Raw genomic sequence first — 43,887 nt, forward strand, 5'->3', positions numbered from 1 at the left:
CATATTCTGCAATCTTATCTAAGCATCTCCCAAGACAATCGTCATTGAGTTGCTCTGGCTCTACTTCTGCACCTAGCAATTGAGCAACAGGCTTATCTTGAAAATAATGGGGAGTCATATACAACCGACTATTCATAAACCCTAATCCATTCAAAATCATCGCGCCTACTCGGCATCCGTAACTTACTATCCCTCCTTTCTTTAGATCTAATTCAAGGCGGGCATCTATGCGTTCTATTAGCCCTAATTCTCTAATCGTCGCCGCAATAAGACCTAAAGAGCCTAATTGTTGGGAACTCACGCTTTCTTGATGAAACATACAGGCTCTCCAAATACTTGATTTGGAGGAAAGAGTATAGGATTGTTTCTTTATTGGCTCTGATCTTTCTCTGATATTCTTGTGATCTATTTCTCAAAATTTCAATACGATAATTGGGGGCTGGAATAATTCAATTTTTTACAGCTCGTTGCTGCGAAATGTCCGATTGAGGCTATAGGCTAAACAACAGCTCTGTCTTTAGTCACACACGATTTCCGAACACTCAGGCTGCATCCCAGGTGGTTGAGGCATATGCTTCTTCTTCCTGTGTCTTTATCCTCATGTTAAAATAAAAAAAATCCAGATCACTTCTGAAGGAGTGATCTGCGTTACGATATTTTTATTTGGTGAATTTTGGGATAGTTGGCTCGTTGCTGGTGATGAGAAAATGAAATTATTTTTTTTGGGGACTTTCACTCTTTCTTACAGGAGCCAACCAATTCTTCGGAGCTTAATTGGATTTTCATTCCTCTTTTTCCTAGGACTCTCCTTCGCTCAAACGCTTCCATTGCATGTGGATGGTTCTCTCTTAAGGGATTCCAACGGACAGACTATCATTTTGCAGGGGATTAACCATCATGGTTTTCTTGATGTGCCTGATGGGGCTTGGGATCCTCCGGGTTGGCCCCTCTATTCAGGTATGGGCCATTGGAATCCAGAAGTAGTGAAGGAAATCTTGGATTCCTACCAAAAGCTTGGGTTCAATGTGGTCCGCCTTCACACGGTGGTGGATTGGTGGAAGAACAATCCTGTTACTTACAAAGATCCTTATCGGGAGGTAACCTACCAGGAGTCATACCGTCAAATGATCCAGGACACTGTGAAGTGGGCCAGAGACAGAGATCTCTATGTAATCTTTGATTTTTTTGCACTGAAAAATGTTCAAGGGCGCCAATCAGGCCAGGAGTCCCTTCCGTGGGCCCCTTGGGGAAGATTTCCCGAAGTTGTTCGAGATCGCTCTGAATTTATTTCTCTTTGGGATTCGGTGGCGGAGCAATTGGGTGGTTATCCCAATGTTCTTTTTGAGTTATACAACGAACCGCATGGGGATAGCCAAGCAGAGGAGGAATGGTTCAAATTCGTCGAAGAGGTTCTTCCCGTCCTCCGCCACCGGACGAGCAATCCAGTGATCGTTCAATGGAATTATGATTGTTGGGTCAATCTAGACTACCCGCCACCATCCCATCCTGCATCCACCTTGGAATGGATTGAAAAACATCCCTTGAAAGATAACAATTTAATCTATGGGGCTCACCTGTACCGAAATTCCGGAGGAGGATTGTCGGGACTAGCCCACCGAGGAGTGAGCTCCATTGTCAATCTATGGGAACGAGAGGACATCCTCCAGGCCCTCCAATGGGCCCTTTTTCCAAAGGTCTTAAAAACAGACAGAAAGCCGATTCTTGTGACAGAAATCGGAGCTTATCTTTCCAATGGAGAAGAAGATCAAGAACATGAATTGGAATGGTTTAAGAACACTCTCTCCATTCTTAACGAGTGGGGGATAGGTTATGTGGCTTGGGCCTGGAGATCCGACCAACAGCTAGGGCACGGGATGCTTCACGAGGGAAATCCCAACCGGGCGGGCAGTCTTTTTCTAGAGTCGCTCAAAGATTTGAAAGGCCCCGCAAATACATTAATATCCTAGTATCTAATCAACTTCCTTAGATAGCAAGATTTCGATATCATTTCGCTTTTATAGTGCTTCATTAATAATCTGACACAATTTGAAATGAGTGTCCTTTGTTTGTTGATCTATATTTTTTTCTGATTTAACTATTTATTTGACACATGTGCGTGCTGATTTTCCAAATAACATGATCTTAACTAGTTGATTGAATATGGCAATTATGATCATTTATTGAGCGATTAAGTAAGTTAAAAATTGGTCTATATTATAATAATATGGTCCATATTAACCAAAATTATATAAAATATGTTTTGAGTCAATATCGCTACAGGGAGTAAAGTGCCCATGTATTCAAAATTAGCCCCAATACGTAAAGCTGTATTTCCCGTTGCTGGTTTAGGGTCACGATTTTTACCAGCTACAAAAGCCTCTCCTAAAGAAATGTTACCTATTGTTAATAAACCCTTAATTCAATATGCTGTTGAAGAAGCTTACGCTAGTGGCATACGCCAAATGATTTTTGTAACCTGCCACAACAAGAGATCTATTGAAGATCATTTTGATATGGCTTATCAATTAGAGCATGAATTAATTTTAAGTAATAAAAATGAGCTCTTATCAATCGTTCAGTCGGTTAGACCTATGGATATGGAGTGCTATTATATTCGTCAACCTAAACCATTAGGCTTAGGCCATGCTATTTTATGTGCCCAACCCGTTGTAGGTAATGAGGCTTTTGCTGTTCTTCTTGCAGATGACCTGATGCTTAATGAAAAACCTATTTTAAAACAAATAGCAGAACTTTACCTGGAATATGGCAATAGCATTCTAGCTGTCCATGAGGTACCAAGAGCACTAACCAGCCAATATGGAATTATTCAAGGCGAACTAGAAAAAGAACGTCTCATTAACATTAAACATTTGGTAGAAAAGCCACAGCCTGATGCAGCGCCTTCAAATATTGCCATTGTTGGTCGTTATATTCTGACTCCTGCAATTTTTGAAAAAATCAGATTAATTCCCAAAAATGAGCACACAGAAATTCAGCTTACGGACGCAATTTCTGCGCTACTCAACCAGGAAACCGTTTTAGCTTATTTGTATCAAGGTAGGCACTATGATTGTGGTAATGTATTGGGATTTCTAAAAGCTAATGTTGATTTGGGTAGAGCACATCCTGTTGAAGGAAAAAAATTTAATCATTGGCTTTTAGACTTTGTAAAAGCTTCACAGAGGTAATTTATATGTCTCGCTTATCAAAAGATGAGGTCTTGTAAAAAAACTTATAAACATAAAATTTTCACAAAGGGTGTTATATGGAACATTAATCCATTCGATCAACCAGGCGTTGAAAGCGCGAAAAAAGCACTTAGACAAATAGCAATATAAAATGGAATATCACTAAAAAGCTTAAACTGGGAGTAAAAAAAGATGAATCAGGACAAATCTATCAAATCGACCCAGAAAAAAACGTATCGACAAATACAAGTTCCCCGCACTGTTTTTAAAGCATATGATATTAGAGGGATAATAGGTAAAGAATTATATGAGAACTCATTTTATAGTATTGGTTTGGGTTTAGGTTACTATTTAAGTAAATTACAACGTCAAAAAATTGTACTTGCTCGCGATAGTCGCTTAACTAGTCCTGTTTTAGCTTTAGCTTTAAAACAAGGATTACTTGATAGTGGCATTGATGCTTTTGATTTAGGCTTGACCACCACACCAATGATGTATTTTGCAACCCATACTCAAGGTATTGACTCTGGTGTAATGGTTACTGGAAGTCATAATCCAATTAACTATAACGGCATCAAAATAGTATTGGCTGGTAAGACTTTAATGCAAGAAGATATCCGTATTTTATATACTATGATTGCTGAAGGTAAGCGAGTTAATGGATGTGGTAAAGAAATAGAACTAGATATCATGGAAGAGTATACAAAACGTATTGTAAGTGACATGCAAATAAAGCGTTCATTGAAAATTATTGTGGACTGTGGAAATGGCACAGCAGGACTAGTTGCCCCGCAAGTGCTTGAAAAATTAGGTTGTGAAGTCATACCGCTTTATTGTGACGTAGACGGTCGTTTTCCAAATCATCATCCTGATCCAACAATAGAAGCCAATTTAGTTGATTTAAAAAATGAAGTTGTTGCGCAAAAGGCCGACCTTGGTTTTGCTTTTGATGGAGATGCTGACAGACTTGGTTTAGTGACTAACACAGGCGAGACGATACATCCCGATCGCTTGATGATGCTTTATGCTCGTGAACTCTTAACCAGTTGTCCTGGTGGCATTATAGTTTTTGATGTTAAGTGCTCCAATAATTTGGCCGCAGTGATTAAAGATGCAGGAGGAATAGCTAAAATGTGTCCTACTGGACACTCTATAGTGAAGGATGTGATGAAAAAAGAAGGGGCTATTTTGGCCGGCGAAATGAGTGGGCATTTGTTTTTTAAGAATCGCTGGTATGGATTTGATGATGCACTCTACAGTGCCTGTCGTTTGCTGGAAATTATAACCTCATCTAATCTAACAATCAGTGATCAATTTAAATTAATTCCTGATAGTGTTGGTACTTCTGAGCTAAAAATTGCTATGGCCGATGAGGAAAAATTTGTGTTTATGCACCGTTTTAGTGAGAAAGCAAAGTTTCCTCAAGCACAAATTATTACTATTGATGGAGTACGCGTTGAATTTGCTACAGGTTGGGGCATACTTCGCGCTTCTAATACCACTCCGTGCTTGGTTGCTCGCTTTGAAGCGGTAGATAAAGAAAGTTTGCTCCACATTCAGCAATTATTTAAAACACAAATCCTTTTGTTAGAGCCGAAACTGGCGCTGCCATTTTAGCACTCATTACATTAATGCCGATTGATCATTTCTTTTTTTTGAACCAATCTACTACTTTTTTCTTAAACAGAGAGGTGTTTGCATTAGTTTTTGTAGTACGAATCCATACAAGCCCTCCCTCTCCTAGATACATACTAAATCCAATTGTGATGGGAATAAGCCAAAGAAACCACCAAAAAATCGTAAAAATTGGATTCACTCTAACCATGTATGTAATTCGTGAGGACAGTTTATCCAAAACTAAGCTCGTTCGTTTCCACGTTTTGTAATAAAGGAATGATTGTTGGATAATGAAACCTGCAATGTTTATTACACTAAGTATAATCAACCACATGGGAAAAATGTTGCGATGTTCAATCCACGTCGATAAGGCCCATATTCCCGTAGGCAAACCAATTAAATTAATCGCAAGTAAGAGACAGGGTAGAAAGTTCATCCATGCTAGAATTTTTTGACGTCTGGTCATACCAAGACGTGACAACGGTTCTGTTAGACTCTGAAAAAATCCGCAAACCCATCTCTTTCGTTGAGTAATTCCACCTATGAATGTAAGGGGAACCTCCTCAATAACAGGTTTCTCAATGATTCCAAGTTTTTTTCCATTCATCCAGAATCGCATACCAACCTCGGGATCCTCTATTGCCATCCAAGGATGAAATCCGCCTAGGTTGAGAAGATCAGATGCTTTGTAATAGAGTGATTTTCCCAACACCCAATAAGGGTGCTTTCCATTAGCGGATAAATGTGGATATTTTAGTCCATCCCAAAACATATGATCTAATGAATGGAAACTTGCAGGCCACGTTTGAAGAAGATTGCCCGCAATATTTGTAGCCTGCAATACATCGTAATGCCGAATGCCAACTGCAGCGTCAATGAAATGATCTATTGGTAAGCACGTGTCTGCATCAACATAATTAACGAGAAAATCCTCTTTTCCTTCAAACTCTTTGGCCATGTGATAAAAAGCATAAATAAGCTGGCGTGTCTTTTTAGGGGGGAGATTAGTGACCTTCGCGTGCGCTCCAACATGCCACCAGTAGGCTTTTTCATTAGCATTCCAGTTGTCCCATACGATTTGCCAAGAAGGATCATCTGTAGGAGGTATCTCCATGATTTCCAAGAAATCAAATGCTTTTTTTAGATCCCTCAGTTTGTCTATCGTCTCAAAATCATTCGAATTGGGGATTGCAATAATACGGTATCTGTCTTTAGGATAATAAAGCTTCTCAAACGATTTCATGGTGGTATACATTGTCCCTTCGGGCTCTTTCAAAACGGGATAAAACAATATAATAAATGGAAAGTCGCCTTCACGAAGGTTGATACTTTCTTTCGTATCCACCCAATTCACAGGACGGGTGAATAAATATAAATCCACAAGAAAAGAACACAAATAAATAATTTGCGCAAAAGCATATAAGGTCATCAATATAATGAAGTAAGGTTCTGCCATAACTATTTCCTTGCAATTATTTAGAAATCAAATGATGTGTTTTGTTAATCGTCTTAGTGCTTATTTTACCCAGTTGATTAATTCCATCATTCCTTGTGAAAGACTTTTTTGAGGTTTAAAACCATAAACTCGCTCAATTTTTTTGATATCTGCAAAACAATGCCGAATATCCCCAATTCTATATTCATTTGAAATTATTGGTGCAATTTTTTTATTCATTATGCTTGCAAGCGTTTCTGCAACCTGCTGGATAGTCACAGCAGAACCGCTTCCCACATTAAAAACATCATATACTTCCGCTTCGTTCTCTAAGACACAAGCAAATGCATTGGCAACATCACTAACATGCACAAAATCACGCTGTTGTTTACCATCTTCAAACACTAAAGGAGGCAAATCCTTCAGCAAGCGAGAAATAAAGATAGCTGCCACCCCTGTATATGGATTGCTCAAGGCTTGACGTGAACCATAGGTATTAAAAAGTCTAAGTGCGACAGTAGGAATATTAAGCGCTCTACCCACAACTAAGAACATCTCTTCGTGATCACGTTTATTAATTGCATAAATTGATGCTGGCATTAATGGTTTTTCTTCTGTGGTAGGAGTAGGAATTAGGATCTCATCGTCATGATACAGTTCCCATTTTTTTTCTTTGAGTTGTTTATTGTTCCGAAGACTTGGCGCAAATGTCGCGTGACCTGTGACTGTTCGATATTGTCCTTCACCATAAACAGACATGGATGATGCAGTGACAATCTTTTTGACTGAATGATTTCCCTTTGAAAGAACTTGAAGCATAACTGCTGCTGACAAAGTATTGTTTTTAGTATAATCCACAATATTAGCCATACTTTGTCCCACACCCACAGAAGCAGCTAAATGAACAAGATGGGTTATTCCTTTTAAATTCTTTTCAAATTGGTCTTCTGAGGAAAGATCACCTTTTATTCGTCGGGCACGTTTACTCAAGTAAAGAGGCCATCCTTCGGAATCCTTTTTTTCATCATGATGTACTTGATCCACTAAACAATCCAAAATGGTAACTTCATATCCTAGATCAAGAAGCTGGTCCACAAGATGCGATCCAATAAAACCTGCGCCACCGGTGACTAATACGTGACCTTTTTCCATACAAAAATGTCTCCATCAGTTATACTTTATAAATAAACGAAAGGTTTACAGCCTTTGCCCAAAAAGGTCCCCCATTGAAGTTTCTTCTAAAAATGCTGTTATTTTGATAATAATATTGTGCAGCCAATCTCATTCCCAGATGGGTGATGATTTTATAATTCATATATCCGGCTACTGCATTTCCATAACTGGAATTTTGTGGAAAAAAGGATACTCCATCTTCAATCCCCATCTGTAATTTTGATGTGAAAAAATGTTCTATTCGTAATTTTCCAGTATGCACCTGAAAATTTAGCGGGTCGTAATAAGCTGATTGACTGTTATTGTTTTGAGTAAATATGGGTGCTGGATTGGAATAATTGAGGTAAAAGAAGTCGTAGATTATTCTCACCTGAGGAATATTTATAAATTTATAGTTCGCTTCAAAACTTGCTTGAGTTTTGTTATTGCCGTCTGAATATTTACCATAAACCCCTCTGCCCCATAAAGATAAATTTTGCGTCGGCTGATAATACATTGAACCATAATAATCATTGGTTTGTATATTTAAACCAACGGCACCAATAGCTACAATATAGTTGTAAATTTGTATACTAAAAGGCGGTTCGGTGTCGATAATGTCTGAATGGTTGAACGTTAAAGTTGCATTCAGAGTTTCTGACCAGGCATATTGCAATGCGACGTTGCCATTAAAATTATTAAAGCCATTGCTATAAGTTTTGTTAGAAACTCCCGCAAAGAGCTGCCAATGCTCGGTAAAAAGTTTTGACCCTTGTAATTGCACCATATTTCTAGAAACACTATTGAATCCATTTTGCGCAAATCCTGAATAAGCATCTGCTATATTTAACCTGATATTAGACGCGGTATAAAAATCATAAGCTGCGCCTGCATCTTGGCGACGAAAGGTGTTTGAACTATCATAATAAGCCGCACTGATTGGTAACATGGGTGATTGATAGTAATTGACCAGCTGATTCTGTAAAAGTGAGCGATTCCAATTATATACTTCTTGCCAACGGTCAAAAGCTATGCGGTTGCCATCATATTCATGTGTGGCAGCCGTAGTCGATAGCACACCCCATAACGCATCGGTATTGTAAGGATATTTCTTCAAGACTTTTTGATAATAAGTGTTTGCTTGTTGGTATTGCTCACATTTGCGAGAAACATCACCCATTCCCAATAAATAGCCAGTACTGTGTTTATCCGATATATCTGAGAGCAAATGAAATGCGGTATTGCAATTTCCTTTTTGAGCTTCTAATTTCGCCAAAGCTTCTTTTGCTTCGGGACTTGGATAATCATCTAGGGATTTGGTTAACATTTTATATGCAGCATCATATTGCCGAAGCTCAACTAATTTGCTGCCCCATTCATAAGAGAGAAATGCATTGTGTGGAAATCGTTGCATAAGTTGCTCATATTGAGCTGCTGCGAGATCATATTGCTTATTCTTAAACAATGTTCTTGCAAATTCTAGTCGAGTAAAATTATCCGTTTTTTTATTGGCTATTAAGGTTCTACCGAGTGCGATCGCATGATTATATTCATTATGGTATATGTAATTATTAAACAAATCTTTTTGTAGTGCTAAATTATTTGGATCGCGCGCCAATTTTTGTTTTAGTTCATAAATTTTTAATTCATTTTCTCTATTGGCGAGCAGGGGCGCTTTAATAAAGGCATTGGTATAGTTACTATTTAGCCAGCGAGAAGAGTAAAAGTGTTTGAAATCCCTTTGAGATTCGGCAAGATTTCCCAGATAAAATTCATCCCAAGCTAAGCCCTGATACATATTAGTTCCTTGAGGATGGTTTAATGCGTTCTGGAAAGCAACGGTGGCTTGCTCCATAAAGCCAAATAAATGTAAAAACCACGCATCATGGGTTAAATAACCGGGATTTTTAGGATCGAGGGCCAATGCTTTTTGGAATGCATTTCTAGCTTCAAATGCATACAAGGATTGTTCATAATTGACCCCTTTGAGGTAGGACTTATATGCAATTGCTTTTGCATTGTCGGCAAAAATAGCACTTGACACGAAACAGAGTGCAAAAAAAAAGAGTTTTTTTTTAAAAGCTCCATGCATAATATATCTACCCTTATGGTAAGTTCTTATCGTTTGGCTATGCATTCAGACCACGGTCTCAATGCGAGTTTGTTAATTTCTTTCGATCCATCCGAATCTTCTTTAATTATTACTATATTTCAATATGTTGATTATCTCAATCATTACAATATTAAAATTAATCTTGAATTCTATTATGTCAAGAAAGTTTATTGGCAAAATATTCTATTGTACGTTTTAACCCATCTCGTAAATCAACTTGTGGCTGCCAATTCAACTTAGTTTTTGCCAATGTAATATCTGGTCGCCGTTGCTTTGGATCATCAATCGGCAAACTGCGGAATACAGTACGAGTCGAACCACCAACTAATTCGATAATAATTTTCGCTAATTCCATAATCGTAAATTCATTAGGGTTCCCAAGGTTAATTGGTCCAGAACACTCTTTATCGGTAGCCATTAATTTGATCAATCCATCCACTAAATCGCTGATAAAGCAAAAACTGCGTGTTTGATTGCCTGTCCCATAAACACTGAGATCTTGATTTTGTAATGCTTGAATGACAAAATTACTGACCACTCGTCCATCATTTGCTTGCATTTTGGGACCATAAGTATTGAAAATCCGGGCAATTTTCACCTCTAGATCATATTGATGAATATAATTGATAAATATAGTTTCCGCACAACGCTTGCCTTCATCATAGCAAGCGCGAGGTCCAATGGGATTCACATTGCCCCAGTAAGATTCTGATTGTGGATGTATGATTGGATCACCATAGACTTCAGATGTGGAAGTTTGCAAAATTTTCGCTTTATTCTTTCTAGCCAATTCCAACAAATTGAAAGCGCCAAGAACTGAGGTCTTAATAGTAAAAAGCGGATCCTTTTGATAATGGACGGGTGATGCAGGACAAGCGATATTATAAATTTCATCGATATTTTTTAAATCAATCGGTGTACAAATATCATGCTCAATAACAGTAAAATTCTTATTTTCTTGCAGAGGAGCAATATTTTCCAATGATCCAGTAAAAAAATTATCTAAACAGATTACTTTTTGATCTTTCTCAAGAAGTGCCTCACACAAGTTTGTGCCAATAAAACCAGAACCACCGGTGACCAATACCGTTTTTACTGTTTTCATAAGATTTTGCTCCATGCCTAAAGTGTTGCACTGAATTAGAAACTGTCATGCAGTTGTAATTTCCTTTTTAATTTGAATGCTCAATTGATTTAAATTTATACTATAATTGCTATTGTATCAACTAATTATTCATTGCTATCCATTTCCTCACTCGCTTTCGCCAAGGAAGTGAGGAACGAGCGAGATTGGTCTTGGTAGCCTTAGGGCTAGATGTTTTGCCGTAGGCAAAATATAAGGCATACAAAAGGCGTCAGTCATTGTGGTAGCGCTAAGCCCCCTAGGGGGAGCAAAAAAGAGCGAACCAGGACGGGTCAGGACTACCGGAGTTGTATTTGTTGCCTGTATTGTACCTTCTAGATGTGGATGTTCGGGAAGGTTATCAAAACTGGCGACACGCTTGTAGGAGAATTTAAGAATGAATAAAATCACTATTCATGGAATTGGATATGTGGGACTGGTTTTAGGAAGCGGATTGGCCGAACTTGGTAATCAAGTCATTTGTCTAGATACCGATGAAAAGAAGATTGAACAACTCAATGAAGGCATTGTGTCGTTCTTTGAGCCAGGGCTGGAAGAACTGCTGGAAAAAAATTTAGCCAATAATCGTATCTCATTCACTACTGATCCCGTCAAAGCGGTGCAACATGGGGATTATCAATTTATCACCGTGGGTACACCTCCTACTGAGGATGGTTCTGCCGATTTATCTTACGTTTTTGCAGCGAGCAAAAATATTGGTCAATATATCGACAAAGACTGTATCGTCATCACGAAATCTACCATTCCTATAGGCACCACTCATAAAGTAAAAGCCATTATTGACGCCGAATTAGCTGAGAGACAATCGAATATAAAGGTGGGAATTGCTTTTAATCCTGAGTTCTTACAGGAAGGGAACGCTGTTCATAATTTTAAGCATCCTAATCGCATTATCATTGGCTCCGAAGATCCTGATATTATTCATAAAATGAAAGAGTTATTTAAAGCAACAATGACTTCTGATAAGCAGTTTATTACTATGAGCACCTGTTCTGCTGAACTCGTTAAATATGCCTCTAACACTTTTCTAGCACTGAAAATAAGCTTTATTAATGAAATCGCTAACATTGCTGACTATATGGGTGCAAATATCACTAGTATAAAAGAAGGAATGGGGGCTGATGAACGTATTAATCCTTATTTTCTTAGTGCTGGCGGTGGTTTTGGAGGATCCTGTTTTTCCAAAGATATTAAAGCACTGTTAAAAGCTGAGAAAAGAATTCATTATTCTTTTCCAATACTCAATGCAATTGAACGAGTAAATGAAAGGCAAAAACATGTCTTATTTTACAAAGTGTTTCGATATTTTAATGAGTATTTGTATGATAAAACGATTGCAGTATGGGGGCTGGCATTTAAGCCCAATTCTTCGGATATGCGCGATGCCGTCAGCATTACCTTATTACAAGAATTATGGCAGCACGGCGCCAAGGTTAGGGCTTACGATCCCGCTGCCACAACTGAAGCGAGAGTCTTATTTGGAGATCGAGACGATTTAATTTTGTGCACGAGCAAAGAAGATGCCTTGATAGGTGCGGATGCGCTGGTAATTGTTACTGAATGGGAAGATTTTTTAAACCCTGATTTTCAACTAATAAAAAAATCGTTAAAATATCAAGTTATTTTTGATGGCAGAAATATATATAATCGTGAGTACCTAGCAAGTTTAGGTATCGAGTATTTAAGTATTGGTAGAGGTACTTGTCGACTCTGCGAGGAAACAAAAAAGACATTCTCTAACTGTAATGGCTCGCTTTCATAAACAGTTTAGCTCGCAATCACTCACAATTTTGAGCTTAGATTAATTGCGAATAAAAATAAGTTTCGGATGCAAAACAGAGAAACTCTCTGAGTTTTCGGCGAGCGAGCGTGACTAAAGACAGAGAGAAGTAAAATAATTTCTGTGAAAGTTATTATGCAATAATCTTGTCGTGGCGATAATTATCAGATTGTTGTCATTCAGCGCCCTAATGGGACCACCTGAGCATCAGCTAAAACCAGTCTGTCAGCAGATAATGGGATCGCCCAACCTATCAAACTTTGGTTAAAATTGAGCATAATTTTTCTCTGTTAATTGAATTAACAGAGAAAAAGGATGTCAAACCGGAGATTTGAGATGTATGAGTATTTATTAGTCAGTTAAGATTGGGGGTTTCAATAAGGAGATTGGCTCGTGAGCAACTGGCAGGAAGGTACGTGATATATCCTTAGCGCAGGGGTGGCTTGATTTAGAAAAGCCCATGCCTACTGAAGAAGAGCTCTCATTATTTTTTAAAAAGAGCCGTTCAGATAATGCATCGTATTTACAACCTTATCACTCGATGATCGACATTTTTTAATGTTGACATTCAACAGAACTTGCCCATAAATTAGAACTGCGCTAGATTTCAAACCCTTTAAAAATCAAGCAGTAGTTACAGGATGTTTTGTCTAGAGCCGTTATCATTATGCCAAGGATTTATTGAGCAGCTCAATGAATCCCTAAAAACTCACTATGGAAAAAAGCTCACGTTAACCCAAAGGAGTTGGCTTTCTTTATGTTTAACAGGTATTTTGATTACCAACTCAGTTTGCTGGCAACGCATAGAACGAATGACAATTGGCGGATACAAGGCCAGTGCTCTATCAAAGATGTTTAGACGAGCCAAAATAAGCTGGTTAACTTTACTCCAATCTAGTATCCAACTGATACTGTCTCGTTATGGGATAACCTATGGAGTTTTAGCGATTGATGATACAGCAAACAAACGGTGCAAGCATACCAAGAGGATTAGCAAAACACATAAAACCAAAGACAAAAGTACTGGCGGCTATTTTAATGGGCAAGAGCTGGTTTTTTTACTTTTGATAACAGAAAAAGTGACCATCCCAGTAGGTTTTGGATTTTATGAACCTCAACCAGATATGTCCTCCTGGCGTAAGACATACAACACCCAAAAGAATAATGGAGTACCGAAACACCAAAGAGCGGCAAAGCCGACCCCTAACTATGAAAAATATCCAACTAAGGCACAAATTGCATTAAATCTACTATGCGAATTTACAAAGTCTTTTCCTCAAATAAAAATCCAATGTATTCTTGCAGATGCTCTTTATGGCTCAAGTAAATTCTTCTGCAAAGTCTGTGCTCAATGGGGTGTTCAAGTTATTTCGCAGGTAAGACATAATCAAAAAATAAAAACACGCGGCAAGTTTATTACCATTGCAGAATATTTTAAACGTTACTCATATGGTACTTGTCGACAAATGGCTATTCGAGGTACTGCAAACCAGTTAGTTACTCTTGATGGAGCTCGGCTCCTACTAAAGCTCATGGTTGTAAACGCTATATCGCAGCCATCAAATATGAAGGTGAAGAAAATTACCGCTATTTAGTTGCTTCGGATTTGACCTGGAGATTGACTGATATTGCTTCAGCCTATACTCTTCGTTGGCTCGCAGAGGTTTTTATTCAAGACTGGAAGGGGTATGAAGGGTGGTGCCAGTTAGCCAAGCAGCAAGGTGAAGATGGATCAAGCCAAGGCCTGATACTGAGCCTGTTGTCTGACCACTGCCTACTCTTACATCCACAACAGAAAGCCTTGGTAGATAACAAGCTACCCGCATTAACTGTAGGTAGTCTGCGAGACTTGGAAAGAATCAATGCTGTAATAGAGTCCATTCAATCCTTGGTATCTTCTGATAAAGCGAATCCCCTCATTAATGCAATTTCTGCAAAAGTTGCTGAAGTGATTCCCTTGCGACAATCAGCAAAACATATGAGCGGGAGAGACTTGGGAAAATTAGGCCCCTCTGAAAGTTTAAAATACCAAAAATCTGCTTAAGTAAGGATTAGATTGAATGTCAACTTAAAAAATGTCGATCATCGAGTATCAAGCTAAGATTGAAGAATGGAGCATTCAAGGTGTGCAGGCCAGCACCATCTTTGCTCACCTACAACAAGAGCATGGTTTTAAAGGCAGCTATAGCGTAGTTCAGCACCACATGAAAGTTCTAAAAGATAAGCAAAGACCTGTCACAACAATTTTGGAGTTTAATCCTGCTGAAGCAGCCCAAGTTGATTTTGGACAAGGCCCTAAGCTTGTCGATGAGCGGATAGGTGAAGAGGTTAAAACCTGGATATTTGTCATGGTGCTCTTCTGAAGTCGCCATATGTATGCCGAGATTGTTTTCACCAAGATGTAATCACTTGGTTAGCTTGCCATCGGCGTGCTTTTGAATGGTTTAATGGGGTACCTGGTAAACTAACAATTGACAATGCGAAATGTGCATTCGCTATCATTTGGCCACTCCATGTTGGTGCTTTTAGCAGCAGTTTTTTTCTACCACACAAATATAAAGTTTTTATATTTGTGTGGGTTGACGCGTTCTTCTGTTTCAAATATTTCTAACTTTCCTTAAACCAAATCGTTACACTTTTGGAAGTCATAAAACCTAAGTCTATCTTTAACTCAGCTGAGGAATAGTGCAAGAAAATTAGCTGAACGTGAAAAGAACCGCCAAATCCAGTGCTATCGCTATTCAGAATGATTGATTGAACATTGAAAGTGATTTGTAGCAACTCCTTACAATCTCAATTTGAAGAGTGAGTAATACAAGAATACAAGCAAGTACTATTCATATTTTTCTCATTCATAATGTAATCATCTGTCTACATTGCGTCTACATGGTTTTTTCGAATATTTTAATAAAAACAGTAACTACTTGATTTTATTGGTAGGCCGTATAGGGTTCGAACCTATGACCAAGAGATTAAGAGTCTCCTGCTCTACCAGCTGAGCTAACGGCCCGTTTTTAAATGAATTGTAAAGAGAACTATAACGGTCATACATGTCAACTTCAATTAAATAGTAGCTGATATCGATAAATTTTCCAACCCTAACTCTAATCCTAGAATTGTTTTGAATATGATTGATTTTTAACATTTACTTGTATCAAGAGAGCTGAGCTACTTACTTGTAGCCTGGGTGAAACGAAGTGAAACCCGGGTTTCGCTGCGCTGCACCCAGGTTACATTTTTTGCTATCGGGATATGTTTTAACTAGGTGATCCTACTGGATGCAGCTTTGATACGGCATATTTCTCTCGATATGCCACAAACAGAAAACCGATGACTCCCATTGCCAACGTGACCGGGATGACTCCTACCCCATAAATAAAAGCACTCGCCTCACGAATACCGCCATTTGCATTGACTACAAAACCAATTATTGTATGGAACGCATAGCCGAAAATCATGATTATCATGTTAGCAATCGCAGTCGTCAGTCCAGCAAGATTCTCAGGTACGTATGTAGAAACTGTATAAATCGCCAAAATCTGATAAGCACAACACATTCCAACCAATATAAAAGATACGGTAATGCTGGATACTGTTAACATACCTGTTACAAGTGCGGTGAAGACCACGCACATGGTTATTCCAGCTGCAATGATTGTTCCCAGGTAATATCCGGTTTTTTCCGCAATTAAACTTAAAATCGGAGATCCAAAACACATTCCTATAAAGATCATCGAAGGCAAATAGTTTGCTGTTGATGTATTCAAACCATAGACTTGTTTTAAAAAGCCAGATCCCCATACATCAGAAAAACCTTCAAGAGGTCCGAGCATCAATCCGGCAAAACAGCAAATCAAGACTACTTTTTGATTGGTAAAAACCGTTTTAATATTGGAAAGAACTGATGTGTGATAAGTAGGTTTTTCATCGGGAACAATAAAATAGGTTATGCAAGCCAGTATGAGACCAATAGCAATAAACACTTCAATTACCATTTTATAACCCACCGCCTGACACATATAACTAACAGGCCCTCCACCATAGACAGCACCGATAAGTCCTATCATCACCGAAAAACTGAGCATCCGGGAAAAATGCTGCTCTTTAAAAGCCATACGTATGATTTTAAATGTTCCCAAAATGGCAGCTGAAGACCCAATACCAATTAATGCTCTTCCTGCAAGCGGATAGAACCAATGATCAGAGAAAATAAGCGGCAGCAGTCCAATAACAGGGAGCAAAATGCATACTGTCATTACTTTTCTTGGCCCAAAACGATCCAACATGATCCCAATCGGCAAATGCATCAAAGAGTAACCAAGATAATAAACACCAGAAAATTGCCCAAAAACGGTCGCATCGATGTGAAATTGCGACGTAATATCATTCATCATAATATTGGGCATCACTCTAAGAACATATTGGTATGCATAAAATATTGACGCAATAATCCATACAAACCAGGCAACAACTCGTGATGTAGACATAGAAATCCTCAAAAAAACAAGCAGATAATATATGCACAATGGCTACAACCTATGCATTAACGCATATTTTAATTCATTTTCTTTGAAATTTTATTGCAAATATAGGTCCTTATCGAATTAATTCGAATTTAAATTTCATTTTTTAATTATTTTTTAGATTTAAATGCTAAAATATAAAAAATTCATGTTATTTTTAAACACTATGGACCGCACTGACAAAAAAATACTTGATATACTTCAATCAAATTGCCAAATCAATAATCAAGAGCTCGCAGAAATGGTGGCCTTATCCCCTTCTCCATGCCTCCGTCGTGTTAAACTATTGGAAGATAACGGATACATAAAGAAAAAAGTTGCTCTTCTTGAACCCGAAAAAATAGGTTTAAAATTATCCGTGATTGTTTTAGTTGGATTAAATAGCCACCAACCCGCTGTCATGAATCAGTTTGAAGAGGCTGTGCGTTTTCTTCCTGAAATCGTTCAATGTTATTTAATCACAGGCCAATCCGCAGATTATGTATTAAAAGTAATTGTACCCGACCTAAATGCATACCAATCTTTTTTATTAGATAAGCTAACGCGTATCAATGGAGTAACGAGTGTACAATCAAGTTTTATATTAAGAACTATTTGTGAAACAACCACTCTTCCATTAGATCATCTCGATTAACTATTTACTTTTTTTCATTATGGTTAAACGAATGTTGATCTCTTTTTACAAAGGAACATCATGCTGTGGGTGCTGATTTCTCTATTTTTCTTCTGGTTAGTTTACCGAGAACTCACTGGCCGCTTACCCATATCCAAGGGCTATCTCACCACATCGCTGATCTTGGCTTTGTTATTTGCATGGCCTCCTTTTCATCACTGGCGTTTTGAACGTTTTTTAACAGAAGTTGCGCGTCAATTAGCTGAAAATCATCCTGCAAAAGTGCACTGCAATACCTTATTTGACACACTTTTCGATGAGGAACCAAGAGTTTATGGTCATGCGGACCCTAAAACTGGATATATTGTCATCCAATATCCTAAATGCTCGCTATTAATGGATTATGTGAGCCATCCTGAGCGTGCGACTCTGGATGAAATCATCACTCTAAATATTTTAACCCATGAAAGCATGCACGCACGCGGTGAATATAATGAAGCAAAAACCGAATGTGAGGCAGTACAAAGAAACTATCGCACTGCACTCCTGCTTGGAGTTCCAGATAATATCGCCAAACAAAATGCTCTTGATTACTATAATAATGTTTACCTCAAGCGCCGCGATGGTTATTTCTCAAAAGAATGCGCCCCAGGTAAAGCAATGGATGAACATTTAAGTGATTCGACTTGGAATGAATAAAGACTCTTAATTAAATAATTTATCATTAGGGTCTGTTTACAATTCCCCCGGACTTGATCCGGGGCAAAATGCTGCGATTTTAGAGCACCGAAACGGAGCATACACGAAGTATGTGAGTATCGGAGCGCAGAAAATCGCGGCATTTTGGCCAAGAAAGTAGAATTGTAAACAGACCTTAGCAAATTGTTGACTAACCCTAATCATTTCAAGGAATATAATGAATAGCCTTTAACAATACACAGCCAACTATAAATAAGTATGAAAAATACACTTCTACTCCAGACGATGATCGATTCATGTTAAAGAAAATACTGTTCCTGATATTATTGGTAATAGGATTGTCAAGCTGCAATAGGCGTGTTGAGCAACACATCGTTTTGCCATCTAAATTTCCTTCCAGTACAAAGAATTACAAACCCATAGCTGATTTACCTTATGTTGCTTGGTGGCAACAATTTCATGATGTAGAATTGAATCAATTGATTGAAGCTGGCTTGAATAACAACATGGACATTCATATTGCCATAGGAAACTTACAACAGGCACAAGGCGAATTGCGGCAAGTCAAACTCAGTTGGCTTCCTTACGTACAAATACTTGCTGGCTACTCCACCAATCCCGCCCTTGGAGCTCCCGGTGCATTTTATGGAATATGGCCCTATTATTTTGTGAACATTATGAAGCTGTATGCGCAACAGAAACAAGCCACATACAATGTTCAATTTTACCACGCTGCGATTGAGGGAATGCGCCTGGCATTAATTGGCCAAGTTGCGTCAGCTTACTTCACCTTAATTGCTCAATTAGAACAATTAAGGTTATTGCAACAATTAGATAGTGACTTGAAGTCATTAATTAAGTTGAGCCAAGGGGACATTAAAATTGGTTTAGAAAATGAAATTGCTCTGGCCCAGTTGCAAACCGATGAGCGTCTGATTGCAGCACAGATTAAACCTATTTTGCATAATATTGTGCTCAGTGAAAATGCGCTTCGTTATTTGATCAATGCAAATCCAGGCAGGATAAACAACAAAAATAATTTCGCCAAAATAGATTTTTCCCGTTTTAAACCAGGCAGCTTACCCGCTACAGTATTAAACAATCGTCCTGATTTGAAAATGGCACTCTATGCATTAAAGGCCGCTCACGCAGGTATTAAAGTTGCCTACAGTGATTTTTTCCCAGGAATTCAGTTAGATGACTTTATTGGTGATGCTAATTTGCCAAACAGTACTTTTGTTGACACAACGGATGCATACATCAATTGGACGCTCGCCCCCAGTACCCTAGGAAAAATTGCTGCAAGCAAAGGCGCCTATAATGCTAAAGCTGCTGAATTCAATAAAACAGTCCGACGAATTTTAAAAGAAGTCGATAATGACTATTCTGCCAACAGACGGATGAATGAAAAATTTATGGCTTATTTGCATGCTGAAAAGGATTATCGCCATAAATACAAATTACAACAAGGATTGCTGAAAACAGGATTAATTTCTTATAAAGAATTATTACAAAGCAAAATATATTTGGATGACTTGGCGCTCTCAACAAATCAAGCCAAGTTAGAGCTTGCGATGTCATTGGTCATTTTATATCAAGACTTGGCGGGTGGATATGCGCATACTCAATAGCTCTTGGGATGGCGTAGTCTGGGTGCAGCGCAGCGAAACCCGGGTTGGTTACGTATGGAATTTCCCGGGTTCCGCTGCGCTGCACCCAGGCTACATATAACGGTAACTTATATTTATGATACATTTTCGCAGATATCGTCTACATGTTAAACAGGGGTTTGTTCAATTAAAACGCTGGTTTACCTTAGCCAATGTTATCATTTTGATTGGTATTTTAACGACCCTTGTTTATATTTTTTCTTATTTATTCCCTTTCACAGATAATGCATTTGTCGTCAATAACGTACGTCCCGTCGCAGCCCTTGCGAATGGCTATATTACAAATCTTTATGTGCACAATGGAGAGATTGTTAAAAAAGGACAAAAACTTTTCACTGTCTTTCAAAAACCCTATATATATGCTGTGGAACAACTTAGTGCAGATTTGGCAGGTGCCGAAGCACAATTAGCTGCATTAAAAAGCACTTATGATCGGGATCTTAAACTCAGTGAAAACGAGCAAAAAATTTACATCAAACTCAAGCAGGATGATGAAAAATACTCTAAAGGCTTCGCATTAAAATCGGTCTCTCTTATTACCTTACAAAATTCCCAACAAGAAACAAAAGCCGCTAAATATAGGTGGGATGCTGCTTTAAAACAGCTGGAAATTATTCAACATCAAATCAAAGCACAAGAAAATGAAGTTAAATCCCTGCACGCACGATTAAAGAATGCCAAGGTGAATTTGGAGCAAACCGATGTATACGCACAATGCAATGGCATTATTCAAAATTTGTTTTTTAGTATTGGAACACCAGTCAATATAAATCAGCCTCTTTTTTCTTTAGTGGATATGGACAATATTTACATTCAAGCAAACTTTAATGAAACGGATTTGGGTCATGTGCGTAAAGGCGCAAAAGTATTGATATTCCCCAGAATGTATTTGGGAAGAAAAGTGTTTCATGGGGTAATTGATTCAGATTATTGGTCGGCTAATCGCCAATTAGTGGATAACCGTACTCAACTACAAAATGTGATCAATGAAAATCAATGGATCTTATTACCACAGAGACTGCCCGTGATTATTCGAATCACGGATCCTGATCCTCATTACCCGCTGCGTCTTGGGGCAAGTGCTTATGTCTATATCAAAGTTTAAGCAATGGCTTGATGAGGTTGATCCCTACGCCTTACAACGAATTACTCTTTATAAGTGTCTCTTTGTTGCGACTATAGAAGTCTATGTTTATTGGCTGTTTCGGCCTGTCAGTTTCCTTACTTTTTTTGCACCCTTTCTTTTGGTAGGCATGTATGAAGCCCCTGTGCTCACCACTTTTAAAGAAAAAGAGCGGTTGTTGTTTTTTATTGGCATTGCAATTATTCTCATCAGTGTATCCTTTTATCTTGTCTACCCATTTCGTGGAGTCTTTTTCTTTTTTTCAGTGTTTGCCTTCACAGTAACTTATTTCTGTGTATTAAAATATTTCTATGCACTAAAAAATTTAATCATGTTGCTTATAGCAACTGGAGCTGTGGTTCTGAGCACTGAACCCCCTGCTAACCTTGAAGTCGCATACGGTTTTATTTCATCAACTTCATTAGCGATGATCTTTGTATTCATTAGTCTGAAATGTTTCCCCAATGTCTATTTGATCATATGGAACAGGGCCATGCAAAAATTTATTCAATACCTCGAGGAGGATATTGATTCTGCCATAAATCAAAACAATAAAAGTCCTATAGGAGAGGAAATTCTTCATTTGGGAATGGTGCGAAACTATCGACGAATGCTTCCTAAAAAATACATAATGCAAGCGTGTCGTATTTCGGTGAACATAAGAAATATCCAACACGCATTAGATAATTTATATTATGAGACAAAGAATGAGGTATTTTGGTACGGTATAAAAAACAATCTCTCTTGGCTTAGGCTCAATATGAAAACGTATACACAATGTGGCACGCCCACAATGCCTATAGAACCAGAAACAAAATTACAGCATTACGTTATGCATTGCTTACAACAAGCATTTATCCGTTGGAATAAATTATGCTTTCTGCGGCACAACTGAAAAAGAAACTTGATTATGCACGTTTTACGCAACTGGCAATTATGTTTATGGTTGCCATGTTGATTTATTTATTTACAACGATACCTCATAAGTGGTGGGTTTTACTCACGGTTCTGGTGATCAGTGCAGGAATTGAACCTGGCCTTATTATCAGACGAGCTGTTCATCGTATCGGTGGAACTTTTGCCGCTTTATTGATTTTGATTCCTTTAATTTATCTAATGCAGTTAAATTATCGATTAATCCCTGTAGTATTTATCATTTGCATCATTGGATTATCTGTTTCGGCACTCAACACACGCCGCTACGATATTAGTGTATTCTTCATTACAGTTGTGGTTTTTTTGCTACTAGCACAAACTACTGATGCGAACTCACCTGCAGGTCCATTTGAAATGGTAGTGAATCGTGGCATCTGTACCTTGATTGGTATTTTTATTGTTCTAGTAGGCGATTATTTTTTATTTCAAACCTATCGTTATTCACAAAAGCTCTATTTATTTCATCAGATGATGGTTTATAATTTTTTTAACAAAATCGTTAAGGAGATAATTAAGTGTCGTACAGAAAAAATTAATACCTTCATTTTTGTTGAAAAACTACGAAGTCAAGTGATAAAAATTTGCGGCCCCATTGCGATTAGTTCTGAAAATTTAAAACTGGAAGTTAAAATCAGCTCAGAAACCAAAAGACGAATTGATATTTTTCAGGAAACAATTTGGGATATACGCAGGCTCATATTTGCATTATGTGTTTCTGAATTTGTTCTCCATTCCACAACAGCAACTGAAAAACACCTGCAACAATTTAAGATACTTATGAATAAAGCCAGGAACAATTTTATTTATACTAAGGATATTTTAGAGTAGTCCCTCTCCCTATTCTTGTAGAGATGTAGCCTGGTTGCAAACAACCAGGCTACATGCTTGGATTTCTTTAACCACATTGTCTGAGGAGACTTAATTTCACAATCCAAATTGATTTGAGGCTGGTACTGGTACAGGCAAATGTTGTCTCTTTAATTCAATAACACTATTTAAAATTCTTAATTCAGAAACTGCACCTTTTTTCTTTTGTTCTAAATCTGCAATCGTTTCATTCAAGTCCCTAATTGTTTGGGATACATTTGAGATTTCCATCGCGAGATACTGATCCTCGATGCTAAACAAAGCCATAGGAGAAGACCCAACTGCTTGCCTTCCGATATATCGAGCGGTTTGATCAGAATCAGCGAGTACACTTTGAAGACGTAATTTAAATTCTGCTTCACGGATTTCAACATTGTCATAGTTTTGGTCATGAGTCTGTTTTGATATTTGCAGCTCAGCTAAGCGGCTATTTGCAGTCCTTAAATCTGCATTACACTTATCAATTCGATTATCCAGTGAAATAAAATGAGGCCCATAAGAATGATTAATTTCGAGTAATTGATTCAAATTGAGACGATTAAAGTACCGACGAAGCTCAGCAGGAGTTATATGTGGAAATTTTGACATAATGCATTCCCCTATACGTAAAAGATTCAAAATAGTATCACTTTTTATCCAGATAAAAAACTATTTTGTCATTGTGATGATTTATAAATCCAACCCTATGGCATTAATGCTATTTAGAGTTTTTTTATTGAGGTGTCTTATTTTACCAAACAACTTAACTTGAACGTGTGTCTATCAGCCATCAAGCCTCGCTAAAGATTTAAGCTCGTCATTAGGCAAAGCATGAAATAGATTAATTTTTATGAGATCTGCTAAAGTCTTAGTCTCCATTTTTCGCATAACATTTGCACGGTGGACTTCAACCGTAGATATAGATATATCAAGTTCATGAGCTATTTGTTTGTTTAATTTTCCTTCAATGACTAAATCCATAACCTGTCGTTCACGTTTGGTTAAACGCTCTAGCCGCTCATAGAAATCAGACTGAGACTGGATGGAGTTCGTTTGAATTTTTTTAAGGCATTTTTGCGTAATTTCCAGCAAATGCTGGTGATTTACCGGCTTAAGGATGAAATCTGCAGCTCCTGCTTTCATGGCTCGCACAGCCATTGGAATATCACCGTATCCGGTGATCATGATCACGGACAGTTGATTTCTTAAAGTATTAATATGTTCCAGTAGCTCGAGTCCGCTCATGACAGGCATACGCACATCGATAATTAAACACCCTTTTTGTGTGACATCATAACTATCCAGAAAAGCTTTGGCATTTTCATAAGTTTTAACTGGGATGTTTACAGATTCAAATAACCAACGAAATGACTGGCAAATTTCAGGATCGTCATCTACCACAAAAACAGCAACATTAGCAAAACCCATATCAATTCCCTTGGTAAATAATACTAAAATAATCAGACAGCATGATATCGCTATCTCCAATATAAACGGTTAATTTTTCTTAATTAAAGCAATTTCTTCATTACGAAAAAATTCTCCAACAACTTTAACAGATTTAACAGCTTTTCTATCCATTTTCGTAAATTTTAGTTTATTAGGGTTTACCACAGCGCCTTCCAAGGTAAAAACTAACTAGTCACATTACAATAAAATTTTGAATAATATTGAAACGCTTAATCTAGCATAAAGAAAGCCAATATCCAATTTCACCAGGAGATTCTATTCATGGACAGAAAAATAGCAGTGGTTACTGGAGGTACAGGAGGAATAGGTACCGCAATTTGCCGTCGCCTCGCAGCGAATTACAAAGTGGTTGCATGTTACTTTAAAAATGGTAAACATGATGAAGTATTGCAATGGCAAACCGCACAAAAAAAAGCGGGTTATGATATTGAAATTCTTTTCGCAAATCTCATCAATTTTTCTGACTGTGAAACACTCACCAATTCAATCATTGAGCGCTTTGGTCGCATTGACATCCTGATAAATAACGCAGGAGCCACATGCGATGTCAGCTTAAAAAAAATGGAACCTCATCATTGGCAACAAATCATTGATGCAAATTTAACAAGCACTTTCAATATTACACGTAACGTTCTACCCTTCATGATCGAGAAAAATTACGGGCGTATCGTTTGTATTTCATCAATTAATGGTCGAAAAGGACAATTGGGGCAGTGCAATTATGCGGCAACAAAATCTGCTTTATTTGGATTCTCAAAAAGCTTGGCTCTGGAAGTTGCAAATAAAGGAATCACTGTAAATACCATTTCCCCTGGTTATATTGAAACATCCATGGTAACTACTTTGAAAAAAGACGTCCTTGATAAGATCACAAGCAGTATTCCTGTAGGACGACTAGGCAAACCCGAAGAAGTTGCCAATGCAGTTTCATTTTTAGCCAGTGAAGAAGCAGGATTTATTACGGGATCTAATATAGATATCAATGGCGGGCAATACATGAGCGCTTAATTGGATTCTCCATTCGATCGTAGCCAAATCGCATTCATGTCAATCATGTGATTTGGTTGAATTAAATAGAACGTATTTTCATTTCGAACATAAAATTCATGAGCAATACAGATAATATTCAAGAAATAAAAAATTAAATCCTTTAAGACATTCTAACAATCCACGCTTCACTTAGCTCTCAAAAATCAAGATAAAATAGTGCCTTTTTCTTTCTTTGTGTAATAAGATAGAAATAAGAAAGCATTTTTTACTCAAAAAGGGCTTTAATATGCAACTGAAAATCAACAAGAACAACATTTATTGAGTTTTTCGTGGGAGATGAATCATGCCAAAGCTTCATCCGAATATTGAGCTTGTAGAAGTAAGAAAAGACAAATTGCCAGAGAAAATTGCATCCTCTTTATCAAAGGGAATCACGGAAAAAAGAATATTATGCGATCAGTTTGGTGCTTATTATCTGATTAAAAAACCGGACCCCCTAACAGTAGAAGATGTATTTAAGGGATATCTTTCTAAAGAGGAGTTGGAAAATCCCTCATTTGATACCATGGAGCATATTTTCTCAATCACACTAGAAAGTGCTTTTCTTGAGGTTTTAATTCCTCGTATGGCAAAAAAAATGTTTGAGGGTATTTTAATTGTCCCGGAAAACTATCTGTACGTTGATAAGGATAAGTCAATCGGCGTCATTTCCAAATTCATAAACAGTTTTTCGGAATTTTTAGCAAAAAAAGAAGCAGTCAAAACAGACCCTTTATTCGATCGAGAATATTTACCCAAACGTGCCCATCTATCACTCACATCAGAAGAGGCACGAATTCTGGGTCAATTGTATGCTGTAGCTTTAGTTTTTAATTTATGGGATTTATTAAATTCCAAATTACTCAACTCTGGCTATTGCCTAGTTAGTGATGCTGAAAAGCAAGCCGCTATTGTTGATTTTGGCTGTGCAGGTATTCTGAGTTATAAAGGACGGCATGCAGACACTCTAGCATTGGATGATCCTGATTTTTCGCCGACTAAAAAAATAAATTACTCATTCTTTGGACAGAACTATCGTGATCATTACCGTCACGGTTTTGCCCTTCCCTTTGATAAATTAGTTGCACCTCTTCTTCCTCATACAGTAATTTCTGATTTATTCAATATGTCTGAAAAAGATCCAATTAGCCGCTCCATGCTTGAAGGGTTTTATGAGGCAATTACTGTAGCTGAGAAAAATATGACTCAAGACCCTCATTTATTGGAAGAAGCGTTAATACAGTCATACAACGCAATTACTTTAGATTCTTCATTACGAGCCGATGAATTAAAATCCCATTTAAATGCTGAATTTTATGGCAAACCAGAAAAAAATTCACATTCACTGGTGGCTCTTCTTCAACAACGTCTTGTCAGCGCCAAGATGCTTATCTATCAATTTAAAGCAGGAAAACCGGCAACTATGATTCAAGAAGAAATAAGGGACTGCTATTATTATTCTCAGTGCTGGGGAAACACAAAATAAGAGAATTTGCTATTTTATATTTTTGTGTATATTACTTTATAGTATTGTGATGCACCATTCCAGTTGAATCATCCTAAAAATGCGAGGCGTTTAAATGTTTAATCCTCTTGATAATCGGTATCTTTACAATATCTATGATTTTAATATGCGTTTGCTTCAACCTTACTCAGATTATTTTGACAATATGGCAAAACGCTTCCGCAGAATTTCTGACAATATTAATTTACCTGTTCGTATTCCGTATATGTCAGATGATGATCAGAGTGGGTTGAAAAAAATATTGGATGCAACTTCAGGTCATTTTCGTAGATTATCTGGATATTCCTACATATTTCATATGGTTACCAATGTATATGATAAACCAAAATTTGATATTAACGAAGTCAAAATCAAAGATGAATATTATGATATTCAAGAAGAACTTATAGACAAGAAAAGTTTTTGCAACCTAATTCGTTTTAAAAAAGTAAATGGGGAACAATTGAATTTACCAAAATTGCTCGTAGTTGCACCCATGTCGGGCCATTATGCAACCTTATTACGTGATACCGTCAAAAATTTACTTCCTTTGTACGATGTCTATATCACGGACTGGAAAAATGCGCGCGACGTCCCTTTAATTGAAGGGTCATTTGATTTGGATGAATTCATCGAGTACATCATTTCTTATTTAAATTTACTTGCACCCAATTTGAATGTTATGGCGGTCTGCCAGCCTACTGTTCCTGTTTTAGCTGCGGTTGCGCTTATGTCCACCAATAATTCGCCCAATCTACCTCGCACAGCGATATTACTTGGAGGGCCAATTGATACGAATCAATCTCCCACATCAGTAAATGAGTTAGCGACTTCCAGAGGAGATGACTGGTTCCAACAAAATGTGATTTCGATTGTACCGTCTCGTTTTCCTGGTGCGATGCGGCTTGTATATCCAGGGTTTATGCAACTTGCGGGTTTTATGAGTATGAATTTTCAACGCCATATGGAATCATTGCAAAAAGCGGTTGATCGCTATGCGGAAAATGAAACGGAAGCAGCTTTTAAGATAATCAAATTCTACCTTGAATATTTTTCAACCATGGATCTGACTGCTGAATTTTATATGCAGACAATAAATACCGTATTTCAAGAAAAACTATTAACAACTGGTCGGTACAAATCGCGTGGTCATAATGTACGTCTCCAAGATATTCAGCGTACATCTATTTTAGCAATTGAAGGTGAGCGTGATGACATCACGGGCGTAGGACAAACAAAATCGGTACTGGGCTTATGTAAAAATTTACCTGACTCCATGAAAAAATATTTCCTTGCAGAAGGAGTAGGTCATTATGGATTGTTCAACGGCAAGAAATTCCGCAATATTATTGTTCCAGAAATTCATGCCTTTACTAAGGAACATATTGACTAGCGTTTTTCATGCAATGACATCAACTTAGAGTCCTGGAACCCAAAAAACATAGCAATTGTCTTGAGTTTTATTTCAAGAAACGTGGCTGTTTATGCACAGGAAATTGAAATAAAACATCAAAAGAATACGTTTTTTGTATCTTTTGTTCTACTATTATTGAACACCCAATTATTTCCGTATACAAATTTAGAATAATGGGACTTATAGCTAACTTTGTATAATACGGGATCGATGAACATGAATGTCTAAAAAACTATATATACTACTTATACTGTTTATTAGTACGTACCTTCTTCTTTTACAGTCTCTTGCTGCCTGGCCTTTTATTATTGATGATGTTTATATTCCATTACGTTATGCCAAACATTGGATAAGCGGAAATGGATTGCTATGGAATCTTAATGAAGCACCAGTAGAAGGATATTCCAGTTTTAGTTTTCTTCTGCTTTCTTCTGCGGGCATGGCTTTAAATTTAAATCCTATTCTTTTATTAAAAGTGGCAGGTTTTTTGGGATTGGCTTTTACAACCTGGGCAGTATATTGTTTGTCCAGATTATTATGCACAGTCTGGTTTGCATTTATTCCTTGTTTTTGGCTGTTAGTGTACAGGGGGCAAATTTTCTGGGCGGTGAGCGGCATGGAGACAGCGGTTTACCAGGCATTTATTTGCTTTGGCTTGTTTTTTCTATTGCGAGGAATAGGTTATAACCCATTCCCCGTGAAACGCACGGATTCAAAGCCCTTATTCTTAGCATTTGCGGGACTATTTTTTGCACTAGCAGCATTCACACGTCCTGAGGCTCCTGTACTCGTTTTACTATTTTATGCGTTAGCGCTTTGGGATCGACCATCCTTTTCTAAAACATATTACTGGTCTCTTTTTTCAAGTGGGCTAGTATTTTCTGGAGTTTTTTTGCCGTATTTTCTCTGGAGGTGGCATTACTTTGGGCGGTTATTTCCCAACCCCATTTATTGCAAAGGTTTCAGCAATGAGTTTATCTTTAAATTGGATTGGTCGTATTTACGTTTTGCCTGGCCTTTTTTATTACTTGCTGTTGTAGCGAGTTATAAGTCAAAAGATAAGCGGCTTTACTTTTTTTGGTTACCAACACTTACTTACTTGCTGCTTTTAGGGAAAGCTGCACCCTTTTCAGCATATTTCAACCGTTTATTTCTGCCTGCTTTTGCCTTAATTCTTCCTCTTGCCTTACAGGGATTGATGCGTTTTCTTGACAAGTATTTACCAAAAAGAAATGAAGTTTATGCATTTACTTTATATATTATCGCTGGGGCTATCGCATTTTTCTTCATCCCAGCAATGAGTCTAAAAGCGTATCGTACTTATACTATCAATCTCCAGAAAGGGGAAAAATTAAGAGAAAGTGTTGCGGATTGGCTGGATCGTTATGTACCAAAAGGATCTTGGGTCTCGTTGGGTGATGTTGGTCTGATTGGTTACCGAAGTAATTTGAATTTTTTAGATTCGTATTGCCTGAACAATAAAGCAATGAGCTGGCATCAAGATCTATATAAGTGGCAATGTGAGGAAGTAATGAAAATAAAGCCTAAAGTAATTATTCTCCAATCCACGATTGACAAAAAGGGACAGTTATCTTACCAGCCAACAGATGCGTGTTTACGAGAAAAACTTAAAACCAATTCTTGGTACCATAACAACATCAGTTTAAAATTTTGTTTTAATATAGATTGCTATGGCTATACAATATTTTTAAGCAATGGCCAATAGATGACCTCATTATTTCTAAGAAAACGATTCGATTATGCGATATAAAATTACGGAACAATTTGCACGCGGTGAAGAAAAAGTCATTGCCGATTTTAGCGAATTAAATGACACACACATCTTTCTTGCGAAAAAATCAGCAAATGCAGACTTGGAAAAACAAAAAATTATTTTCAGGCTCTATGATAATTCTGATTTATTGCATGAAATAAATAGGGAAACTATCTCTGTTGCCCATGCAAACTATGCAGAAGGTAATGGAGATCTTTATCTTATTCAACTTCCATTCCACGTGATGTTTAAGGCACAAGATGTTTTGGAAAAAAGAGAAATTGCAAACTTTAATGATAAAAATGATGCGAATTTATTCATAATTGGCAAATGTGAATCCGATGAATCCATCCAAGATAATGATCTCTTTTTTTTATTTAAAGAACAAAATCTAATTGATACCTTAACCCGAATTATCAACACCCATCGAGAAAAAGAAGCAACACGCACTACCAAAAATGAAAAAGGAGCAAAATTTCATCCGACACCAATGTCAAGACGCCCAATACCACCTGGAGGTCCAAGTGATTGCTGGGTTGAAGAAGATGATGATAATCCGCAATAAATTGAGTTCCATTCTCATTGATGACCGATTATGTTACAATGTGGGCAACATTAGATTGGAATTAACCCGTGTTTTCCTTAACATCTCCAAAGAATCATCAATGGATAGCCAGTCTTTATTTTTTTCAAAGTATGCCCTATGTGGTGGTCACTTTGATCGCAACCATTATGTATCAACAGCATGGTATGACCAATACTCAGACTGCTCTTTTAACCAGTCTCTTCATGCTACCTTGGACAATTAAACCGCTATTTGCTCCTTTTCTGGAAAATCTTGCTACGAAAAAAAAATTAACTCTTTATACTCAAGCGACTGTGACTCTTCTTTTTATAATATTGACATTTTGTGTCGAAAATCCCAATTTTCTTGTGATCAGTTCATTAAGTTTCGCAGCTCTTGCCTTTGTTTCCTCACTTCATGATATTGTCTCAGATGGCATTTATTTACTTAATTTAAATTGTGAAGAACAAAAAAGATATGTCGCTTTACGAAGTTTCTTTTATCAAATGGGTCGGTTAATCATTAAAGGAGGATTGTTGGCCCTTATTGGCAGCTTAGCCTTGAATTACGAACTTAAGATATGGCCAATCTTTTTTTTCAGCTTGTTTATTATAGGTTTTTTACTCACCTTATATCATAAAGCCAGAATTCCAGAAAACCAGACAAAACAAGAATCAATTAATCCGCATTATGGCCAAATTTTTAAAACACTTCTTTTTCATACGTCAATCTATCCGATCTTATTCTTCATTTTTTTATACAATTTTTCCGAAGCGCAGATGCAAAAAATTATTCCTTTATTTTTGCTGGACAGGGGAGGATTAGGTCTCAACTTATATCAGGTAGGACAACTCTATGGAATTTCTGGAAGCATGTTCTTGATGCTGGGTATTTTTGTGTCTGGATGGCTTATTACACATTTTCTACTTGAAAAATGCCTAAAAAATGTGACTCTATTCTTGCTACTAGGTCATTCACTTTACCTCTTACTCCCCTTTTTTCATGCGAATCATCCTCTACTTTATCTTGTCGTTTTATTGAATCAATTTTCCGTGGGATTAGCCAATGGGACTTATATGGGATATCTCTTGAAGGTTGCCAATAAAAGCGATTATCCGATGTCAATGTATACCGTCTGTACTTCCATCATGGCTTTAAGTTATGTACTTTTTGGCGGATTAAGTGGCTGGATAGAACAACTATTGGGATATTCCGGTTTTTTTCTTTATATTTTTGCAGCAAATACAGCATTAGTCATTATAACCTGCAGAGTGATGAATAAGTATGATTGATTTCCTCGTAACATTAGAAAATGAATTAGTACAAGCATCCTCACTGACTGATTGCGATTATGCTTTGAATTGTTATTTAAATAAAAAAGGCATTACTACATTTTCATTCACTTATTATGCCTACCATCCAAATTCAGCCAATCGCTTAAAATATGATATGTGTTCTGCCAACTTCAAATCCTGGCATCAACATTACCTTGCTGAACAATACCATAGCATCGACAGTACACTAAACTTTGTCTATAACAATCATTTGCCGATTTATTGGAATTTAAAACAGCAATTGGCTCAAGCAACTAGTGAGTCAGAGCGGAAAATGCGTAGAGACTCTATAGCATTTGGCGCGGAATCAGGTCTATCAATTCCTATTCATGGTCCGCATAATAATTTTGCAATTTTGTTATTAGTACAAATGCAAAATCAACAATGTAATTTACAAGAGAGTTGTGCACAATATGAATTCTTTGTTGCAGCACATCACTATTACCACTACATCCAGACCCATCTTTTAGATCAGGTCAGTGAAAAAGATGCATTTCATTTAACCCAACGAGAAATTCAATGCTTATTGTTGATTGCAGAACAACACTCCGTCAGAGAGATGTCACAACGACTCGAAATCAGCGAGCGAACCATCAATTTTCATATTCAAAAAATCAATAAAAAATTAGGTACCAAAAATAAATATCAATCTTTAGCTAAGGCATTAGCGCATCAATTATTAACCTTATGACCCCTGTCATAAATGACAGTGGCTACTCACCAACTACAAGTATTAAAATTTAACCACTTGTCTATTGGAGAATCATAATGACTTTTTTGAAGAAAATTATGCGATTAACCATGTTTGCCGCATCTCTTATTCCTGCAGCAGCCAATGCAACATTAACCTTATATACCACCAATTGGTCTATGTATGGCCAAAATCCTTATGAATATGATGGCGCTTATAAAAATGGTCGACCTTATGGACAATTAGCCTATGTTTCCAATCCAGAAATGGTTGCTCAATTTAATAAGGCTGATGTCATTGCCTGGAGCTTTTTACAAGTATGGAATAGCAAAGATCCCAATCAAGCACAGTACCAAATCCCTTCCAGTTGGGATGGTTTAATGCACTTTGCCGATCTCTGGGGTGAGTTACCTTTAGAGGGCTCCTGGATATCCCCCTTACCTCCAGAGACTAAAGATTTCCTGGACTTTTGCGCTGTAAATCAAGGCGCCTGTACTTCCGTACAAATGAACGGCAACACCGGTCAAAAGGAATTATTTAATTACACAGATCAAAAAGGAGTAGGACAACTCAATAGTTTTGGCGCTTTTATTCATTCCAAGAAATATACTGCAAAACGTATCATTGCCATTGGCGGAGCGAATACAGTAGATAATAAAGGAGTCAGTACAGCCACATTTGCTGCAATCTTTGCCAATCAAGACAAATTCCTAAATCAATTTAAATCCTGGATGAGTCATTTTAAAAATTTAAAGGGAATTGATTATGATTTCGAACCACCTATTGATCAGCAAACTGGCGGCCAATTACCTCCTGATGCAAGCACCTTAACAGACTACAAACATCTTTTTGATTTAGTTAAAGCCAGTCGACACACTTTGGGAAAAGATGCATATATCTCTGTAACCATTACCGTGAATAAAGACTATTTGGAAAAAATCAACCAATGCGTTGATGGCGGATGGTTTAAACAAATTGCAAATTACGCAGACAGCATCAATTTAATGACCTATGATTTGCACGGCCCCTGGTCACAAAGCGGCGATCCTTACACAGCAGTTCATGCTTATTTAAAGCAACCTGAGACCAACCGTAAAGATGAGTTTGCAATAAACTATGCAACCGATTCCATTACAGAACAGGTTCTTGCGTATGGAGCACCCAAAGAAAAACTGCAAGTAGGTTTAGCTGCCTATGGACGAGGCTTTTCTGGAGTAGAGTCTGGCGAAAACCCCTCCCTTCCAGGCTTTGAACAACCTTGGTCTGGTGCCAGCCATTTTGCTGCTGAGTATTCAATACAAGATGGTCTTTTACCTTATAAAGCCGTAAATAAATTGATAAATCAACTCAATTATAAAATCTACCACGTGAATGCCTTGGATGAAAATAACAATTCGTTCATTACCGGTTCTTATCTTTACAATTCAACAGCGAAACAATTTGTTGGCTACCAATCTCCTGAAGTAGTTAAAGCAGTATGTCGATTTATCAAGGATAAGCAACTTAAAGGCGCCATTATGTGGAGTGCTGATACAGATTTGCCAGTTTCTAATCCCAATAGTCTCGTTGCTGCTTATAAAAGCCTCTGTAACTAGTATTTTATAGCCTTAACGCAATTCGCAAGTTAATCTGTCATCCCCAAGTAACTCTGTCTCCCCGCACAAGCGGGGATCCATTTTTATGTTGGCAAGTACTCCATCATGGATGGATTCCTGCCTTCGCGGGAATGAACAACGTTCATTTTCTGCTTCGCTTGAGGGCTATGCAGCAGAACCCGAGAAATTCCGCGCTGCACCTAGGTTGCAACTGCAATTTTGTACGTATTTAAGCCAGTTAAATAATCAGTTTGCACTATACTATATATAGGAGCAGTAAATTGGAGGTATAGGATATGAACTCACCTATAGAGAACGATCCCTATGAAGCCATAGTTAAAATAGAGGAAATAGTTATTTCTAAAATAACCGGAAAAAACGTCGATGCATTGAAAATACATTTGAGTGATAAATGTGATTTAGAACATTCAGGAGTTGAAGGAACGATTATTGAGCTTGCTACAGGTAAAATCATATACCAATGTCATAAACAAACCATAATAGACCAATAAATCTCTTTGAAAATCCTTCACTACTCCTACCCCTATTTATTACTTTTATTTTTTCAACTTACTCTAAATATTCAGATCATTTATAATAAAGTGCTTACTTAAATTATAGGGATTGGACATACTGAATTAATACGGCTTTCGACAAAATACGCCATTTTTCATTTGAGAAAGTAACCACGCGTTAAAGAAACTAAAACATGATCGCATCGTACTATACTTAATACTACAATTTCAGGTAGCAAGGAGCCGCCATGAAAATTTATCTTGTTCAGCATGGAGAAAATTTAGGAAAAGAAATAGACCCCCAACAATCTCTTAGTAAAAAAGGAACGACTGATATTGAGCGTTTAGGACATTTTCTTACTGAGAAAAAAATAGAAATTGGTCGCATACTCCACAGCAGTAAACATAGAGCCGAGCAAACTGCGGCAATATTGGCTTCCAATTTATCCTCATCAAAAAAGATTGAATTTCATCAAGGATTGGAACCTCTAGATCCCGTAAGTCCGATCGTAGATGAAATAAATCAGCAACAACACGACATCATGCTCGTAGGGCACATGCCATTTATGGGTAAACTAATTGGTAAACTCGCCTTACTCAATGAAGACAGCTCCATTGTTGCTTTTATTCCAGGAACTATGGCTTGTCTTGAACGAACTGATGAAGGAAAATGGCTTATCAATTGGATTAGACGTCCTTAAACTTATTTGCTCAGTTCAGTTTGGCTTTTGTAGCCTGGGTGCAGCGCAGCGGAACCCGGGTTTCGCTGCGCTGCACCCAGCGCTACACTATATGGAGCAAATAGAAACACCCTAATTTCTAAGTTTCAAATTCCAACCCACAGATTAATGCATTGGCATAGGTATTGCCTGTGCTCAAGGGTTCTGTTACTTGATCGTTGAGGGAACTGAAGTGGCCTTTTCCTAAATAGAAAAAGCGATAACCACATTCCAAAGGCACGCCGCCACGAATAACATGGTTCAATTTTATATGAACTCCTGCGGCTGCACTAAATTGTGCCGTGAGATCTCTGGAGAAGAAATTATCAGGGAGTGTCTGGCCGTCCAGTGAATACTCTTTAAAATTACGCGCATTGATAAGATTAGGACCAATCCCCGCATCAATAATTAATCCATAGTCCGGATTTTTTGTATTAAGTGCAGCGCGAGCCATTATATAAATAGGGAAGTGGTCTACATTATAATGGTATGATAAATTTTGGAATAAGTTCTCTTGGATGACAAAACCATTCACTGAAGTTTTAGCAAGGTAATAAGCATTTATTCCATAGGACATATCAAATAACTTAGTCTGGTGGCCATCTACAAAATAAGCCAAACCAACTAAATAATTTTCGTCATTATGATTCGTTACGGTAAAATCATCACCAATCAATCCGTTAATATTAATATGCTGCGCTTGGCCTTGATGCAACCAATAACCACCCGCCTGAAGCAGTGCATAACCACTTCTATGTACAGGAGGATGTGTCTGAACGTGACCCGCCGAACTTGCTGTTGACGAATATAGTCCCAGCAACAATAAAGTGTAGTAAATTTTTTTTTGATTAAAAAACATCATTCTTCCTATCGATCATTTAGCCAAAGTATTTTAGGGCCTGTTTACATTTCGCTAAAATGTAAACAGGCCCTAGTTGTTTCTAACTTATTCCAGCATATATCCTTAATTTTTTTTAATCTACCAATCTCCACTAAGAATTACAACATACGCCTAATAACAACAAAGATATATAATATCAATTATTGCAAGCAAAGCTAGGGTGTGTTTCCATTATTAAATAAACAATTTTACTGGCAAGGAAGTCCCATCTATGTACAAACAAATTATGGTGGCAGTGGATGATACTAAAGCATCCGTTTTAGCATTAAAAGAAGCAATTAAAGTCGCAAAAAACCAGGGCTCCAAGATATGCGTGATTCATATAATTGATACGTTGTATGAAGGTGATGTCGATCGAGAAACATTTGTTGCGCTCACTAGAAAACAAGGGCAAGAAGTTTTAAATTCAATGAAAAAAATACTCAGTCGCTCAAAAGTAGAGTTTGAAATGAAACTCACCGAACTCACCCCTTCTAAAGCACAAATTGCAGAAAAGCTTGTTGATGAAGCAACTGGATTGTCTGCTGACTTAATTGTTATAGGTACTCATGGTCGTCGTGGAATCCATCATATACTTACTGGCAGTGTTGCAGAAGAACTCATTCGCATATCCAAAACCCCTGTATTGCTGGTTAGACATTAGAGATTGATAAAACCAATTCATTAAAATTTATTGTAGTTCCATCGTACAATTTGATATGGCGATTGTTCATGGAGATAAATATTTCCCAGTAATTGATTTGATAAATACCTTATTTTTCTTAATTATACGATTCGATTTATTCTCATCATAATAAAATCTTAATCATCACTTCATTAATCCTTAATAATCTTATGCTATAAATTATTAGCTCACTAATTACACAATTGATGCGAATATGCCCGGATTGTACTCAAAACAACGAATAAATTTTGACTCGCTGACGGATACAGATTTGTCACGGTATGAATATCACCGTACTTTACGTAGTGCCATTGGCCTATCTGCTACCAGCTATTCACAGCAACAAGCTGCTGATGGTGTAATTTATCAATGGGATAATATTGCCCCAGAAATTGCTCTTGTTCTTTTTCAAGATGCTAAAAAACAAAAAATTAATATCCAAGAAGAAGTGATTCAGCGCATAGGACATGAGGAATTCAATAAAGAGCGATTGAAAAAAGCGATAGAAAAATTACAGAGCAATCCACGTTATGCTTTGTTTGTACAAAAATTGGCATTACATGTTACTGCTAAAAAATCTAACAAATTGACCTTGGAAAATTTAACGTTGGCAGGAATTTCCACACTTGAACAATTTGATGCGGTATTCACTCAATTTTTGTATGTACAGAAAAAATTAACCAAGAGCTTCCCTAATTTCGACGAAATAACAGAAGAAGATGATTATTATCAGTTCATTGCTTTTATGGCAAATGAACCATTATATGAATCTTTTCTCCGGTCATATACCGGTTATCTTGCTTCCGAGTTTAATAAGGGAAGAATAAAAAGTAGCCAAGTAGAAGCGCCTAAAGAAATTGATAGTCAATCCCTTTTAAATTTTTTCCAGGCAATAAGCTATGATTTAAGTTTACAACCACCCAAATCAAGACCACTGCAGTCCAATACCTTATATATCACATTACTCCATGACACATTAAAATATACAATCGTTGATCCAAGTGGCAATGAAATTACCGCAACAATTCATTTCAGTGAATGCAATTTTACTGTCAATGAACAAACTACTGAAGAAGAATTAAGAAGCCATTTACCTGATCTTTTGAAAATCACATCTCAAAGAGGTCATACTGGAGATATCGCACGGAATAATACTGTGGCATTAAGAGATAAAGGAATCGCTTTTTTGGAGAATGATGTTGGTAGCAGCTTATTTTTATCTCATTTACCAGCAGTCGATCTCGTTAAAGATGAAGGATATAAATTTACTCTTTATCAGTGGCTAAATCAGGGGAATTTAGATCGATTAAAAGATCTTTTGGTTGACGGAGCATGTCAACGTTATAACCAAGTACTGGATACTTGGATAAAACAAATGAAAGAACCAGCAGAAATAAATGAAGAATTTAAAAAAGAGATCGATGCTGTTGGTACTTTAATGAAGGAAATCACTGCGCTAATCGCTAGCCTTGATGATAATCCAAATACAAAAGATCAGGAATTAGATGAGAAAATAGCTCAACTGATCATTCATTTAAGAGAAGTTAAAAAATTTTATAGCAACACGCCACTTTTACAACCTGGAGATGAGTTCCCTTCAACAGCAGGTAATTTTGAAAATTTTATCAAAAAAATCCTATTCCTTTCACCCGATGATAAGTTAATTCAATATGTCCCTGACAGTCGAGATGCAGATAGAATTTGGAAATTGCATTTGATGGATTTGGTTAATGGATTAGTGAATGATAGAAATTTTGTTGCTGTTCGTGACGTAAAAAACAAGAAAAACCTATCATTTTTAACAAATGAATCAGGTCTTGTTATACCTCCTTCTCCTATTTTTAGAGAGCAAATTAAAAGAAAGTTGACAACCTATCTTAAAAAGGATGTTCATCATTATCATACAGTGCAAAGTTATCAAAATGATCACTTAAATCTGACTCAAGCACCTGTTGTTTTTAGAGGGGGGCACCTAACTAACTCCCTAGAAGAAACAGTATTTTTCGCCAAGAAAATGACCCGGTCTGGTGAATATTCTGCGGACAGTCATCTATTAGCCGGACAAGAAAATAATGTTAAAAAACATGAAACTCGCTCCGGAACTGCTGCCACCTTGGCAACTACAGGGATTGATGGGACACGATCCGTTACAGATAAATTTGATGTAGCCCTCAAATTTGGCGGTATGACAGATGTAAAGATTCTCTATATCGTTCGCGGTAAAGAATCATTTCATTCTCAACCCTTTGCAGAAATTGTGGGTAAGTCGAAATTAGCCGAAATTGCGTATACGCATGTTAATCCTCATGATTATGTCATGACAATCCTTTATAACCGAGATAATGAAATACTCGATGTTATTCCTGGGAATTTAAATGGAGAAATTCAAGGTATAAGTGAATTTACCAAAGAAGTGATTCATGCAGGGATTCAATTTTACAATAAGAAAAATGGCGACCCTCGAGCATCCAACATCCCTGTAAAGCTCCCCCCCCCCCCCCGACAAGAACACAGAGCACCGCTTCATCTTTCTGGGGAAAAGCCGTTACTGGATATTCTTCATTCTCATAAAACAGAATCAGCTGAAACAAAACCTCATGGAAAAAAATTAGATAGCATCAGGATCACGCGCAGTACTCGTGAAGGTCATAAAACGCTTTCATTAGAAACATTGCGTCCTGAAGTAGAAGTCATTATGCCACGCGGAGAAGCACTGGTACCACCTGAGGGTTCATTTAAATTAGTTCCTGGAAGATTAAGTAAAGTGAGGGAAACTGCTGTTGAACACTTCAATATGAGACATGTTATAACACTTAAAGGTTTTAATCGATGGAGTCTTCAGGAACGAAGATTACAGGAAACATATAATCGTATATTACAGCCTAATTTTATGGAAGGTGACATTCAAGAACAACTCGAGCATGCAAATGCCGCTCATGAAGAGTGGTTAACTGATGTCCTAGTACCCAAATTGCAAACTGCATTGATGCTTCATCTTTCTGCACGATTAATTACAGATTATCAAGTTGATACTGAAGAAGTGAACGAGCTTGCACAAAAATTATTTCACGAAATTTTGAAATCAAGCTCTCATTATCTACAACTCATAACTAATTGGTCAGAAATTTACGCTTTACTGGAAGGAGAAGATCTACGTCACCGTTGTGTCGAAAATGCGCATGCAAGGATGGAAAAAATATACCCCTCTTTGAGCAAGGACAGCTATGAATATCAATTGAAATTCGAATCATGTTTGATCATGGCAAAAAATAAAATCCAAAAACAATTGGTAAACCAAATGATGTCCGAATTTTTGGATAACAATTTGGACTATTTTGCTCAACAATCTAAGCTGGAAAAGAAAACAGTTTATCCAATTGCCGAGAATCGCCATTTAGTCTTTTTAGGTCCTGCAGCGAGTGGTAAGAGTACTATTTCCAATCAATACATTAAGCGAGAACAAAGAAAGGATTATGTTTCATTAGCCACAGATGATTATCGAGGCATATTTATGCCATTTACAGAGATGTTTGAAAAACAGGAAACCGATCAAGTCTTTATCCGTACACAAGATAGCGCTTATTTGATCAGTGAACTTGTTGAAGAACGTATTTTAGCCCAAAAAGATAAAAGACCCAATGTAATTATAGACGGCGTGACTTATAAGCCGTCGCAAAAAGCTTTAGTAGAAAAAAATAATCATTCTGTAGTAGTCTGTGCGTGTTTGGATGATATGTCTTTGGCCGTTAAACGCTCTTATGATAGAGCAAAACAAGAAGAAAGTGGTTCGGCGGATAAAGGACGCTATGTGAACACAACCAGTTTACTTCATATGCACAAGACGGCAAGCATCAACCTTCTCATTTCTTGCGCCCCCAATACAACCATTGCATTTTATAATACCAATATACCGCGTGGAGTAACTCCTCCATTGATTGCTACTGTAGATACGCATGGAGAAAAGACGCTAATCATTAATCATGATAAAGGCTCCTTGATGTATTTGGCCTCTTTTTTCAATAAAGCACGAGTGAATGTTCAAGCGAAAAGTGATCAACATCTTTTTTTAGACAAATTAAAACGACCTGAATTTCAGATTGATTCATTATTCGCAGTAATGGATTACGGATTTAAAATTGTTTTAAATGGTGAAAATAACATGCCTTGTTTAACTGTTAAAAAGGAACATGGACAGATAATTATGGAAGTTCTCGATCCAGGACAAGTTAAAAACAAAATCCGAGAAAATACAGCTGAAAAACCCTTATTACAAATGCTTTTGTTGTATGGACAACTCGGTAGTTTAAAAGCAGTTCAAAAAGAATGTTTGATGCATGAAGATGTTGATTTAATTGTTGAACAAATCATTGATCCCCAATCAAGTACACAGCAGATATCATATCAGTAGACGATTACAGATTATAAATTAAAAGACAACTTGCATCTATAATATATAAAGTGAAAAATTAATGTGATATAAATCATTTTTAGATCAAAAGGAACATACAATGCATGCTCGTTTACTGAAAAAAATTGCACGCGAGAAAGAGAAGGTAGAACAGTTTATTGACTCGATGCGCGATACTTTTGAGAAAACCCCTGATGAAGGCGAGAAAGCGAAGCGTCTTGAGGTATTTGATACTTTATTACTTTTAGCAACCTATGCTCAGGCAGAAGAGCTTGAAAATGAATTTCAAATGGTGTTACCTAATAACGAACACAATGATTCAATTACCTACTTGTGTCAACAACTTCGAGAAATCAATGGTTTTTGCCAATGCACCTTTAGCGATGAGCATAGAGTGTATCAAGATTTACTTTCTGAGGAGACCACTTTAGAAAAAAAACAAGTCGTGCGTGATCTTTTAAGTAAAACAATTTCCGAACTCATTTTTGAGAAAACAAATACTGGATTAATTCGTTTAGGTCTCTAAAAATAATAGCTCCCTACATTTTAAAATGGATTTTTTCAAATTACTTCTGTTACGTATTTGTTTTGCATAGCAAAAAAATTCCTTTGAGTTAAGAAGTCAACCCATAGCACTATAATAAAAAATGAGATAAGATGGTGCTCTGTTGTTTTCTCAGGAGAATCATTCTGAGTACCTTTTTTAATGCCACATATACAGCAGCTGCTGCAATTTATGCAGAATTTAAGTTCTATCCTTACTATAATTTTGGCTTTCATCTTGATGCGATTACCAGCTTTTTCTGTCATATATTTCGTGCCCTGTATGACTTGGCTGCTTTTTTATTACGTGTAGTTGCTACTCCATTTTTTCTTTTAAATCCCTTTTGTTGGCCCAGTTTGCCAAGCCATGCTTTAAATCTTGTCGATGATATAGTAGGTGCTGCACTCAGTGTAGTCAGTATTGCCATTCATCCTATTCTTTTCATTATCCGTACGTTAAGTTCCATGATTCGAGGCTATGATGAAGGAACAGATTACGATTGGGGCTTAAAAGAAGACGACGAAGAAGAAGATCTGAAAATGGCGATGGCGATCTGGTAACATTAAGAACAGAGTTGGGCTTTTACGTCTCTTCTAGACAAATTTTCATCCACTTTTTTCAGAGTTACGCTCTGCGCTTACTGGTGCAAAAGTTCCCTTTTTTAGGAAACTCATAATTAACTGCTTCGTTTTTGCATTATTCATAATAAAAGTATGGTTGGAATTAACAATCACTGGCTCATTTTGCCCTAAACGAGCAAATTCAGGTGGTACTTTCGCATCATAGCGCCCTGCGATGATTCCTATTTTAATGTTTGGTACCGATACCTGATGTACGTATGAGGTTTGATCAGAACTCAATTCAACCAATGGTTTAATTGGAGAAGTGAACATAGGAAATATTTCAGTAGAAAGCTTCGCCAGCTTTGAACCTTGATTTGGTGGAGCCAGCATGATGAGACAACCAATATTTTTTAATTGTTTTGGTGAAAGGCTGGATAGTGCCTCTCGGGTAATAATGCCTCCAAGGCTATGAGTAATGAAATTAATTTTAGCACCTGGGTTTTCTTCTAATAAATTTTTAATAAACTGATTCAAATAAATTCCGTGTTCTTGAATACTGAATTTTGCAGAAGGATAACTATAGGAATAAACTACATAACCTTGTCTTTTTAGATAAATTTTTAATGGCCACATACTGAGGGAAGTACGCATCAAACCATGTATTAATACGATGATTTCCTGATTTTGTTTTGGTTTGACCTGAGCAGCAATAGAAGTTGTATTGGTTTGCTTCTTGCTATCAGGAGAAAATGCATACGCTTGAACCATACACCCCATTCCAATAAAAACCATCAGAACAAGTCGAACAAGCAATCGATTTTTAAGAATGGTTCCGCTCATTATCTCCCTTTAATTTATACCAACCCTCATCATTCTAACTAATTTTTAACGAAGATAGCAGACGGGTTCAAAAATTTTTCCGATTTAAATAGGGTCTATTTCCAAGGCAAAAGCTCTGTCTGGATGCCGTGTATATTCTATCATCCCTGAGTATTCTGTCATCCCTGCATATTCTGTCATCCCTGCGAAGGCACACTACTGTCCGGTAAAAGCAAAAGGAATAGTTGCACGTCCTTGATAAAACACCAAGAATGGCATCCTAAATCCCTATTTAGATCAAAGATGTACTGTGAAAGATAGCGTTTTTCAAGAACCATTAAAATCTAATTTTTTTGTAGACTCCTCAGCATTCATCTAGGCACATCACTTAATCTTGCTTCGATTTGCTCCCTCTCCCGCGCAAGGAATTTGAATAGTAAGATACTGTTCTTCGCGGGGAGAGGGCGTTGGACAAATCGATACTGAGACACCATGCAAAAATTTTGCGAAAACAGAGCACTGATACAGAGAAACACCTT

The 43,887-nt window shown here is 37.2% G+C and carries 37 protein-coding genes, 1 tRNA gene and 1 pseudogene; 28 read left to right on the forward strand and 11 right to left on the reverse strand.

Annotated elements, in window-relative coordinates:
• Positions 1-319: DUF4277 domain-containing protein (locus Lani_RS07085; RefSeq protein ID WP_193393258.1), on the reverse strand; the 319-nt coding region annotated here is incomplete at its 3' end.
• A gap of 388 nt (positions 320-707) precedes the next feature.
• Here Lani_RS07085 and Lani_RS07090 point away from each other — a divergent pair.
• The 4 genes and pseudogenes from Lani_RS07090 (at position 708) to Lani_RS07100 (ending at position 4,805) form a co-directional block, all read left to right on the forward strand.
• Entirely contained in the window at positions 708-1,967 is a 1,260-nt protein-coding gene (locus tag Lani_RS07090; RefSeq protein ID WP_040522700.1) for a glycoside hydrolase family 5 protein, read from the forward strand.
• 327 nt (positions 1,968-2,294) lie between these two features.
• Positions 2,295-3,188 carry a UTP--glucose-1-phosphate uridylyltransferase GalU gene (gene galU / locus Lani_RS07095; protein WP_019233918.1) on the forward strand — a complete coding sequence of 298 codons (894 nt, stop codon included), beginning with the start codon at positions 2,295-2,297 and terminating at the stop codon, positions 3,186-3,188.
• Between the two features lie 45 nt (positions 3,189-3,233).
• Positions 3,234-3,338 (forward strand): annotated as a pseudogene (locus Lani_RS20165) (hypothetical protein); the annotation flags it as partial.
• Between the two features lie 42 nt (positions 3,339-3,380).
• A complete protein-coding gene (locus Lani_RS07100) occupies positions 3,381-4,805 on the forward strand; it encodes a phosphomannomutase/phosphoglucomutase (RefSeq protein WP_019233917.1) in 1,425 nt (474 codons plus the stop codon).
• Positions 4,806-4,830: 25 nt separating this feature from the next.
• Here the strand turns inward: Lani_RS07100 and Lani_RS07105 are convergent, their stop codons facing one another.
• The 4 genes from Lani_RS07105 to Lani_RS07120 all read right to left on the reverse strand — a co-directional run bounded on the left by Lani_RS07105 (position 4,831) and on the right by Lani_RS07120 (position 10,610).
• Positions 4,831-6,261, reverse strand: a complete 1,431-nt coding sequence (locus Lani_RS07105; RefSeq protein ID WP_019233916.1) for a glycosyltransferase family 2 protein — start codon at positions 6,259-6,261, stop codon at positions 4,831-4,833.
• Between the two features lie 60 nt (positions 6,262-6,321).
• Entirely contained in the window at positions 6,322-7,392 is a 1,071-nt protein-coding gene (locus Lani_RS07110) for an NAD-dependent epimerase/dehydratase family protein (RefSeq protein ID WP_019233915.1), read from the reverse strand.
• A gap of 19 nt (positions 7,393-7,411) precedes the next feature.
• A complete protein-coding gene (locus Lani_RS07115; protein ID WP_058388487.1) occupies positions 7,412-9,484 on the reverse strand; it encodes a tetratricopeptide repeat protein in 2,073 nt (690 codons plus the stop codon).
• Positions 9,485-9,662: 178 nt separating this feature from the next.
• Complete coding sequence (locus Lani_RS07120) at positions 9,663-10,610, reverse strand: UDP-glucuronic acid decarboxylase family protein (protein WP_019233913.1); 948 nt, start codon at positions 10,608-10,610, stop codon at positions 9,663-9,665.
• A 415-nt stretch (positions 10,611-11,025) separates the two neighbouring features.
• On the opposite strand from Lani_RS07120, the gene Lani_RS07125 reads away from it, so the two are divergent.
• The 4 genes from Lani_RS07125 to Lani_RS07140 all read left to right on the forward strand — a co-directional run bounded on the left by Lani_RS07125 (position 11,026) and on the right by Lani_RS07140 (position 14,792).
• On the forward strand, positions 11,026-12,411 hold the full coding sequence (locus Lani_RS07125; RefSeq protein ID WP_019233912.1) for a UDP-glucose dehydrogenase family protein: 1,386 nt from the start codon (positions 11,026-11,028) through the stop codon (positions 12,409-12,411).
• A 659-nt stretch (positions 12,412-13,070) separates the two neighbouring features.
• Complete coding sequence (locus Lani_RS07130; protein WP_051045707.1) at positions 13,071-14,024, forward strand: transposase; 954 nt, start codon at positions 13,071-13,073, stop codon at positions 14,022-14,024.
• Positions 14,025-14,047: 23 nt separating this feature from the next.
• Entirely contained in the window at positions 14,048-14,473 is a 426-nt protein-coding gene (locus Lani_RS19705; RefSeq protein WP_051045706.1) for a hypothetical protein, read from the forward strand.
• A gap of 31 nt (positions 14,474-14,504) precedes the next feature.
• Positions 14,505-14,792 (forward strand): hypothetical protein, encoded by a 288-nt coding sequence (locus Lani_RS07140; protein ID WP_019233910.1) that lies wholly within the window; start codon positions 14,505-14,507, stop codon positions 14,790-14,792.
• Positions 14,793-15,363: 571 nt separating this feature from the next.
• On the opposite strand, the gene Lani_RS07145 is transcribed toward Lani_RS07140, so the two are convergent.
• Positions 15,364-15,439, reverse strand: a tRNA-Lys gene (locus tag Lani_RS07145).
• 247 nt (positions 15,440-15,686) lie between these two features.
• Positions 15,687-16,916, reverse strand: a complete 1,230-nt coding sequence (locus tag Lani_RS07150) for an MFS transporter (protein ID WP_019233908.1) — start codon at positions 16,914-16,916, stop codon at positions 15,687-15,689.
• Between the two features lie 202 nt (positions 16,917-17,118).
• Here Lani_RS07150 and Lani_RS07155 point away from each other — a divergent pair, with 202 nt between their 5' ends.
• The 6 genes from Lani_RS07155 (at position 17,119) to Lani_RS07180 (ending at position 22,821) form a co-directional block, all read left to right on the forward strand.
• On the forward strand, positions 17,119-17,586 hold the full coding sequence (locus Lani_RS07155) for an Lrp/AsnC family transcriptional regulator (RefSeq protein ID WP_040522707.1): 468 nt from the start codon (positions 17,119-17,121) through the stop codon (positions 17,584-17,586).
• 60 nt (positions 17,587-17,646) lie between these two features.
• On the forward strand, positions 17,647-18,264 hold the full coding sequence (locus tag Lani_RS07160; protein WP_019233906.1) for a hypothetical protein: 618 nt from the start codon (positions 17,647-17,649) through the stop codon (positions 18,262-18,264).
• Positions 18,265-18,560: 296 nt separating this feature from the next.
• Positions 18,561-19,895 carry a TolC family protein gene (locus Lani_RS07165; RefSeq protein WP_019233905.1) on the forward strand — a complete coding sequence of 445 codons (1,335 nt, stop codon included), beginning with the start codon at positions 18,561-18,563 and terminating at the stop codon, positions 19,893-19,895.
• A gap of 115 nt (positions 19,896-20,010) precedes the next feature.
• A complete protein-coding gene (locus tag Lani_RS07170) occupies positions 20,011-21,039 on the forward strand; it encodes an HlyD family secretion protein (protein WP_019233904.1) in 1,029 nt (342 codons plus the stop codon).
• A complete protein-coding gene (locus Lani_RS07175) occupies positions 21,020-21,952 on the forward strand; it encodes a hypothetical protein (RefSeq protein ID WP_019233903.1) in 933 nt (310 codons plus the stop codon). Before Lani_RS07170 ends, Lani_RS07175 begins: the two co-directional genes overlap by 20 nt.
• Positions 21,931-22,821 carry an FUSC family protein gene (locus Lani_RS07180; RefSeq protein ID WP_019233902.1) on the forward strand — a complete coding sequence of 297 codons (891 nt, stop codon included), beginning with the start codon at positions 21,931-21,933 and terminating at the stop codon, positions 22,819-22,821. The genes Lani_RS07175 and Lani_RS07180 overlap by 22 nt, the downstream gene beginning before the upstream one ends.
• 96 nt (positions 22,822-22,917) lie before the next feature.
• Here the strand turns inward: Lani_RS07180 and Lani_RS07185 are convergent, their stop codons facing one another.
• Positions 22,918-23,448 carry a hypothetical protein gene (locus Lani_RS07185; protein WP_019233901.1) on the reverse strand — a complete coding sequence of 177 codons (531 nt, stop codon included), beginning with the start codon at positions 23,446-23,448 and terminating at the stop codon, positions 22,918-22,920.
• A gap of 174 nt (positions 23,449-23,622) precedes the next feature.
• Positions 23,623-24,267 carry a response regulator transcription factor gene (locus Lani_RS07190; protein ID WP_019233900.1) on the reverse strand — a complete coding sequence of 215 codons (645 nt, stop codon included), beginning with the start codon at positions 24,265-24,267 and terminating at the stop codon, positions 23,623-23,625.
• A 303-nt stretch (positions 24,268-24,570) separates the two neighbouring features.
• Here Lani_RS07190 and phbB point away from each other — a divergent pair, with 303 nt between their 5' ends.
• The 10 genes from phbB (at position 24,571) to sixA (ending at position 35,431) form a co-directional block, all read left to right on the forward strand.
• The gene (gene phbB / locus Lani_RS07195; RefSeq protein ID WP_019233898.1) at positions 24,571-25,317 is read left to right on the forward strand and encodes an acetoacetyl-CoA reductase; all 747 of its coding nucleotides are present in this window, start codon (positions 24,571-24,573) and stop codon (positions 25,315-25,317) included.
• 325 nt (positions 25,318-25,642) lie between these two features.
• Entirely contained in the window at positions 25,643-26,824 is a 1,182-nt protein-coding gene (locus Lani_RS07200) for a hypothetical protein (RefSeq protein ID WP_019233897.1), read from the forward strand.
• A gap of 94 nt (positions 26,825-26,918) precedes the next feature.
• Complete coding sequence (gene phaZ / locus Lani_RS07205; protein ID WP_019233896.1) at positions 26,919-28,235, forward strand: polyhydroxyalkanoate depolymerase; 1,317 nt, start codon at positions 26,919-26,921, stop codon at positions 28,233-28,235.
• 241 nt (positions 28,236-28,476) lie between these two features.
• A complete protein-coding gene (locus tag Lani_RS07210; RefSeq protein WP_019233895.1) occupies positions 28,477-29,982 on the forward strand; it encodes a hypothetical protein in 1,506 nt (501 codons plus the stop codon).
• A gap of 34 nt (positions 29,983-30,016) precedes the next feature.
• Entirely contained in the window at positions 30,017-30,595 is a 579-nt protein-coding gene (locus Lani_RS07215) for a hypothetical protein (RefSeq protein WP_019233894.1), read from the forward strand.
• A gap of 68 nt (positions 30,596-30,663) precedes the next feature.
• Positions 30,664-31,887 carry an MFS transporter gene (locus tag Lani_RS07220; RefSeq protein WP_058388488.1) on the forward strand — a complete coding sequence of 408 codons (1,224 nt, stop codon included), beginning with the start codon at positions 30,664-30,666 and terminating at the stop codon, positions 31,885-31,887.
• A complete protein-coding gene (locus Lani_RS07225) occupies positions 31,880-32,620 on the forward strand; it encodes a helix-turn-helix transcriptional regulator (protein WP_019233891.1) in 741 nt (246 codons plus the stop codon). Before Lani_RS07220 ends, Lani_RS07225 begins: the two co-directional genes overlap by 8 nt.
• A gap of 77 nt (positions 32,621-32,697) precedes the next feature.
• Positions 32,698-34,215, forward strand: a complete 1,518-nt coding sequence (locus Lani_RS07230; RefSeq protein ID WP_019233890.1) for a glycosyl hydrolase family 18 protein — start codon at positions 32,698-32,700, stop codon at positions 34,213-34,215.
• A 296-nt stretch (positions 34,216-34,511) separates the two neighbouring features.
• The gene (locus tag Lani_RS07240) at positions 34,512-34,727 is read left to right on the forward strand and encodes a hypothetical protein (RefSeq protein WP_019233888.1); all 216 of its coding nucleotides are present in this window, start codon (positions 34,512-34,514) and stop codon (positions 34,725-34,727) included.
• A 251-nt stretch (positions 34,728-34,978) separates the two neighbouring features.
• The gene (sixA, locus tag Lani_RS07245; RefSeq protein WP_019233887.1) at positions 34,979-35,431 is read left to right on the forward strand and encodes a phosphohistidine phosphatase SixA; all 453 of its coding nucleotides are present in this window, start codon (positions 34,979-34,981) and stop codon (positions 35,429-35,431) included.
• Positions 35,432-35,549: 118 nt separating this feature from the next.
• Here sixA and Lani_RS07250 read toward each other — a convergent pair whose 3' ends face one another.
• The gene (locus Lani_RS07250) at positions 35,550-36,311 is read right to left on the reverse strand and encodes a hypothetical protein (RefSeq protein ID WP_127908222.1); all 762 of its coding nucleotides are present in this window, start codon (positions 36,309-36,311) and stop codon (positions 35,550-35,552) included.
• Between the two features lie 250 nt (positions 36,312-36,561).
• Between Lani_RS07250 and Lani_RS07255 the strand changes: the two genes are divergently transcribed.
• The 4 genes from Lani_RS07255 to Lani_RS07270 all read left to right on the forward strand — a co-directional run bounded on the left by Lani_RS07255 (position 36,562) and on the right by Lani_RS07270 (position 42,526).
• A complete protein-coding gene (locus tag Lani_RS07255; RefSeq protein WP_019233885.1) occupies positions 36,562-36,993 on the forward strand; it encodes a universal stress protein in 432 nt (143 codons plus the stop codon).
• 235 nt (positions 36,994-37,228) lie between these two features.
• Complete coding sequence (locus Lani_RS07260; protein WP_058388489.1) at positions 37,229-41,422, forward strand: zeta toxin family protein; 4,194 nt, start codon at positions 37,229-37,231, stop codon at positions 41,420-41,422.
• Positions 41,423-41,522: 100 nt separating this feature from the next.
• Positions 41,523-41,948: a hypothetical protein gene (locus Lani_RS07265; protein ID WP_019234423.1), complete on the forward strand. Its 426-nt coding sequence runs from the start codon at positions 41,523-41,525 to the stop codon at positions 41,946-41,948.
• Positions 41,949-42,079: 131 nt separating this feature from the next.
• Positions 42,080-42,526 (forward strand): hypothetical protein, encoded by a 447-nt coding sequence (locus Lani_RS07270; RefSeq protein WP_019234422.1) that lies wholly within the window; start codon positions 42,080-42,082, stop codon positions 42,524-42,526.
• A gap of 45 nt (positions 42,527-42,571) precedes the next feature.
• On the opposite strand, the gene Lani_RS07275 is transcribed toward Lani_RS07270, so the two are convergent.
• Entirely contained in the window at positions 42,572-43,369 is a 798-nt protein-coding gene (locus Lani_RS07275; RefSeq protein WP_019234421.1) for an esterase/lipase family protein, read from the reverse strand.
• Positions 43,370-43,887 lie beyond the last annotated feature (518 nt).

Origin of the sequence: Legionella anisa (genome assembly GCF_001467525.1) — a bacterium.
Taxonomy (GTDB): domain Bacteria; phylum Pseudomonadota; class Gammaproteobacteria; order Legionellales; family Legionellaceae; genus Legionella; species Legionella anisa.

What these genes read in the sequence shown, in the direction of transcription:
- Lani_RS07215 (WP_019233894.1), top strand. Translation starts at nt 30,017, where the DNA reads ATGCGATATAAAATTACGGAACAATTTGCACGCGGTGAAGAAAAAGTC.
- Lani_RS07110 (WP_019233915.1), bottom strand. Translation starts at nt 7,392, where the DNA reads ATGGAAAAAGGTCACGTATTAGTCACCGGTGGCGCAGGTTTTATTGGA.
- Lani_RS07240 (WP_019233888.1), top strand. Translation starts at nt 34,512, where the DNA reads ATGAACTCACCTATAGAGAACGATCCCTATGAAGCCATAGTTAAAATA.
- Lani_RS07265 (WP_019234423.1), top strand. Translation starts at nt 41,523, where the DNA reads ATGCATGCTCGTTTACTGAAAAAAATTGCACGCGAGAAAGAGAAGGTA.
- Lani_RS07180 (WP_019233902.1), top strand. Translation starts at nt 21,931, where the DNA reads ATGCTTTCTGCGGCACAACTGAAAAAGAAACTTGATTATGCACGTTTT.
- Lani_RS07105 (WP_019233916.1), bottom strand. Translation starts at nt 6,261, where the DNA reads ATGGCAGAACCTTACTTCATTATATTGATGACCTTATATGCTTTTGCG.
- galU (WP_019233918.1), top strand. Translation starts at nt 2,295, where the DNA reads ATGTATTCAAAATTAGCCCCAATACGTAAAGCTGTATTTCCCGTTGCT.
- Lani_RS07230 (WP_019233890.1), top strand. Translation starts at nt 32,698, where the DNA reads ATGACTTTTTTGAAGAAAATTATGCGATTAACCATGTTTGCCGCATCT.
- Lani_RS07125 (WP_019233912.1), top strand. Translation starts at nt 11,026, where the DNA reads ATGAATAAAATCACTATTCATGGAATTGGATATGTGGGACTGGTTTTA.
- Lani_RS07140 (WP_019233910.1), top strand. Translation starts at nt 14,505, where the DNA reads ATGTCGATCATCGAGTATCAAGCTAAGATTGAAGAATGGAGCATTCAA.
- sixA (WP_019233887.1), top strand. Translation starts at nt 34,979, where the DNA reads ATGAAAATTTATCTTGTTCAGCATGGAGAAAATTTAGGAAAAGAAATA.
- Lani_RS07260 (WP_058388489.1), top strand. Translation starts at nt 37,229, where the DNA reads ATGCCCGGATTGTACTCAAAACAACGAATAAATTTTGACTCGCTGACG.
- Lani_RS07150 (WP_019233908.1), bottom strand. Translation starts at nt 16,916, where the DNA reads ATGTCTACATCACGAGTTGTTGCCTGGTTTGTATGGATTATTGCGTCA.
- Lani_RS07160 (WP_019233906.1), top strand. Translation starts at nt 17,647, where the DNA reads ATGCTGTGGGTGCTGATTTCTCTATTTTTCTTCTGGTTAGTTTACCGA.
- phbB (WP_019233898.1), top strand. Translation starts at nt 24,571, where the DNA reads ATGGACAGAAAAATAGCAGTGGTTACTGGAGGTACAGGAGGAATAGGT.
- Lani_RS07250 (WP_127908222.1), bottom strand. Translation starts at nt 36,311, where the DNA reads ATGATGTTTTTTAATCAAAAAAAAATTTACTACACTTTATTGTTGCTG.
- Lani_RS07190 (WP_019233900.1), bottom strand. Translation starts at nt 24,267, where the DNA reads ATGGGTTTTGCTAATGTTGCTGTTTTTGTGGTAGATGACGATCCTGAA.
- Lani_RS07100 (WP_019233917.1), top strand. Translation starts at nt 3,381, where the DNA reads ATGAATCAGGACAAATCTATCAAATCGACCCAGAAAAAAACGTATCGA.
- Lani_RS07175 (WP_019233903.1), top strand. Translation starts at nt 21,020, where the DNA reads ATGTCTATATCAAAGTTTAAGCAATGGCTTGATGAGGTTGATCCCTAC.
- Lani_RS07275 (WP_019234421.1), bottom strand. Translation starts at nt 43,369, where the DNA reads ATGAGCGGAACCATTCTTAAAAATCGATTGCTTGTTCGACTTGTTCTG.
- Lani_RS07090 (WP_040522700.1), top strand. Translation starts at nt 708, where the DNA reads ATGAAATTATTTTTTTTGGGGACTTTCACTCTTTCTTACAGGAGCCAA.
- Lani_RS07255 (WP_019233885.1), top strand. Translation starts at nt 36,562, where the DNA reads ATGTACAAACAAATTATGGTGGCAGTGGATGATACTAAAGCATCCGTT.
- Lani_RS07155 (WP_040522707.1), top strand. Translation starts at nt 17,119, where the DNA reads ATGGACCGCACTGACAAAAAAATACTTGATATACTTCAATCAAATTGC.
- Lani_RS07120 (WP_019233913.1), bottom strand. Translation starts at nt 10,610, where the DNA reads ATGAAAACAGTAAAAACGGTATTGGTCACCGGTGGTTCTGGTTTTATT.
- Lani_RS07225 (WP_019233891.1), top strand. Translation starts at nt 31,880, where the DNA reads ATGATTGATTTCCTCGTAACATTAGAAAATGAATTAGTACAAGCATCC.
- Lani_RS07185 (WP_019233901.1), bottom strand. Translation starts at nt 23,448, where the DNA reads ATGTCAAAATTTCCACATATAACTCCTGCTGAGCTTCGTCGGTACTTT.
- Lani_RS07115 (WP_058388487.1), bottom strand. Translation starts at nt 9,484, where the DNA reads ATGCATGGAGCTTTTAAAAAAAAACTCTTTTTTTTTGCACTCTGTTTC.
- Lani_RS07130 (WP_051045707.1), top strand. Translation starts at nt 13,071, where the DNA reads ATGTTTTGTCTAGAGCCGTTATCATTATGCCAAGGATTTATTGAGCAG.
- Lani_RS07200 (WP_019233897.1), top strand. Translation starts at nt 25,643, where the DNA reads ATGCCAAAGCTTCATCCGAATATTGAGCTTGTAGAAGTAAGAAAAGAC.
- Lani_RS07165 (WP_019233905.1), top strand. Translation starts at nt 18,561, where the DNA reads ATGTTAAAGAAAATACTGTTCCTGATATTATTGGTAATAGGATTGTCA.
- Lani_RS07210 (WP_019233895.1), top strand. Translation starts at nt 28,477, where the DNA reads ATGTCTAAAAAACTATATATACTACTTATACTGTTTATTAGTACGTAC.
- phaZ (WP_019233896.1), top strand. Translation starts at nt 26,919, where the DNA reads ATGTTTAATCCTCTTGATAATCGGTATCTTTACAATATCTATGATTTT.
- Lani_RS07170 (WP_019233904.1), top strand. Translation starts at nt 20,011, where the DNA reads ATGATACATTTTCGCAGATATCGTCTACATGTTAAACAGGGGTTTGTT.
- Lani_RS07270 (WP_019234422.1), top strand. Translation starts at nt 42,080, where the DNA reads ATGGTGCTCTGTTGTTTTCTCAGGAGAATCATTCTGAGTACCTTTTTT.